We start from the raw sequence: 57671 nt of genomic DNA, 5'->3' as shown, positions 1-57671 counted from the left end.
TTGCAGCAGCCTCCGCTGCTCGTCCCGGTTCTTCGCGCCGGCCTCGGCATGGTCGAACAGGCCCACGCCCTGATTCCCCAGGCGCAGGTCGGTTTCGTCGGTCTCGCTCGTGACGAGAAGACCTTCGAGCCGGTGCCCTATCTGGAGTCGTTGCCGGAGGACCTGTCGGGTCTTCCCGTCTTCGTGCTCGACCCGATGCTCGCGACCGGGGGGTCGATGGTGCACACCCTCGACATCCTCGCCCAGCGCGGTGCCACGGATATCACCGCGATCTGTGTGGTCGCGGCGCCGCAGGGCGTCGAGGCCCTTGCTGCCTCGGGTCATCCGGTCCGGTTGGTCACGGCGTCGGTCGATGAAGGTCTCAACGAGAACAAGTACATCGTGCCGGGTCTCGGCGATGCGGGGGACAGGCAGTTCGGGCCGCGATAAACCGCGCGTCGTGTGTTACTCGTGTGATTGACGGTACGGATGTGACACCCGACCGCAGTCGTCTCGTTATCGAAAAACAACCCGCAGGTCTCGATTTCTTCTTACGCTCGGTGTGCTCCGTGTGAAGTCCACTGCGTAGGTACAGCCAGAGATGGGGTCGGCGGAATGGCAAGAATCTTCTCCCGCAATCTGATTCGTGGAAGTGTCAGAGCGGCTTCGGTGGGCGCGGTCGCCGTCCTCGCCGCAGTGACGAGTCACGGCACGGCTGCGGCCGCTGTCGACAACTCGCGCATCCTGCCGTTGGACGGAGGGCACGCGGTCGAAGTGATCCAGGCCGACACCTCGACACAGTCGGTGCCGCCGCTCGACAGCTCACCGCTGAGTGTCGAGTTCTTCCACGACGAGATTGCTACCGTTCGGATCACCGGTCCGAACGCGGCGAACTTCGTCGGGACGGCGGTGGAGGTCGGTTTCCAGGTCGGCTACCCGGTCGCGCTGCCGGGGGCGACGGTCACCGTCATCACTCCGAGCCTGTCCTGGGGTGTGGACAACGGTGCGGCCATCGGCCTCTCGCTCGACAACGAAGGTGGTGCCTCGCTCGATCTCGGCCTGGAGGCGGGTGGTTCGCTCAGCGGCGACATCATCCCGTCCCAGGAGATCGAGATCCCGCTCGAGCCGGGCGGCATCACGTCCGTCCCGATCGTCGAGGGCTTCGAGTTCGACGGCAGCTCGACGACCATCCGGATCGCCGGCGTGCATGGCTCGGTCTCGGGAGCCATCGGGCCGGTGATGATCCGTCCGTACCTGAAGGCTGTCACCGCCGACCGGAACACCGTCGTCACTTACGGTGTGCCGCAGCAGGTTTGATTGCAGCAGCAGGTCTGATCGAATCGGGTCCTGGCCCGGCCGGATCCGGCCGGGTCAGGGGTTCTCGTCACCGAGCGAGGCCGCCCATCCGCGCAGGGCGTCGAGTATCGCTTCCGCCGCCGGGCGGTCCCGATCCGTGACCACCTCCAGGTAGACCTTGAGCTTCGGTTCGGTGCCCGAGGGGCGCACCACCACGCGCACCCTCGGCCCGCCCGCGACGTCCTCGCGACTCTCGAAGACGAGAGCGTCGGTGTGCATCGGTCCCGGGCTCTCGGCGAGATCGGTCGCGGTCACCTCCAGACCCGCGAGGGTCGTCGGCGGCTCCGCACGCAGTCGCGTCATCACGGTGCCGATGCGCTGCAGGTCGTCGACGCGGATCGACACCTGATCGCCGACGTGGACACCGAGTTCGCGATGCAGGTCGTCGAGTGCGTCGAGCAGTGTCCGGCCGGCCTGCTTCAAATCGGCCGCGTAGTCGGCGACCATTACGGCGGTCGCGATGCCGTCCTTGTCGCGCACAGCGTCCGGATCGACGCAGTGCCCGATCGCCTCCTCGTACGCGTAGACGAGGCCGTCACCGGCGCGGGCGAGCCACTTGAAACCCGTGAGCGTCTGCGCATATCGCGCGCCGCGTGCGGTCGCGAGTCGCCCCAGCATGGTCGACGAGACAATGGTGGTCGCGACCAGTGAGCCGGGCGGTGACGACGCGAGGATCCGGTCGCCGAGCAGGACCCCGGTCTCGTCGCCGCGCAGCATCGTCCATCCCCGCGGGCCCGGGACACCGACGGCGCAACGATCGGCATCGGGATCGAGCGCCAGGGCGATGTCGGCGTCGACCTCGGCCGCCAGCGCGAGCAGAGCCTCTGTTGCGCCCGGTTCCTCGGGGTTGGGGAAGGCGACGGTGGGAAACGCCGGGTCGGGTGCGAACTGGGACGCCACGACGTGGATGTCGTCGAATCCCGCGGAACGCAGGGCCGCGACTGCCGTCTCGCCGCCGACACCGTGCAGTGCCGTCAGGGCGATGCGCATGCCTCGGTGCGGCGAGCGGGGGAGCGACGCGACCCGGGCGAGATAGCGGTCGACGAGGTCGTCACCCGACGGCGCGACCGGCATCCGGGGCACGTCCGCGGCGGAACCGACGGCGTCGATCGCCGTTTCGATCTCCCGATCGGCGGGTGCGGCCAGTTGCGCTCCGTCGGCGAGATAGACCTTGTACCCGTTGTCGGCGGCGGGATTGTGCGATGCCGTGATCTGCACGCCCGCAACGGCGCCCAGCGCCCGTACCGCGAAGGCGGTCACCGGGGTGGGGAGCGGCTCTCCGAACGCGACGACCTCGAAGCCGGCCGCGGCGAGAACCTCTGCCGCGGCGGTGTGGAATTCCGCTGAGCCCGTACGGGCGTCGCGGCCGACGACGACGGTGCCGTCGCCCTGCCCGTTCGCCTCGAGCCACGCCGCGAGTCCGGCGGTGGTGCGGACGACGACGGGTACGTTCATGCAGTCCGGTCCGTCGCCGACCGGGCCGCGCAACCCCGCGGTGCCGAATCGCAGCGTCACAGCCGGGCCGCCAGATCGCGCAGAAGATCGCCCATCCGGGTCGCGGCCGCACGACCCGCGGCCAGTACCTCGGTGTGGTCGAGGGGAGCGCCGGTGATGCCGGCCGCGGCGTTGGTCACCAGCGAGACCGCGAGCACGCGCGCTCCGGCCGCGCGCGCCGCGATGGTCTCGTGGACCGTGGACATGCCGACGAGGTCGGCGCCGAGGGTGCGCAGCATCCGGATCTCCGCCGGGGTCTCGTAGTGCGGCCCGGGCAGACCGGCGTAGACCCCTTCGCGCAGCGACGGATCGATCTCGCAGGCGAGTGCACGAAGATCCGGCGAGTAGGCGTCGACGAGGTCGACGAACTGGGCACCCACCAGCGGCGAGCGACCGGTGAGATTGAGGTGGTCCGAGATGAGAACCGGTTGTCCCACGGAGAACTCGGGATCGATGCCGCCCGCCGCATTGGTGAGGACGACGGTGCGGGCACCCGCTGCGACTGCCGTGCGCACGGGATGGACGACGCGGGCGAGGTCGTGCCCCTCGTAGGCGTGGATGCGGCCGGCGAGGACGAGGACGGCGTTGTCACCGGCGCGCACGGAGTGGATGTTCCCGGCATGCCCTGCCGCCGTCGGCGGTGCGAAACCGGGCAGCTCGCTCATCGGGATCGTGGCGACGGGGATGCCGAAACTCTCGACTGCGGCCCGCCAGCCGGACCCGAGGACGACGGCGACGGAGTGTTCGGCGACCCCCGTCCGTTCGGCGAGAGCGGCGGCTGCGGCGTCGGCGGCCGCGGTGGGGTCGAAGACGTGATCGGGTTCTCCCATGGCATCGGACCCTAATCGCTCACAGCTTGTTACTCGTGGGTAAGTAGGCGCGGTATGCTGACGCGCATGCCTTACCTCGAACGTGACGGCGACGTCTTCGTCCTGCATCTCGGTGACCGTGACGCGGAGGTCTCCGAGAACCGGTTCCACCCCGATCGTCTCGCCGCGATCCACTCCCTCCTCGACGAGGTGGAAGCGCACGACGGACCCGCCGCCCTCGTGACCGCGGCGACCGGAAAGTTCTGGAGCAACGGACTCGACATCGACTGGGTCGGCGCGAACCTGCCGGATCTGCCGGGCTATCTGGACTCCGTCCACGCCCTCTATGTGCGGCTGCTCACCTTCCCGGCGGCGACGGTCGCGGCCGTGCAGGGGCACGCCTTCGGTGCCGGCGCGATGCTCGCGCTCGTGCACGACTTCCGGGTGATGCGCGGCGACCGCGGCTACTGGTGTCTGCCCGAGGTGCAGCTGAACATGCCGTTCACCGTCGGGATGTCCGCGCTGATCCGTTCCCGCCTGCCGATCCAGACGGCGGTCGAGGCCATCACCACCGGCCGTCGCTACGGCGGTGAGGACGCCGTGGCCGCGGGCATCGCCGAGCAGGCCGTCACCGGTGACGCCGTGCTCTCAACGGCGGTCGAGCGCGCAGCGGCGCTCACCGCCACCCGCGGGCCGAATCTGTCGGGCATCAAGCGCGGTCTGCACGCGCCGCTGATCTCGGCACTGGAGATCCGGACCGACGCGTCGAACTTCCGGTTCGGCTGATCGCCCCGCCGCGAAGTCGACGAACCGGTCGTACGCGCCGATCGATCGGGACGCGGTGAGCATGACAGACTGGACCCCGTGACGACCGACTACGCCACGGCGATCGAGGCTGCTTCCGACACCCTCGTCGGCCTGTCGCATTCCATCCACGCCGAACCGGAACTCGCGTTCGAGGAACACCGGAGCGCCGCGAAGATCGTCGAGGTGCTGCGCGACCACGATTTCGAGGTCACCACCGGCATCGCCGACCTGCCCACCGCCTTCGATGCGCGGTTCGGCAGCGGCGAACTCGTCCTCGCGTTCTGCGCCGAGTACGACGCACTGCCGGGCATCGGGCACGCGTGCGGCCACAACATCATCGCGGCGTCGGCCGTGGGCGCCGGGATCGGTCTCGCTGCGCTCGCCGACGAACTCGACGTGACCGTCCGCGTCGTCGGAACCCCCGCGGAGGAAACCGGCGGCGGCAAGGTCCTCATGCTCGAACGCGGCGTCTTCGACGGCGTCGGTGCGGCGATGATGGTGCATCCCGGCCCGTTCGACATCACCGGGGCGACGTCGCTCGCCCTCGCCGACATCGCCGTCGAGTACGACGGCCGCGAGGCGCACGCCTCCGCGGCCCCCGAATACGGGCTCAACGCTGCCGACGCTGCGACCGTCGCCCAGGTCGCGGTCGGACTGCTGCGGCAGCACCTGCATCCCGGGCAGCAGATCCACGGCATCGTCGCGCAGGGCGGGACGGCACCGAACATCGTGCCCAGCCACACCGAACTGCTGTACTACCTGCGGGCCGGGACGAGCGAACTCCTCGACGACCTCGTCGACCGCGCACGCAACTGCTTCGCCGCCGGGGCGCTGGCCACCGGATGCAACCACCGGATCCGGACGGTCTCGCCGACCTATACCGAACTCACTCCCGATCCGTGGCTGGTGCAGGCATATCGTGAGGAGATCATCGATCTCGGGCGCCGACCGCTGCCCGTCGAGGAGGAAGGAGCGCGCCCCCTGGGCAGTACCGACATGGGAAACGTGACGAACGTGGTGCCGGGAATCCATCCGGTCATCGGACTCGACTCCGGTGGCGCGGTGACACATCAGGCTGCATTCGCGGCCGCGTGTGTCACCGAGTCCGCCGATCGGGCAGTACTCGACGGAGCGCGTGCGCTCGCAGCGACCGCCGTACGCGCGGCGACCGATCCGGTCCACCGGGCACGGCTCCTCGAACAGGCCGGCCGTCGATGAACCCCTACGTCGAGAAGTGGTTGGACCGCCACACCGAGGACCTCTCGCTCTGGCGCCGTCACATCCATGCGAATCCCGAACTCGCCCGGCAGGAGTACGCCACCACCGAGTTCGTCGCGAAGCACCTGCGCGCGGCCGGACTGGAGCCGAAGGTCCTGCCTCGCGGCACCGGCCTGATCTGCGATCTCGGTCCGACCGGCGGACCGCGCATCGCCCTGCGTGCAGACATGGACGCCCTGCCGATGCAGGAGGCCACCGGCCTGCCGTTCGAATCCACCGTCCCCGGTGTCTCGCACGTGTGTGGGCACGACGCCCACACCACCGTCGTGCTCGGTGCAGGTCTGGCGCTGGCCTCGATGCCCGAATTGCCGATCGGTGTCCGGCTGGTCTTCCAGCCCGCGGAGGAGGTCATGCCGGGCGGGGCGCTCGACGTCGTCGCGGCGGGCGGACTCGACGGGGTCGCGCGAATCTTCGCCTTGCACTGCGACCCGCGTCTCGAGGCGGGCAAGGTCGGTATGCGGGTCGGGGCGATCACCTCGGCGGCCGACACTGTCGAACTCGTCCTCGACTCACCCGGTGGGCACACCTCCCGGCCGCACTTGACCGGCGATCTCGTCTACGGCCTCGGTGCCGTCATCACGGGTCTTCCCGGCATGCTCAGCCGTCGCATCGATCCGCGCACCGGCACCGTCATGGTGTGGGGTGCGGTCAGCGCCGGCAAGGCACCGAACGCGATCCCGCGCACCGGCATGCTCGCGGGCACCGTCCGCACCGGCGACCACGACACCTGGCAGCTGCTCGAACCGATGGTCCGCGAGATCGTGCACGGTCTGCTCGCGCCCACCGGTGTCAGCTACGAACTGAACTATCGCCGCGGCGTGCCGCCGGTGGTCAACGACGAGGTGTCGGCGCGCATGTTCGAGGACGCGATCCGCGCGACCGGCCCCGACGCCCTCGCGGACACCCCACAATCCGGTGGGGGAGAAGACTTCTCGTGGTATCTCGAACACGTCCCCGGCGCCATGGGGCGGCTCGGGGTATGGCCGGGGGTCGGGCCCGAACTCGACATCCACCAGCCCACCTTCGATCTCGACGAGCGGGCGCTGGCCGTGGGTGTGCGGGTGATGACGAATCTGGTTCTCGGCGCTGCGTGACGCAGTCCGAAGTAAGCTCAGGCTTACCTGAACGGTAGGATGTGTGAGCTCACCCATACCAGGAGGAATCGATGTCCCTTCGACACCGGATCGGCGCAGGGCTGACGGCAGCCACGCTCGTCGCCGTTCTCGCCGCGTGCAGCGACAGCGGCTCGGTCGACACCACCCCGGACGCTTCGAACGGGGAGGCGCTCACGCTCTATTCCGGGCGTAGCGAGAACCTGGTGGGCCCGCTCGTCGAACAACTCGAAGGCACTCTCGGTTTCCCGATCGACGTCGTCTACGGCGGCACGCCGGAGATCACGGGCAAGCTCGTCGAAGAAGGTGCCGCATCGCCCGCCGATGTGGTCTTCAGCCAGGATGCCGGCGCGCTCGGTCTGCTCGACCGTTCGGGTCTGCTCGAGCAGCTGCCCGCGAGTGTGACGAATCAGGTGCCCGAGAACTACCGCGCGGAGGACGGCACCTGGGTCGCCACCTCTGCACGGGCTCGCGTCCTGGTCTACAACGACGACAAGGTGCAGCCGCAGGACCTGCCGAGCGGGATCGACGGGCTCCTCGACCCGAAGTGGAAGGGCCAGGTGGGCTTCGCGCCGACCAATGCGTCGTTCCAGTCGTTCGTGACCGGACTCCGTGTCTCCCGGGGCGAGGACGGTGCCCGCGAATGGCTCGAGGCGTTCAAGGCCAACGAACCGGTCGCCTTCGAAGGCAACGGACCTCTCATGGAGGGCGTCGACACCGGCCAGGTGACCCTCGGCCTCACCAATCACTACTACTGGTACGGGCTCGCGGACGAGAAGGGCGCCGACAACCTTGCCGTGCAGCTCCACTTCTTCGACGCGGGCGATCCCGGTGCCCTGGTGAACATCGCCGGCGCCGCGGTGCTCGCCACTACCGACCAGCGCGAGCAGGCCGAGCAGTTCGTGGCAGCGTTGCTCTCGCCCGAGTCGCAGACCTATTTCGCCGACGAGACCGCGGAGTATCCGGTCGTCGAGGGGACCGAAACCCAGACCGACCTGCGCCCGCTCTCCGAGATCGGGACCTCCGACATCGAACTGGCCGAACTGGCGTCCCTGGCCGAAACACAGGCGCTCCTGCAGGAACTGGAATTCATCTGATCACCCTCGCGACGCCGCGCGTCGGTACCCGACGCGGCCGGCCGATCCTGGCCACGGCCGCGCTGGGTGTTGCCGTGTTCGCGCTCGCACCCGTCGCGCACCTGGTGATGCGCGCGTTCGCGGACGGACCCGAACGGGTCGTCTCGCTCGTGTTCCGTCCACGCACTCTCGAACTGGTGTGGCGCAGCGGCGCGCTCGCCGTGACGGTCACGGTGGCATGCCTGATCCTGGGGCTCGCCGCCGCATGGTTGACGACCCGCACGGATCTCCCCGGCCGTCGCTGGTTCGCGTTGGCCCTGAGTCTGCCCTTGGCGATCCCCTCGTACGTGTCGGGCTTCGTCTGGATCGCGCAGTTCCCCGCGCTCGAAGGTTTCGTCGGTGCTGCCCTCGTCCTGACCTGCGCGTCCTTTCCTTACGTCTATCTGCCTGTGGCGGCGGCACTCGCCTCGGCCGACCCGGGGCTCGAGGAAGTGGCCCGCACTCTCGGCCGGTCCCGGCTGACCGCCATCCTCACCGTCACCTTGCGGCAGGTTTGGCCGACCGCGGCGGCGGGCGGACTGCTCGTCGCGCTCTACACGCTCAGCGATTTCGGCGCCGTCGCATTGATGCGCTACGAAGCGTTCACCCTGGCGATCTACGGAAGTTACCGGGGACTTCTCGATCGCACGCCCGCCGCTGTCTTCGGCCTCGTGCTGGTCGCGATCGCCGTGGTGCTGACCGTCGCCGAACGGAGCGCGCGCCGCGGCGCCACCGCGCGGATCGGATCCGGTACCGCGCGCACGGCCGAACCCGTGATGCTCGGCTCACGGCGATGGCCGGCGATCGGCTTCCTCGCCGCTCTGCTCGTCGTGAGCGTGGGAGTTCCGGTCGCGGGCCTGGCCCGCTGGTTGTGGAGGTCACAGCAGATCGCGGTCGACTGGTCCGGTATCTGGACCGCCACCACCTACACTCTGTGGGTGTCCGCGCTCGGTGCGTTGCTGACCACGGTGCTCGCACTTCCGGTGGGCATCTACGCCGCACGGTCGCACTCCCGATTGTCGCGCTTCACCGAGAGCGCCGCCTACATCGGCTTCGCGCTGCCCGGCATCACCGTCGGTCTGGCGCTCGTGTTCTTCGGCATCCGACTGCTCCCGCAGTGGTACCAGCAGACCCCGATGCTGGTGATCGCCTACGCGGTCCTGTTCCTCCCTCTCGCGGTGGGGTCGATCCATGCGGCGGTCGCCGCGATCCCCCGGGGTCTCGAAGATGCGTCCGCAACTCTCGGTTCCGGACGATTGCTCACCGGACTGCGGGTGACGATCCCGATCGCCGCACCCGGCGTGGTCGCCGGTGCGGCATTGGCATTCCTGACCATCGCCAAGGAACTGCCTGCGACGCTGCTGCTCGTCCCCATCGGGCACGACACGCTCGCGACTGGGATGTGGCGACATACCGAAACCCTCGCGTACGGCTCGGCAGCACCCTATGCGGTGATCCTCGTCCTCATCGCGGCACTGCCGTCGCTCGTGCTGGGACGTCTGTTGCGCGGCCGGGTCGACGCGGAAAGTGGAGGCGAAGAGTGACCGGTCTGACCATCGAGAATGTATCCGCGCGATACGGCGCCGCCGAAGTCGTCACCGATGTGACCCTCGACGTGCCGCGCGGCGATCTGCTCGCCGTCCTCGGACCGTCGGGTGGCGGCAAGACCACGCTGTTGCGAGTGGCGGCTGGGCTGCATCCCGCAGCGTCGGGACGGATCTCCGTAGACGACGTGACCGTGACCGACGTGCCACCCGAACGTCGCGGGGTGGGCCTCGTGCCGCAGGAAGGCGCGTTGTTCCCGCATCTGAACGTGGCGCGCAACATCGGCTACGGTCTGGGGCGAGCGAACCGGCCGTGGCGCGGAGGTGCGCGGGAGGAACATCGACGCCGGGTCGAGGAGCTACTGGATCTCGTCGGTCTTCCGCGAGTCGGGCACCGTAAGCCGAGCGCGCTCTCGGGCGGGCAACAGCAGCGGATCGCTCTGGCTCGTGCACTGGCACCGCGACCGTCCGTGGTCCTGCTCGACGAGCCGTTCAGCGCGCTCGACGCCGGTCTACGCGCGAGTCTGCGCGCGGATGTCCGTACGCTGCTGCGCGAACAGTCGGTCGCGGCGGTGCTCGTGACCCACGACCAGACGGAGGCCTTGGCCATGGCCGACAGGCTGGCGGTGATGCTCGACGGCCGGATCGCCCAGGTGGGCTCGCCCGAGGAGGTCTACGGGAGGCCGGCATCCGTCGCGGTGGGCGAGTTCGTGGGGGAGGCGATCGTACTCGAGGCCGAGGCGTTCGGCGACTGCGCGCAGACCCCGCTCGGGAAGGTTCAGCTCGTCTCACCCGGACACGGCGTGGGCCGCGTCCTGCTGCGACCGGAACAGATCGAAGTCGGGGCAGCGCCGACGAAGTGCCCTGCTGCCGGATCGTTCACTGTGCGCGACACGGCATTCGGCGGCGCACACAGCGAAGTGCGGGTCGAGGGGATGGGAATCGCCGTCCGTGCCCTGTGCACCACCCTGCACGGTCTGCAGGCGGGCGACCCGGTGACGGTGAGCGTCCGGCGACCGGTGCCCTTCTATCCCGGAGGGTAGGAAGGCCGGCGTCTAGAAGCCGTCGGGACGCCCCGGACCCACATTGCGACTGTTGCGGGTACGCAGATCCCGAACGTATTCGGCGGGGGCCCCGGCGATCTCGGCCGCGTCGGCCATCACGCCCAGATAGCGTGCCGACGGCAGGCCGCCCTCGTATCCGTCGACGACGTACAGCCACGCGAGGACCGGACCGTCGGCCGTGTCGACGCGCACGCGGATCTTGCGGTGGAAACCGAGTTCGGCTCCCTCCCAGCGGTCGAGGCTGCGTTCGTCGTCCTCCGGCACGTCGTAGAGCACGACGAACACCTTCGCGTCCGAATCCTCGACGACCGTCGCGAGGGCGCCCTCCCAGCCGATGTCGGCGCCGGCGAAGGTCAGTCGCCAACCGTGCAACCACCCGGTTCCCGCCATCGGCGAATGCGGGCAGCGCGTCAGCATCTGCTCCGGATGCATGTTGGACCCGTAGGCGGCGTAGATCGGCACGAGGATAAGGCTAACCCGTCGTCCACCGGAGTCGTCGGAGGGGCGGCGCAGGGACGGACGAGGAGTTATCGGGGGCCGTTGCGTGCCGGGTCCACCGGTCCCTGTGCGCGAGGTGGGGGCATTGGCATAGCGTTGAGACCACGTGTGTGCCCACCAGGCGCTCACGTGCAGCCCGACCCGGCACCCTTCGGAATCGATACAGAGGAGAACAATGACCCGGATCGTCATCATCGGCGGCGGCCCCGCAGGATACGAGGCGGCGCTGGTGGCATCCCAGTACGGCGCGACGGTGTCACTGATCGATTCGGACGGGATCGGTGGCGCCTGCGTGCTCTTCGACTGCGTCCCCTCCAAGACCTTCATCGCCTCGACCGGCGTGCGCACCGACATGCGCCGCGCCGCCGACCTGGGCATCGAACTCGACCGTGCCGAGGTGTCGTTGCCGCAGGTGCACGGCCGTGTGAAGAGCCTCGCCCGCGCGCAGTCCTCCGACATCCGCACCAAGCTCGAGGCCGCCGGGGTGAAGTTGTTCTCCGGTTACGGCGAACTCGTCGACGCGCAGCCCGGCATGGCCGCCCATCAGGTGCGCGCCAAGCTGCTGACGGGCGAGGAAAAGGTGCTCGACGCCGACGTCGTGCTGATCGCCACCGGCGCGAGCCCGCGTGTCCTGCCGGGCGCGGAGCCGGACGGTGAGCGGATCCTCACCTGGCGTCAGCTCTACGACCTCGAGAAGCTTCCCGAGCACCTCGTCGTCGTCGGTTCGGGTGTCACCGGCGCCGAGTTCGTCTCCGCTTACACCGAGGTCGGCGTGCAGGTCACCGTCGTGTCGAGCCGCGACCGGATCCTGCCGCACGAGGACGAGGACGCGGCTCTCGTGCTCGAGGACGTCCTCACCGAGCGCGGTGTGACCCTCGTCAAGCACGCCCGCGCCGACCGGGTCGAACGCACCGAGGACGGCGTCCGCGTGCTCCTCGCCGACGGCCGCATCGTCGAGGGCAGCCATGTGCTGATGACCGTCGGCTCGGTGCCCAACACCCGGGATCTCGGTCTCGACAAGGTCGGGCTCGAACTCGACCGGGGCGGTTACCTTCCCGTCGACCGCGTCTCCCGTACCGCCGTCCCCGGCATCTACGCCGCGGGCGACTGCACCGGACTGCTGCCGCTCGCGTCGGTCGCGGCCATGCAGGGCCGCATCGCGATCTACCACGCGCTCGGCGAAGGCGTGAGCCCCATCAAGCTGAAAACCGTTGCGGCCGCAGTGTTCACGCGTCCCGAGATCGCCGCCGTCGGTGTCAGTCAGGCGACGATCGACAAGGGCGAGGTGCCCGCCCGCACAGTCATGCTCCCGCTCAACACCAACCCGCGCGCCAAGATGTCCGGCCTGCGGCGCGGTTTCGTGAAGATCTTCTGCCGCCCCGCGACCGGTGTGGTCATCGGCGGTGTGGTCGTCGCCCCGACCGCGTCCGAGCTCATCCTTCCCATAGCGTTGGCGGTGCAGAACAACCTGTCGGTCAACGACCTCGCGCAGACCTTCTCGGTCTACCCGTCGCTGAGCGGATCGGTCACCGAGGCCGCCCGCCAGCTGATGCGCCACGACGATCTGGACTAGGCACCGGACGGGGCGGGATTCGCGGCGATCCCGCCCTGCTCAGGCCCAGTCGTAGGTGCGTTCGACCGCCTTGTTCCATTCGCCGAACAGGCGCTCGCGTTCGTCGACCGGCATCGCCGGCTCCCACGTGCGGTCCGCGGTCCAGTTGCGGCGGATGTCCTCCTCGTCCTCCCAGAAGCCGACGGCGAGACCGGCCGCGTAGGCGGCGCCGAGTGCGGTGGTCTCGGAAACGGTGGGTCGTACCACCGGCACACCGAGGATGTCCGACTGGAATTGCATGAGCAGATCGTTGGCGACCATGCCGCCGTCGACCTTGAGGGTGCGCAGGTCGACCCCGGAGTCGGCGTTCATCGCCTCGATGACCTCCCGCGTCTGGTAGGCCGTCGCCTCGAGCGCCGCCCGCGCGAGGTGGCCCTTCTCGACGAAGCGCGTCAGGCCGGCGATGACGCCGCGGGCGTCGGGTCGCCAGCGCGGCGCGAACAATCCCGAGAAGGCCGGCACGAAATACGCCCCGCCGTTGTCAGGGACGCTCGTGGCGAGCGCTTCGATCTCGTCGGCGGACCGGATCAACCCGAGATTGTCGCGCAGCCACTGCACGAGCGAACCGGTCACGGCCACCGAACCTTCGAGGGCGTAGACCGCGGGGGCGTCACCTATGCGATAACAGACGGTGGTGATCAAGCCGTGCTCGCTGCGCACCGGGGTCGTGCCGGTGTTGAGCAGCAGGAAGTTGCCGGTGCCGTAGGTGTTCTTCGCCTCGCCGGGGGACAGGCAGCCCTGGCCGAAGGTCGCGGCCTGCTGGTCGCCGAGGATGCCGGCGACCGGGACCCCGGCGAGCGGTCCGCGCTCGCGGGCGTGCCCGTACACCTCCGACGAACTGCGGATCTCCGGCAGCATCGACTCCGGGATGCCGAGTTCGGCACAGATCGCCGGATCCCACTGCTGTGTCCCGAGATTCATCAGCAGCGTCCGGGAGGCGTTGGTCACATCGGTGATGTGCAGTCCGGGTGGCTGACCCTCCTCGCCGACACCACCGGTGAGATTCCACAGGATCCAGCTGTCGATGGTGCCGAACGCGAGGTCGCCGGCCTCGGCGCGCTCTCGGGCACCGTCGACGTTGTCGAGGATCCACCGCACCTTCGGTCCGGCGAAATAGGTCGACAGCGGTAGTCCGGTGATCTCGCGGTAGCGGTCGGGCCCGGCGTCGCCGGCAAGCTCCTCGACGAGCCTGTCGGTGCGGGTGTCCTGCCAGACGATCGCGTTGTACACCGGTTTTCCGGTGGTGCGGTCCCACACCACCGTGGTCTCGCGCTGGTTCGTCAGGCCGATCGCCGCGACGTCGTTGCGTCGCAGATCCGCTTTGGCGAGTGCTGCGGCGCCCACCTCACGGGTGTTGAGCCACAGCTCTTCCGGGTCGTGTTCGACCCATCCCGACCGCGGGAAGAACTGGCGGTGTTCCTTCTGCGCGAGCGAGACGATGCGCCCGTCGTGGTCGAAGATGATGCACCGGCTGGACGTGGTGCCCTGGTCGATCGCCGCGATGAACTGGTTCACAGGTGATCCTCGGGTGAAGGGGACGGCTCGGTTCGGCAACGCTTCCGCTGCGCGCTGCGGGTCCGAAGCTACTACCCTTGATCGGGATACGTCGACGACTCACGGGAGCAGGTGCGGTGACCAACCAATCGGGTGTGCAACTCCTCGGACCGCAACAGCGCGCCGACGCCTGGCGTCGTCTCGCCACCGAACAGTTCGACGTCGTCGTCATCGGCGGTGGTGTCGTCGGGGCGGGAGCAGCGCTCGACGCCGCAACCCGGGGCCTGCGAGTCGCTCTCGTCGAGGCCCGCGACTTCGCGTCCGGCACGTCGAGCCGGTCGTCGAAGATGTTCCACGGCGGCCTGCGCTATCTCGAACAGCTCGAATTCGGTCTGGTGCGAGAAGCCTTGCGCGAGCGCGAACTCGCATTGACGACCCTGGCCCCGCACCTGGTCAGGCCGTTGAAGTTCCTCTTCCCGCTCACCCATCGGGTGTGGGAGCGGCCCTACGTCGCGGCGGGTATCTTCCTCTACGACCGTCTCGGCGGCGCGAAGTCCGTTCCGGCGCAGAAGCACCTGACCCGCTCGGGCGCCCTGCGGATGGTTCCCGGTCTCAAGCGCAATTCGCTCGTCGGCGGAATCCGCTACTACGACACGGTCGTCGACGACGCCCGGCACACCATGACCGTCGCGCGGACGGCCGCGCACTACGGTGCGGTGGTGCGTACGTCGACGCAGGTCGTCGGTTTCCTGCGCGAGGCCGACCGCGTGTCGGGTGTGCGGGTGCGCGACAGCGAGGACGGTTCGGTCACCGAGGTGCGGGCGCACGCGGTGATCAACGCAACCGGTGTGTGGACCGACGAGATCCAGTCGTTGTCGCGGCAGCGCGGCCGATTCCGGGTCCGCGCGTCGAAGGGCGTGCACATCGTCGTGCCCCGCGACCGGATCGTCAGCGATTCGGCGATCATCCTGCGTACCGAGAAGTCGGTGCTGTTCGTCATCCCGTGGGGCAACCACTGGATCATCGGCACCACCGACACCGACTGGAATCTCGACCTGGCGCACCCGGCAGCGACGAAGGCCGACATCGACTACATCCTCGACCACGTCAACCGCGTACTCGTCGTCCCGCTCACCCACGACGACATCGACGGTGTCTACGCTGGTCTGCGCCCGCTGCTGGCGGGGGAGAGCGACGAGACGTCCAAGCTCTCGCGTGAACACGCCGTCGCGCGGGTGGCGCCGGGGCTCGTGGCGATCGCCGGTGGCAAGTACACGACCTACCGCGTCATGGCCGAGGACGCCGTCGATCTCGCGGCCGAGGACATCCCGGCCCGGATCGCGTCGTCGATCACCGAGAAGGTGCCCCTCGTCGGGGCCGACGGGTACTTCGCGCTGGTCAACCAGACCATGCATCTCGCCGAGCAGTACGGTCTGCATCCCTACCGCGTCAAGCATCTGCTCGACCGCTACGGCTCCCTCGTCGAGGACGTGCTGAGCCTCGCGAAGGGCCGGCCCGAGTTGCTCGAACCGCTGACCGATGCCCCCCAGTACCTGCAGGTCGAGATGGTCTACGGCGCTGCGGCCGAAGGAGCCCTACATCTCGAGGACCTCCTGGCGCGCCGGACCCGGATCTCGATCGAATACCCGCACCGCGGGCTGCACTGTGCGGAGCAGACGGCCCGGCTGGTCGCTCCGGTCCTCGGCTGGGACGACGCGACGATCGACCGGGAGGTCGCGACCTACCGGGCGCGCGTCGAGGCGGAGATCGAGTCGCAGAACCGACCCGACGACGAATCCGCGGACGCGCTCCGGGCAGCGGCCCCGGAGGCCCGGCCGGAGATCCTCGAACCGGTGCCCATCACGTAGCCGCGGGCGGTTCGTGACGGGTGTCGGTGCGTGAGCACCGCCTTCGCGGCGGTCAGTGCGTGACACCGCCTTCGCGGCGGTCAGTGCGTGAGCACGACCTTCACGACGACCACGACCGTCGCGATCAGAGCCACCCCCACCGCGGCCGCCACGGTCCGGTGGGTCGGGCTGCGATTCTGTAACCGGCGCACGACGAATACGGTCGAGCCGATACGGATCAGCACGGCGACCTCGGCGAGGATGTGGGCCGTCCGGGGCTCGAGCCAGCCGACCCAGGCCGTGGCGAGCACGAGACAGGGCAATACCGCCGACGACAGGATGGGAACGGAGTCGCGGAGTTCCTCGATGCGTTCGCTGCGCGTGAGTTGAGCACCCGAACGAACGGACTGAGCGACCGACTCCGCGAAGACATGGGCGATGAACGTCGAGAGTGCGGTGCCGATCACGATCGCGATCCCGATGTACTCGGGCGAGGTCGTGATGGGGACGAGCGCGGCCAGCACCAGGATGTTGCCGTAGACGTAGGCGCTGATGCGGGAGGCCGCCGACTCCGGGGACAGAGGGCGGCGCCGTCCGGACGACAGGTACGAGGGCGTGGACACCTCGCTAGCGTGACACAGAACGCCCTCGTCGACGCCGCTACCGGAAGGGTGCGTCAGGGTGAAACAGAAGTGGGACGGTGGCGATCCGTCACCTTCGGGCTGTAGTGCATCCGCGGGTGGTAGCGGTATCGCCACGGAACGAGTTTCGTGCCGAGTCCGATGGCGCGACCGACGAGAGCGTGCGGTGCCGCCTCCGGTCGGCTCCATCGGTAGCCGAGCAGCTCGCGCACCGGCGGGTCGTACAACCCGACGGTGAGCCACAGGAAACCGGCCGTCACCAGCGGGCGGATCAACTTCCACACCTCTTCGGGGAACCACCGCAGGAAGGGCGGACGGTCGAGATTCGACAGGTCGAGTACGTCTCGGGTGGCCTTGTTGTCCTCGAGCACGGTGCGGCACCGCGGTCCCAGTACTCGAGGAAGTCCTCCCAGGATGCGGGGACCGAGTGCATCGGCATGCCGTACAGCCGGTACCACTGCACGTGCTCGTCGAACAGGCGGTGCTTCTGTTCGAGGGTGAGCGGGCCGTCGAACCACTCGATGGAGACGACGAGGCTGTAGAAGAAGGTCGCGTGCGCCCAGTAGAAGGTGTCGGGGTCGAGTGTGTGGTACCTGCGGCCCTTCTTGTCGATCCCCTTGATGGTGTTGTGGTAGCCGCGCACCTTCGCTGCGGTCTCCGGGGCGCGGGGACCGTCGAAGACGACGCCGTAGATCGGGTACAGCGATCGGTAGAGCCGTTCCCCCCGTTCGTCGAAGAACTTCGAGTGCTCCTCGACCCCGGCGCCGAGTCCGGGATGCATGTTCTGCATCGACCCCGCCCACGGCCGAAGAGCATGCCGCGCCGGCCGCCGAAGTATCGCCAGGTCAACGAATCGGGGCCCAGGGGTTCCGGTGGTTCCGGCCGCGCAGGGCGCGGTGCCGCGTGGTGCGACGACTCGGCGGTGTCCGGCCCGACGGACCCCTGACTACGCATGTTGTCAGGGGTCCGTCGGGCATGCAGTCGACGACGGGAAGCGACAAGGTGGACACCACGCGCCGCAGCTGGGCGGGCGTCGGCATCGACGAACGCCGTCGGCTGCGCAGGGAACGCCTCCTCGCGGTGGGCGTCGACCTGCTCGGACCGCCCGACGGCGCGGCAGCGAACGTCAGGGCCGTGTGCCGGGCCGCCGAACTCACCGAACGGTACTTCTACGAGAGCTTCACCGACCGCGACACCTTCGTCCGCGAGGTCTACGACCACGTCGCCGACCGCGCCCGCGACGCGCTGACCGAGGCGGTACTGTCCGCCCCCACCCTCGGCCGGGCCGAGGCCGCGGTGCGGGCGTTCGTCGAGCTCATGGTCGACGACCCCGCGAAGGGACGCGTGCTCCTCCTCGCCCCGCTGCGCGAACCCACAATCAGTCGGCGCGGTATCGAACTCGCCCCGGCCTTCGTCGCGCTGGTCCGCGACCAACTACCCCCGGGTGGCGACGAGGGACAGCGCCACATGGTGGCCGTGGGTGCCGTCGGCGCCCTCACCAGCCTGTTCATGAGGTACCTCGAAGGCGACCTCGCCGTGTCGCGAGACACCCTCGTCCGGCACTGCGTCGCGCTCGTCGAGGACGCCGGCAGGGCGGCGTGTCTACAGGGCGATCAGGGCGGGGATCCTTCCGGGCGCGGCTGACATCGCGGGCACCGGTAGACCACCCGCTCGGGATCGGTCGCGGTGCCGATCTCGCCGAACCGGATCGGGGTATGGCAGCGTCTGCACGGCTTCCCGCGACGCCCGTAGACCCACAGATTGTGGCCCGGACGACGGTCGCCGGTGGTGATACGGGTCGTCCGGTCGCGGTTCGCGACCAGCAACCGATGCGTGAGGTCGACCCACGCAGCGGGATCCCCGGCCTGCGCGACCGGGGTCCACGGATCGACGCCCCGCAGGAAGCACAATTCGGAGCGGTACACGTTCCCGACGCCGGCCATGATGCGCTGATCGAGCAGGGCCACCCCGATCGGACGGTCCGGGTCGCGCACGAGATTCGCCGCCGCACGCTCGGGATCCCAATCGGGACCGAGCAGATCCGGCCCGAGATGGCCCACGGCGTCGTCCTCCCGGTCACGGGCGAGCACCTCGACGATGCCGAGTTCGAAACCCACCGCCTGCACGTCCTCGGTGCCGAGCACGATGCGCGCCTTGTATCCGGGCTTGCGCCACCGTGTTCCGCGCGGATAGACGTGCCATTCGCCTTCCATCTTCAGGTGCGAATGGATCGAGACGTCGGCGACGCGGACGAGTAGGTGCTTGCCCCGCGAGACCACTTCGTCGACCGTGCACCCGGTGAAATCGGCCGTGGCGAAACGCGGAACACGGAAGTCCGTCTCTGTGAGCATCTTTCCCTCCAGTGCCGTTCGGAGGCGGTACGCGGCGCGGAACACGGTGTCTCCCTCGGGCACGTCAGAACCTCAGCCGGTAGCCGCGCGGGGTCGCCGAGAATCCCGCTTCGGCAAGATATCCGGCGAACTCGTGCCCATGGATCGTCTCACCGTCGACCTTCTCGACGACGATCTTGTCGACACCACCGCGTTTGACGCTCGCAGCGAGCGACGCGCATGCGCTGCGCAACCGGCCCGGATCGTCGTCGAAGGTGAGCAGCGTGCGTCCGCCGCGTTCGACGAACAGCACGAGCGCCCCGTCGACGAGCACCACGAGTCCACCGGCCTTGCGGCCCGGCCGGTGCCGCGGCGCGTCGTCGTCGGCCGACGACTTCGGCCACGGCAGTGCCGCACCGTACGGGTTGGCCGGATCGCACGCCGCGAGGGTGACGGCCGCGGTCTCCGAGTGCCGGCCCTCGATCGAATCCGAGAACGACCGGAGACGGTCGACGACCGACGGTGTCGAGAACTGCGCTCCGCCCAGCGAATCGACGAAGTAACCGCGGCGGCACCGGCCCGTCTCCTCGAACCGGCTGAGCACCTTGTACATCGTCGCGAATCCGCCGGGCACACCCTCGCCGACGACGACACCGCGGGTGACCACGCCGTACCGCTCGAGCAGCAGCTCGGCGGTGGTGTGTGCGCGGACCGTCGCGTCGGTCTCGCGTTCGGGCAGCATCGACCAGCGCCCGCTCACGGTCGGTGGCCCGGTGCGGCTCGGCAGCGTGGGCCGGGCCCGGTACATCCGGGCGCGCGGCGCCCGGCGCGGGGTGCGGTGGGCGGGCTTGGCACGGGAGGTGTCGCCGATCAGGGCGCGCAGCGGGGCGAGGGTGTCGCCCGCGATATGCCCGCTCCACACCAGCTCCCACAGGGCGTCGGCGACCGTCGTGTCGCTCGCCGTGGTGTGGAGGACGGTGACGGCGTCGACGAGTTGCCGGAAGAAGTACGCGCCGCCGCCCGAGAGCGACTCGAGGATCGCCCGGTGCACCGGCCCCAGCTCGATGTCGTCGACCGGAGCGAGGCTCGCCGGGGCCAGATCGGCCGGATGCAGTGCCACCCAGCCGTCCTTCCCGGAGATGGACCCGGCACCCGACCACAGGACCTCACCGGTCGTGGTGAGTTCGTCGAGCATCGTCGGGGTGTAGTCGCGCACGCGGGGAGCGAGGATCAGCGGTTCGAGGGCGCTCGCGGGCACCGGTACCCCGGCGAGTTGTTCGACGACGGTGAGGACACCGTCGATGCCGTAGAGCGCACTCGTGCCCGGGCCGGTGCCGAGGTGGTGCCAGTCGGGCAGGAATCGTCCGAGGGTCGTGGTACTGACGGGTTCGACGTCCTGCCGGGCGGCGGCGAGCGACCGGCGCCGCAGCCTTCGGAGCACCTCCGTGTCGCACCATTCCGATCCGCTCGCACCCGGGCGGAATTCGCCTGCCGTGACGCGCTTCTCGGACGCGAGCCGGCCGAGGACGGATTCGACGACCGCCGTGCCCAGTCCGAACCGGGCGGCGGCCTGCGCGGTGGTGAACGGGCCGTGGGTGCGGGCGTGCCGGGCGATCAGATCGCCGAGCGGGTCGGGGACCGGTTCGACGAACACCGTCGGGACCCCGATCGGCAGGGGCACGCCCAGCGCGTCGCGCAGCCGTGAGGCGTCCTCGACCGCCGCCCATCGGTGCTCACCCGCGTACGAGACACGCAACGCGCGGCGTTGCGCTTCGAGATCCTCGATCCAGGACGTCGGGTCGTCGGTGGTGCGCTCGCGCAGCTCGGCCTCGGTGAGCGGACCGAGCAGACGCAGCAGATCGGCGACGCCCTCGGCGTCGCGTGCGCGTCGCTGCGGGGTCAGGCGTTGCAGTTCGTGCTCGGCCTCGGTGATGACGTCGGCGTCGAGCAGTTCGCGCAGCTCGACCCGGCCGAGAAGTTCGGCGAGCAGCGTCGAGTCGAGCGACAGTGCCGCGGCCCGACGTTCGGCGAGCGGGCTGTCGCCCTCGTACAGGAACTCACCCACATAGGAGAACAGCAGCGACGTCGCGAACGGTGAGGCCGTGGGGGTCTCGACCTCCACCAGCCGGATCTTGCGCTGGGCGATGCTGCCGAGCAGGTCGCGCAGAGCAGGCAGGTCGTAGACGTCCTGCAGGCACTCGCGCACCGTCTCGAGCAGGATCGGGAAGTCGGGAAAGCGGCGAGCGACGTCGAGCAGTTGCGCCGATCGTTGGCGCTGCTGCCACAGCGGGGCGCGCTTGCCCGGGTTGCGGCGGGGCAGGAGCAGGGCCCGCGCCGCGCACTCCCGGAAGCGGGACGCGAACAACGCGGAGCCGCCGACCTGTTCGGTGACGATGTCGTCGATCTCCTCGGTGTCGAAGACGAAGATCTCCGAGCCGGGCGGGGCGTCGTCGGTGTCGGGCAGTCGGACGATGATGCCGTCGTCGGACGGGGTGGGGTGCGATTCGATGCCGTAGCGTTCGAGCAGCCGCGCGCCCACCGCGAGCGCCCACGGCGCGTGCACTCGCAACCCGAACGGCGAGTGCAGCACCAGCCGCCAGTCGCCGAGTTCGTCGCGGAACCGTTCGACGACGAGTGTTCGGTCGGTGGGCAGGTGACCGGTGGCGGTGCGCTGCTCGTCGAGCAGACGGATGAGATTTCCGGTGGCGTAGTCGTCGAGACCACCTTTGCGGCAGCGGGTCTCGGCGTCCTCCGGCGAGGCGTGGCCCATCTCGCGCAGGAATGCGCCGAGCGCGGCACCGAGTTCGGCGGGTCGACCCTGACTGTCGCCGTGCCAGAAGGGCAACCGGCCGGGCCGGCCGTAGGCGGGGGAGACCAGCACCCGGTCGAAGGTGATCTCCTCGATCCGCCAGCTGGTGGCACCGAGCGCGAAGACGTCACCCACTCGCGACTCGTAGACCATCTCCTCGTCGAGTTCGCCCACCCGCGTGTTCTTCTCGCCGACCATGTACACGGTGAACAGGCCGCGGTCGGGGATCGTGCCGCCGGAGGTGACGGCGAGCCGTTGGGCGCCGGGCCTGCCGATGAGGGTGCCGGCCGTGCGGTCCCATACCACCCGGGGACGGAGCTCGGCGAACTCGTCGGACGGATAGCGGCCGGCGAGCAGGTCGAGGACGGATTCGTAGACGCCGCGGGAGAGCGTCGCGAACGATCCGCTGCGCCGCACCGTGTCGAACCAGTCGTCGACGTCGACGGGTTCGAGGGCCGTGGCCGCGACCGTCTGCTGGGCGAGCACGTCCAGTGGATTCGCCGGGACCTGCAGCGCCTCGATGTGTCCCTCGACCATCCGCTCGACGGTCACCGCGCAGTGCACGAGATCGGTGCGGTGCTTGGGGAACAGCACGCCGCGTGAGGTCTCGCCCACCTGGTGCCCGGCGCGACCGACGCGCTGCAGACCGCTGGCCACCGAGGGCGGAGCCTCGACCTGGATCACGAGATCGACCGCACCCATGTCGATGCCGAGTTCGAGACTCGACGTCGCCACCACGCACCGCAACCGGCCCGACTTGAGATCGTCCTCGATCAGAGCGCGCTGGTCCTTGCTCACCGACCCGTGGTGGGCGCGAGCGAGCACGGGTGCAGCGCCGGCGGTGGTCTCGGTGGGCGATCCGAGCTGCGAAGGCGGTGCGCCCTCGCGGTCCACCTGCTCGCCGAGGCGTTCGGCCTGGATCTCGTTGAGCCGGGCGGTGAGACGTTCGGACAGTCGCCGGGAATTGGCGAACACGATCGTCGACCGGTGCTCGGTGATGAGATCGACGATCTGCTCCTCGACGTGCGGCCAGATCGACCCGGCCTGCGGTGTGGGTGAGAACGATTCCTCGTCGGGCTCGGAAACCCCGAGTTCGGTCATGTCCTCGACCGGTACGCGCACCGCGAGATCCCACGTCTTCGCCGAGGGCGGCGCGACGATCCGGATGGGGGCGGAACCGGCGAGGAACCGGCCGACCTCCTCGTGCGGTCGCACGGTGGCCGACAACCCGATGCGTTGGGCCGGCGCGCGCAGGAGCTGGTCGAGACGCTCGAGCGACAGCGCGAGATGCGCCCCGCGTTTCGTCCCCGCCACCGCGTGGACCTCGTCGACGATCACCGTCTCGACACCGACGAGGTTCTCCCGCGCGGACGAGGTGAGCATGAGGAAGAGCGACTCGGGCGTCGTGATGAGGATGTCCGGTGGCGTGCGCGCCATGGCGCGACGATCGGCCTGGGAGGTGTCGCCGGAACGCACACCGACGGTGATGTCGGGTGGCGTCAGACCGAGCCGTTTCGCGGTCTGGGTGATGCCGACGAGCGGAGACCGCAGGTTGCGCTCGACGTCGACGGCGAGGGCCTTGAGCGGCGAGACGTACAGCACGCGGGTGCGGTGCTCGCGCGCGGCGTGCTCGTCGGCCGGGGTGGACGAGAGCCGGTCGAGCGACCACAGGAACGCCGACAGGGTCTTGCCCGACCCGGTGGGGGCGACGACGAGCGTGTGGGCTCCCGAGGAGATCGAATCCCACGCGCCGAGCTGGGCCGGGGTCGGGGACTCGAACGCCCCGGCGAACCACGCCCGGGTCGGCGCGGAGAAACGATCGAGGATGTCGGTCACCATCCCATCGTCTACCCGCCGACCGACACACTCAGTCGCCGCACGTGAACCCGCTCAGTCGTCGTACGCGAACCGGGCGATCTGCCGGCAGTGATCGTCGGCCCAGGAGTTGCGGCCGCCGCGCATCAGTTCCGTCACGAGCGCCCGCGCCGGGGCCCGCCACGGCAGCGCCTCGAACTGCTCCCGCGCGGCGGGTTCGTCGCTCCACACCACGGACACCACGGAGCCCTCGTCGATGAAGGAGAGGCCGGGGGAGTCCGCCGCGAGCTGCTCGCGGGTCGAACCCGACGCCTTCTCCAGCTCGGCCCCCGACACACGGACGTAGCCGGCGAGGCTCCGCTGCCCGTCGGAGAGGTCGAGGAACATCCCTGCGACCGCCATGTTGCCGGCGTGCACCGACACCAGCGGCTTCCGCGGGTCGTCCGGCTCGCCGGCGGGAAGACACACGACGGACCAGTACTCGCATTCGCTCATGCGGGCGTTGGGCACGATCGACGACACGACGTCGCGGAGCCAGGCCGTGACGGAGCCGAACTCGGGATACTGTTCGAGCTCGCGGTACTTGGTCTCGCGCAGCGGCAGGGCGGTCGTTGACGGGGGCACACGGGTGTTCACGCGACGATTATGACCGCAGCCGATGTGGTGTGGGTCATCAGATCACCACGCCGGGATTCAGGATCGCGTTCGGGTCGAGCGCGGCTTTGATCCGCTCGGTCAACGCCATCACGTCCGGTCCCACCTGATCGGGTAGCCAGGCCTTCTTGAGCCGGCCGACACCGTGTTCACCGGTGATGGTGCCGCCGAGTTCGATCGCGAGATCCATGATCTTCCCGAAGACCGTCTGCGCCCGCGCCGTCATGTCCTCGTCGGCGGGGTCGTAGACGATCAGCGGGTGGGTGTTGCCGTCCCCGGCGTGGGCGATCACGGCGACGGTGACGTCGTGTCGGGTTGCGAGATCGGCGATTCTGCTCACCAGTTCCGGCAGTGCGGGGATCGGCACCCCGACGTCCTCGAGCAACAGGCTGCCGGTGCGCTCGACGGCCGGGATCGCCATGCGGCGGGCGACGGTGAACGCCTCACCCTCCTCGGGGTCGTCGGTCGCGAAGACGTCGTCGGCGCCGGCCTCGCGGCAGGCCCGCACCATGATCTCGATCTCCTCCGCGGCCGCGTTGCCGGGTGCGTCGGAGCGTGCGATGAGCATGGCCTCGGCGGTGCGGTCGAGTCCCATGCGCAGCATGTCCTCCACCGCCCCGATCGACGCCCTGTCCATGAATTCGAGCATCGCCGGTCGCAGGACCGCGGTGATCGCGACGACCGCGTCGGCGGCGGCCTGCACGGTGGCGAAGGTCGCGACCATCGTGGACGCCGGTGGCGGCGGTGGGACGAGGCGCAAGGTCACCTCGGTGATGACCCCGAGAGTGCCCTCGCTGCCGACGAACAGCTTCGTCAGCGACAGGCCCGCGACGTCCTTGACCCGCGGACCACCGAGCCGCACCGCGGTACCGTCGGCGAGGACCACCTCGAGTCCGAGCACGTAGTCGGTCGTCACCCCGTACTTCACGCAGCACAGCCCACCGGCATTGGTGGCCGCGTTGCCGCCGATCGTGCAGATCTCGAACGACGACGGATCCGGTGGATACCAGAGTCCGTGTTCGGCCGCGGCCTGCTTCACCTCGACGTTGAGCAGACCGGGCTGGACGACGGCGGTGCGGGTCGCGGTGTCGACGGTGATCGCCCGCATCTTCTCGGTGCTGAGCACGATCCCGTCGGCGAGCCCGCCGGACCCGCCGGACAGACTCGTGCCGGCACCGCGGGGCACTACCGGCACCCGGTGGGCGTTCGCCCACCGCAGTGTCGCCTGCACGTCCGCGGTGGATGTGGCCCGTACGAGCGCGAGGGGAACCGCGGCGTCCGGGTCCTGCGCCCGGTCCTGCCGGTAGCCGGCGAGGATGTCGGGATCGATGATCAGTGCGCCGGCGGGCAGCTGCCCGCGGAGTTCGTCGAGCAGGTTCCCTGGATACACGCCCCAGGTCTACCACAGGATGTGTCACAGGCCACAGATCCTCTGATTGGGTGAAGTGTCGTCGGGTACCCCTTCCGCAGGACACGGAAAGGAGAAGACGATGCCGAATCCGTCGATCAAGAACGAGAAGATGTACGAGGACCTGCGCGAGGACGGTGCCTCCAAGGAGAAGGCGGCCCGGATCTCCAACGCGGCTGCGAACGAGGGTAAGTCGCAGGTCGGGAAGAAGGGTGGCAAGTCCGGCTCCTATGACGACTGGACGGTCGACGACCTGAAGAAGCGTGCGAAGGAACTGGGCATGACCGGTTACTCCGACATGAAGAAGGACGAACTGATCGACGCACTGCGCAACCATTAGCCAGCCGCCCGGACCCCCGAGTTCGGGATCAGCCGAATTCGACACCCTGGGCGAGGGGCAGCTCCGTCGAGTAGTTGACGGTGTTAGTCGCCCGCCGCATGTACGCCTTCCACGCATCCGATCCGGATTCGCGCCCGCCGCCGGTGTGCTTCTCCCCGCCGAAGGCGCCGCCGATCTCGGCCCCCGAGGTGCCGATATTGACATTCGCGATGCCGCAGTCGGATCGGGCGAGGAACAATTCGGCCTCGCGCTGGTCGAGCGTGAATATCGCCGACGACAGGCCCTGTGGTACACCGTTGTGCAAGGCGATCGCCTCGTCGAGGTCGTCGTAGTCGAGGACGTACAGGATCGGGGCGAAGGTCTCCTCGCGCACCACCTCGGTCTGCGCCGGCATCCGGACCAGTGCGGGGGAGACGTACACGCCACCACCGGTGACCTCCACCCGTTCGCCGCCGACGACGAGCGTGCCCCCGTCGGTCTGCGCGCGGTCGAGCGCCGCGGTCATCGCCTCGTAGGACCGTTCGGAGATGAGCGGACCCACGAGGACACCCTCGTCCAGCGGATTCCCCACCCGCAGACGCGAGTACGCCTTCGCGATGCGCTCGACGAACTCGTCGGCGATCGATCGGTGCACGATCAGCCGGCGCAGGCTGGTGCAGCGCTGGCCCGCCGTGCCGGCTGCGGCGAACACGACGCCCCGGACGGCGAGGTCCTGATCGGCGGACGGAGCGACGATCGCCGCGTTGTTGCCGCCGAGTTCGAGCAGGCAGCGACCGAACCTCGCCGCGACCCGCGGCCCGACGATCCGCCCCATCCGGGTGGAGCCGGTCGCACTCACCAGGGCGATACGGGGATCGTCGACGAGCGCCTCACCCACCCTGTGGTCGCCGAGGAGCAGGTGATGGAGACCGCCGGGGGCGCCGACGTCGGCGGCGGCGCGGCGCAGCAGCGCGTCGCAGGCGAGGGCGGTGAGCGGGGTGGTCTCCGACGGTTTCCACACCACCGGGTCGCCGCACACCAGCGCGATCGCGGTGTTCCACGACCACACCGCCACGGGAAAGTTGAACGCGGAGATCACGCCCACCACGCCGAGCGGATGCCAGATCTCCATGAGCCGGTGCCCGGGCCGCTCGGACGGCATCGTCCGCCCGTAGAGCTGTCGCGACAGACCGACGGCGAACTCACAGACGTCGATCATCTCCTGCACCTCGCCCGCGGCCTCCGACGGGATCTTCCCCGCCTCCAGGGTGACGAGCTCGGCGAGATGCCGCTTGTGCTCGACGAGCAGTTCGCCGAGCCGTCGCACCACGCGGCCGCGCACCGGAGCGGGGACGTCGCGCCACTGTTCGAAGGCCTGTGCCGCCGCCGTGATCGTCGCGTCGACCTCGGCGGCCGAGTGGACCGGAAGGTGTCCGATCACGCTGCCGTCGACCGGGCTGGTCACCGCGAGCGCCGCGTCGTCGGGCAGGGCGTCGACACCGCACTGTCTCAGAGCGGTCGCCGCGCGATCGGCGAGATCGGTGGTCGCATTCATCGGTGAGCTCCTTTATTGCTCGGATACCCTGCGCTGGTGCCCGAATCCTCGAGAAACGACTCGTCGAAGGAGTCGCTGGACGACATCGATCGGATGCTGCTGCGCGAACTGGTCGCCGACGGTCGCGCGACGCTCGCGGCGCTCGCCGAGAAGGCAGGATTGTCCGTCTCGGCCGTGCAGTCGCGGGTGCGTCGACTCGAGGCGCGCAACGTGATCCGCGGATACAGCGCGCGCGTCGATCCCGAAGCGCTCGGGCTGATGTTGTCGGCGTTCGTGGCGATCACCCCTCTCGACCCGTCGCAACCCGACGACGCGCCGGCCCGCCTCCGGCACATCTCCGCGATCGAATCGTGTCATTCGGTGGCAGGCGACGAAAGCTACATCCTCCTCGTGCGTGTCGAGTCTCCTCGCGCTCTCGAGCGGTTGCTGCAGGAGATCCGGGCGACCGCCGATGTCGCCACCCGCAGCACCGTCGTTCTGCAAACATTTTACGAACGATAGGCCTCTGCGCCGTAAATGTTGCTGTGATACCGGGTTTGTCCCGTTGAGTCTCGCGTACGGTGGGGTCATGAGCACTGCATTCCGAAACCCGGACGGTGCCGAGAATCTCGCCCCCGACCGGGTACACAGCATCCTCGGCCGGCACATGCTCGCCGACGGTTTCGACCTCGTCCTCGATCTCGACCGCTCCCGCGGAGTCCGCCTCGTCGACGCCCGGGACGGAACGACCTATCTCGACATGTTCGGGTTCTTCGCGTCGTCCACGCTCGGGATGAACCATCCTGCGCTGACCGATCCGGAGACAGCGCACGAACTCGCCGCCGTCGCGGCGAACAAGCCCAGCAACTCCGACATCTACACCGTGCCCATGGCGCGCTTCGTCGAGACCTTCGTGCGCGTTCTCGGCGACCCGGCGCTCCCGCACCTGTTCTTCGTCGACGGTGGTGGGCTCGCCGTGGAGAACGCGCTCAAGGTGGCGTTCGACTGGAAGAGCCGCCTCAACGAGTCCCGCGGTCTGTCCGCCCACCCGGGCGGTTCGGTGCTGCACCTGACCGGGGCCTTCCACGGCCGCACCGGGTACACCCTGTCGCTGACGAACACCGATCCGGTCAAGACCGATCGGTTCCCCAAGTTCGACTGGCCGCGGATCGACGCGCCCTATCTTGTCGAGGGCCGTGATGTCGCCGCGGCCGAGGAGAAGGCCCTCGAACAGGCCCGACGAGCCTTCGCCGAACGCGCCCACGACATCGCATGCTTCATCGCCGAACCGATCCAGGGGGAAGGCGGCGACCACCACTTCCGTCCCGAGTTCTTCCGGTCGATCGCACAGCTGTGCCGGGAGAACGACGCCCTGCTGATCTTCGACGAGGTGCAGACCGGCGCCGGCACGACCGGCACCGCATGGGCCTACCAGCAGCTCGGCGTCACCCCCGACATCGTCGCCTTCGGCAAGAAGACTCAGGTGTGCGGGATCATGGCCGGCGAACGTATCGACGAGGTGCCCGACAACGTGTTCGCCGTGAGTTCGCGGATCAACTCGACGTGGGGCGGCAATCTCACCGACATGGTGCGGGCCCGTCGCATCCTCGAGGTCGTCGAGCACGACCGGCTGATCGACCGCGCCCGGTTGAGCGGAGCGCACCTGCTGTCGGGGTTGCAGCAGATCGCCGCGCGACGACCGGTCGTCACCGAGCCGCGCGGACGCGGACTGATGTGCGCCGTCGACCTCCCGACTCCGGAGATCCGCGACGAGGTGCTGCGACGGCTGTACCGCGACGAGCACGTCCTCGTGATCGGGACGGGCACGCGCGGCATCCGCTTCCGGCCGCCGCTGATCGTCACCACCCACGAGCTCGACGAGGCCCTCGACGCGCTCGACAGGGTGACCTCGCAGTACGAATGACGGGGCGGGTCCCCCTGTTCGGGGCCGCACGGCGGTAGCTTGTCGGATATGGCCGATGCACTGGACGAGACCGTGACCGGCGGCGAGTCCTTCGCGATTCCGTCGCTGGTCAACCTGAGGGACATCGGCGGTTGCCGGAGTTCGTTCGGCGGCGTGGTCCGCACCGGGGTGGTCTTCCGCTCCACGGACCTCAGCCGCCTGACCGACACCGACGTCGAGACCCTCGAGGCCCTGAGCATCGCGACGGTTTTCGACCTGCGCACGCTCGAGGAACAGCAGCGCCGTCCCGATCGTGTCCCCGACGGTGCCCGGCACCTCGGGCTCGACGTCCTCGCCGACCGGCAGAGCGGATCGATCGCGGCCGCGCTGCCGGAACTCGTATCCAACCCGGAGCTGGTGGCGCAGACACTCGGGGACGGTCGTGCTGTCGAGTACCTGCGGCAGAGCTACCGCGAGTTCGTCACGCTGCCGAGTGCCGTGGCGTCGTACCGGACCCTGGCGAGCACCGTCGCCCACGGAGACGTTCCAGGGCTCGTGCACTGCAGTGCCGGCAAGGACCGCACCGGCTGGGCGGCGGCCTCGCTGCTCCTGTTCGTCGGCGCCGACCAGGAAGCCGTCTTCGCCGACTACCTGCGCACGAACGACGAACTGCTCCCGCATTTCGACGACTTCTTCGCCCGGTTCGCATCGCTCGGCGGCGATCCGGAACTGATCACACCCCTGCTCGGTGTGCGTCGCGAGTACCTCGAGGTGGCGATCGAGGAGGCGCTGTCGCGCTACGGAACCATCGAGCAGTACTTCGCCGCCGGACTCGGTCTCGACGACGACACCCTGCAGGCACTGCGGACCCGGCTCGTCGATCCGGACGTGACCGCCTGACCGTCACCTCGGCGCCGGCGTGCTCAGGGTTGGCACGGGGACCGGACCGTAGCGTCGCCACCGCGGTCCGGGTGCGTAGGAGCGCAGCTCGTCGACTCGGCGTGCGACAGCGTCGGGATCGGCGAGTTCGGCGCGAGCGTCGGGGTCGCGGAGATAGTGGTCGAGCACGGCGTCGAGGAGTTCGGGAGCGATCTCGAACCGGCGCCGGTCGATGCGGGCAGTATGACCGGGGTGGCGTCGGGATGAGGGACGTAGGTCGCCGTCCTTGCGGTCGTCGATGATCCGCCACGGCAGTGGAACCCGCGAACTCGTGGTGGCGCCACGCGCCGGTAGGGCCGGCACGACGACATAGAGGGGATCGGCCAGTACTCCGGACGCCGTTGCCTCCCAGGGGATCCAGGTGTCCGTGGCGTGATCGCTGAAGCGGATTCCCTCGGCGGAGAGTGTGATGTAACCGGGGCGTAGTTTGTGTCGGACGATGAGGAAGCAGTAGCCGACCTGCCACGCGCAGGCGAGGACGGCCAGGACGACGTTGATGTCCAGCCGCTGTTCGTCGGGCTCGCCCGTCAGCCAGATGAGCCCGAGGAGCATGAGCGTGAACGCTCCGATCTGGACGAAAGCGATCCGGAACACCCAGGACGACTGCCGCAGAACCAGCGCCGGTGCCGTGGATCCGGTGTCCGCCGTGATGTGGTCCGCCTTCGTGCGAGGGCTGTACATGAGGAAGCCGAGCACCGGATACATGAGGATCGTGGCGCTCAGCGCCAGGATCACCGGCCAGCCCCTGGGCAGTTCGAGGGGAGCCCCCTGTGCTGCCTGCTCGATCAACACTGCCGGGACGAGCAGCAGGAAGACGAGACCGACGATTCCGGTCCCGAGAACGACGAAAGGGGCACGCGAGTCGCCGTAGGTGCGGAGACCGTGGTCGTCAGAAGATGGCATCGAATGCTCCTCGTCCCAGCCTGGCCAATCCTCCGATGGAGGCACCGGCGAGTTCTTTGGTTGCGCTTGCAGCACTTCCGACTTCGGCCAGGCCAGCGCTGAAGGATCCACCGATCGATTTCGTGCTCGACTCGTAGAGATTGTCGACCGCGCCGGAGGTGAAGATTCCGGTGACCGTCCCTGCTGCTGCGCCGACCACCGCTCCGAACGCCGTGCCGGCGCCCGGAACGATCGACCCGACCATCGCACCTGCCGCGGAACCGGCGGCTATCGATGCTCCGAGACCGAGGCCGTTGGATACCACGGCCTGTTCGAGGGACTCACCACCCGCGAAATAGTCGAGCCCGACACCGGCGACAAGACCTATGGTCCCCGCGGCCCGGCCGGCGGTCCGGGACATCGATGCCATGTCGTCGAGGCGTCCGGTGGTCGCCACCAGATCGTCGAGTGGTTCCCGCGCAGAACCGAACAGACGTCGTAACTCGTCGTAGGGTGTGTCCGGCGAAAGCGAGAGAAATCGCTCCATCTCACGGATCGCCTCGGTCTGGAGGTGCTGCTGCATGGTGAGGAGGTCCGCGATCCTGCCTTGCAGGTTCTTGTCGACGTAGTCGAGCGCGGTGCTCACGAGGAAGGACGCGGACCACGGGTGTCCGGTCCAGGTGTTCGTGGCGGTTGCGACTGCGACGGACCAGCGAGCGTGCACCGCCTCGGCGGCGTCACTCGCTTCTTGATATGCCGAGGTCCTCCGGAAAGCGGCTTCGTCGTCACCCGGGGGAGGATTACCGATCGTGTTGCATACGACCGGCAATCCCGCGGCCAAGGCACGAGCGCGGATGTCGGCCATGTCGGACAGGGCGCGCGACAGTTCGTCCGACAGGTCCGCGAAGACATCGGCGGTCTTCGATGTCCGCGCGTGGAAATCGTCGATGGCGTGGACGTGTTCGCTCGACCTGCCGAGATAGGTCTCGGAAGCGTCGCCCTCCCAAGCGTCGTCGGCGATGCGGCGCGCCCGGGCTGCGGCGTCGGCGACGTTCCCGATCGTGGTGCCCAGCGTCGTGCGGATCCAGTCCTCGACCCGTCGGATATCGGTGGGGTTGCCGGCGATGAAGGTGTCGATCGGCACGGTCACTCCGACCAGGTCCGGACGAGCGCGGCGGCGGCCTCGTCGTCGGCTTCCCGGTACGTCTGCGCTGTGGTCGTCAGCAGGCCACCCGTTCCGCCGAGCACCTCGACCATGCCGGCGAGGTCGGTGACGATCTGCGCAAGCATGCCGGTGAGCGGACCGGTCGCGAGACCCGCGTCCACACTCGTGGGGCAGGTGTCGACGAGATCCGCGGTGTCGGTGGCCGCACCCGTGTAGATGCCTGCGGCCCGATCGAGTTCGTCGGGATCGACGTACAGGCTCATCTCGCGTCTCCGGAGGCCGGGTGCCGACGTTCCGCTTCGGGTATCGGGACGTCGAGCAGCAGCGAATCCCACGGCTGTGCCTCCCGCAGTCGCGGGAGCACGTGCGTGGGCAGCACCAGCCACGGTTGCCCGGCGCCGCAGCAGGAGTGGAGACGGTCGAGCGCCGTGTAGGCGAGCAGCGCGATGCGGCCGTCGCTGAGATACCGATAGTCGACGGTGGCATCGGCCGGATCCGGGACCGCGTCCGCGCAAGGTAGATAGAGATACGGCGGGAGCACCGTCGGTAGTGCGTCCGCGACCTGTTCCTGCGACATTCGTTCCCCCGTGAGCAGCCTGTCCGATCCCCCGTCGGACTGTCGGCGCGAAGGAGGCTACCAGCGGCAGGTTTTGTGACGAATCACGGGTTGATGCTTACGGTTTCGACCGTCCGCGAGAACGTGAGCCGACGAGGGCCGCGACGGCGAGGCCGATCGCAACGCCGGCGAGATCGGCGCACCAGTCCCAGAACGAGCCGGAACGCCGGACAGCGACGGTGGCCTGGAGGATCTCCGTCAGCACGCCGTAAAGGCCCAGCCACACCACCGTGACGACGGGGGAGATCCGTGCGTAGCGGGAGCAGAGCGCGAGCGCAAGGAACATCAGCGCGTGTGTGACCTTGTCGGCGTGCGGCGGGCCGCTCGGCACCGTGCTGCCGGGGGAGAGCAGCATCGCGGTGATGACGACGACCGCGAGGATCAGGGGCAGTGCACGATGCCGGAGGAGCGTGGACGGCACGGTTCAGGCGTTCTTCTTCTCACCACGGTGGGTGTCGGCGTCGTCGGTGCTGTGCCCGTCCCGGTCGCGACCGGCGAACAGGACGATGCCCACGGCGGGGATCAGCAGGAAGAACAACCACGTGTCGAAGGTGAAGAACAGCACGAGCGCGACCAGCGGCGTCAGGCCCATCACGACCTCGCGCCACCGCTCGGGAGCCTTCTTCGGGATGATCACCGGAAGATCGTCCCGGGTCGTGGCCGAGCTATCGGTGAGGTGGGCGGGCAGGTCGGTGAACAGCACGTCGAGATCACCGCGCGTCCCGGCCGCCGACGCCATCGCGCTGCGTTCGTCGAACTCCGACAGCGTCAGCCGGCCGAGCGCGAAGTGCTCGCCGAGCAGGTCGAGAGCCTCACTGCGTTCTGCGTTGCCGATCCGGACGTCGGGGTGTTCGGGCATGCCGGCCACACTAACCTGTGCCGTCGGACCGGCAACAGCCACGGGCACCTCTCGAAGAGCTGTGATATCCGCTACAGGATCTCTGCAACAGCAGAAGGACGCGGCCGGGTACCGCGAGGTCAGGACGGCCCGCGGCCCTCGCCGAGGAGCCGGTAGGCCCGGCGACCCGCGACGAACAGCACACCGAAGGCGATGAGCAGCGCGATCGGGTGCCGGAGGACGACGATCACGAGCAGCGCGACCAGGATGAACGGAACCAACGTGAGCAGCTGTTCCGCCAGATCGCGTGGCCCGGTGGTGGCCATCGCGGCCGGCGCCGAGGGCAGGTCGGCGAACAAGGGGATCAGGTCGCCACGCACCGTGGCCTGCGTGGCGAGTGCGACCCGCTCGTCGAATTCCGCCAGGCTGAGACGGCCCGCGGCGAAGTGCTCGCCGAGCAGCGCTACGGCTTCTTCACGCTCGGCGGTGCCGATGCGGATGTCGGGGCGGTCGGCCATGACTCCAGGCTAGTGGTTTTTCGCGCGCATGAGCCGGTCACGGGGGCCCGACACGGCGAGGTCCCCCGCATCGTGAGCGATGCGGGGGACCGTCGGCCGTACTGCTCGAGCGTTGCTCGGGCGGGGTCCTATTTGATCTCGGTGAGCACGGTGCCCTGGGTGACCGCGGCACCCGGCTCGACCGCGAGGCCGGTGACGACGCCCGCCTTGTGGGCGTTGACCGGGTTCTCCATCTTCATGGCCTCGAGCACGGCGATGAGCTCGCCCTCGGCGACCTCCTGGCCCTCGGCAACCGCGACCTTGACGACGGTGCCCTGCATGGGTGCGGTCACCGCGTCGCCCGACGCCTTGCCGGCGCCGCCGCCACCGCGCTTGCGGGGCTTGGGCTTCTTGCGGATCGCGCCGGCGCCGCCGCCGTTACCGCCGAGCGAGAACTGCCCGGGCAGCGACACCTCGACGCGGCGTCCGCCGACCTCGACGACGACGTTCTGCCGCGGCAGGGCCTCGTCCTCGTCCTCGATCGGGGCACCACCGGTGTACGGCTCGATGGTGTTGTCCCACTCGTTCTCGATCCACTTGGTGTAGACGTCGAACTTCTCGCCGTCGCCCACGAACGCCGGGTTCTCGACGATGTGGCGGTGGAACGGGATGACCGTGGCCAGGCCCTCGACCTCGAACTCGGCCAGCGCGCGGGCAGCACGCTGCAGCGCCTGCTCGCGGGTCTCACCGGTGACGATCAGCTTGGCGAGCATCGAGTCGAACTGGCCGCCGATGACGTCGCCGGCGACGACACCCGAATCGACGCGCACGCCGGGGCCCGTGGGCTCCTTGTAGACGGTGATCGGGCCGGGAGCGGGGAGGAAGCCGCGACCGGCGTCCTCACCGTTGATGCGGAACTCGAAGGAGTGGCCGCGCGGGGTGGGATCCTCGGTGAGCTCGAGCTTCTCGCCGTTGGCGATGCGGAACTGCTGACGCACGAGGTCGATGCCGGCGGTCTCCTCGGTGACCGGGTGCTCGACCTGCAGGCGGGTGTTGACCTCGAGGAAGGAGACGGTGTCGCCCTGCACGAGGTACTCGACCGTGCCGGCGCCGTAGTAACCGGCCTCGCGGCAGATGGCCTTGGCGGAGTCGTGGATGCGCTTGCGCTGCTCGTCGGTCAGGAACGGCGCGGGGGCCTCCTCGACGAGCTTCTGGAAGCGGCGCTGCAGCGAGCAGTCGCGGGTGCCGGCGACGATGACGTTGCCGTGCTGGTCGGCGATGACCTGGGCTTCGACGTGGCGGGCCTTGTCGAGGTACTGCTCGACGAAGCACTCGCCGCGACCGAAGGCGGCGACGGCCTCACGGGTGGCCGACTCGAACAGTTCGGGGATCTCCTCGATGGTCTGCGCGACCTTCATGCCGCGTCCACCACCGCCGAAGGCGGCTTTGATCGCGACCGGCACGCCGTACTTCTTCGCGAACTCGACGACCTCGTCGGCGTTCTTGACCGGGTCCTTGGTGCCGGCCGCCATCGGGGCCTTGGCGCGCTCGGCGATGTGGCGGGCGGTGACCTTGTCGCCGAGGTCGCGGATGGACTGCGGCGAGGGGCCGATCCAGATGAGGCCGGCGTCGATCACGGCCTGGGCGAAGTCGGCGTTCTCGGAGAGGAAGCCGTAGCCGGGGTGGATGGCGTCGGCGCCGGACTTGGCCGCGGCGTCGAGGATCTTGTCGAACACCAGGTAGGACTCGGCCGAGGTGTTGCCGCCCAGTGCGAACGCCTCGTCGGCGAGCTTCACGAACTGTGCGTCTGCGTCCGGTTCGGCGTAGACGGCGACACTGCCGTAGCCTGCGTCCTTGGCGGCTCGGATGACCCGCACAGCGATTTCGCCGCGATTCGCGACGAGCACCTTCGTGATCTGCGCGCTGGCATGACTGGGCACGGAGCCTCCTGTTGATCGATCGTTAGGTTATTTCCGTCGACGGGCAGTCTAAGCGCCATTCGGATCGACGATGTAACCGGATGCCCGTATACATTACGGCGGCCGTTCGAGCGCACAATGCTACTCACCGGTAGGTGGGACTGCCGCCGTTTCCGGCCGTGCGATCCACGGTCCACCCACCGCGACCTCGTGCATCAGTTCGCGGGTGCGCGTCAGAAGGCTCGGGACGTTCTTGTCCGCGACCGTATTGTCTGGAAATCGCGCCGACATGTTCACACCCTCGGGCGTGCGGTTGATCCAGACGTAGACGTCGTGGGTGAAGCTGCGGCTGCGCAGCGCCTGAGCGTTCCATTCGGGCCACTGGGCGGCCATCGGTACGAACCGCACGTCCATGTACGAGACGACGAAACGTGGACGGATGGGCACGCCGAGGAGTTCGCCCACCCGCGCGAACGGCACTCGTGCGCTCGCGCGGGTGCGGTGCAGTTCGTCGCCGGCCCGCATCGCCAGGGTCTCGAAATCCGTTGTGTCCGTGAGTTTCAGATCGATCGGACGCAGGCCGACGAACCATCCGAGCGAACCCGCCCAGATCGGCCCGGCGCGGGTGTGCGCGGGCGCGACGGTCCGGAACCGATCCGCACCGGTGAGTTCGGCCGTCGCCCGGCCGAAGCACGCCAGCACGCCGGCGAAGAATCCCGTCCCGGCGCGTCGGCAGCATGCGGAGAAGGCGCTCGCCTCGTCGTCGTCGAACCAGCGTTCCGACAGTCGTTGCTGGGGTGTGGCGTGCGCGGGTCGCGCCCCGATCGGGAGGGGGAAGGCGGGCGGTTCGCCGCCGCATTCGGTGAGGGTCCGCCGCCAGATCTGCACGGCCTCGTCGTCGTCGTCGAGATGCGCGGACTCGTCGCGTTCGGCGGCGCCGAAGTCGATGTAGCTGCCCACCGGGAACAGGTCGGCGGCGCGACCGGTGCGCTCCTCCTCGTAGAGCGCCGAGATCTCGTGCGCCACGAGCACCACCGAGTACCCGTCGATGATGGAGTGGTCGGCGCCGAAGAAGACTGTGAACCGCTCGTCGGTGTCCTTCGCGCTTTCTGCGCTGTCGGGATCCCCGTCCGGTGTCCGCTCGAGCGTCGCGAAGACGTAGGACGGCCACAAGTGCGGGGTCGTGTAGTCGTCGAACAGACCGAGCAGGTGCTCGTGGATGGTGTCGGGATCGGCGGGATCGTGCCGGATGGGTCGCACCGACACCCGGCCGGGGGGAGCGGTGCGCCGCACCAGACCGCCGCCGCTCTGCTCCTCGTCGAGGTGCGCGTGGCTGCGCAGCGGTTCGTGCCGATCGATCCAGCGCTGCAGGGCCCGCCGGAACCGCTCGGTGTCGAGGGGCCCGGGGACCTCGAAGGCCGTGCCGAGCCAGGAGTCGCGGCCCCCGCCGTACCGGACCCCCGAGGTGCGCCTGAGATGCGCCTCGTGGATGTACGAGGCGGGACGAGGGTCCTCGCGCCAGTCGTCCTCGGCCGCACACGGCAGCCATTCGGTGAGAACGCCCGGGGGGATCCGGTAGTCGGCGAGCTCGGTGAACTCCATGACCGCGTCAGGTTCGGAGATGCCGCTTGATGCGCGTGAGCATCGCGCTCATCCCTCGCAGCCGCAGCGGGCTGACCGCCTCGGCGAGACCGAGCGAGGCATAGAAGTCGTCGGGCACGTCGAGGATCTCCTGTGCGCTGAGACCGTCGAGTCCCTGCTGCAGGATCGATGCGAATCCGCGGGTGGTCGGGGCTTCGGCGGGTGCGCTGAAGTGGAGCTTCACCTGCGACCGGTCGGATGCGTCGACGGACAGGAACAGCGGCGACTGGCACTCGGGCACCGGCTCCATCGCCGCTTCCTCGAGTTCGGCGGGAAGCGGCGGGAGCTCGCGGCTGAATTCGAGAAGCAACTGCAGCTTGTCCTGACCTTCGACGGCAGCGAAGTCGTCGACGATCTCGGCGAGGGGGGCGGGAATGCTCATGCGGCCGGCGCTTCTCCGGGCTCGTCGCCCTTGGCGATGGGCACGCGGACGGCGTTGCCCCACTCGGTCCACGAACCGTCGTAGTTGCGCACGTTCGAGTATCCGAGCAGGTAGGTGAGGACGAACCAGGTGTGGCTCGAGCGCTCGCCGATCCGGCAGTAGGCGATCACGTCGGCGTCCTGGTCGATGTCGCCGTAGATCTCCTCGAGTTCGGGCCGCGCACGGAACCGGCCGTCGGGCGCCGCTGCCTTCGCCCACGGGATCGACACCGCGGTGGGGATGTGGCCACCGCGCAGGGCGCCTTCCTCCGGGTAGTCGGGCATGTGGGTGCGCTCGCCGGTGTACTCCTGCGGCGACCGCACGTCGACCAGCGGGCCCTTGCCCAGGTGCGCGAGGACATCGTCCTTGAATGCGCGGATCCGGGCGTCGTTGCGCTCGACGACCGGGTAACCGCTCGTCGTGGCGGCGGGGATGTCGAGGGTGGTGTCGCGGTTCTCGGAGATCCACGCGTCGCGTCCACCGTCGAGCAGGCGGACGTCCTCGTGGCCGAAGAGGGTGAAGACCCACAGTGCGTAGGCGGCCCACCAGTTGGACTTGTCGCCGTAGATGATCACGGTGTCGGTGCGGCGGATGCCCTTGCGATCCATGAGCGCGGCGAACTGCTCGCCGTCGATGTAGTCGCGGGTGACGGGGTCGTTGAGATCGAGATGCCAGTCGATCTTCACCGCACCGGGGATGTGCCCCACGTCGTAGAGCAGGACGTCCTCGTCGGACTCTACGACCTTCACTTCGGGATGACCGAGATGAGCGGACAACCACTCCGTCGACACGAGACGGTTGGGATCGGCGTATACCGCGAACGAAGGGTTGCTATCGGGTGCGACGGGCACATGGGCTCCTGAGGCTGTGGTGGCAGGTGCGCCGTCGATTCTAGGCGGTACCGTGACGGGACGTGACCCGCAGTGACACCCACGGCGACCGGCCGGCCCCGGTCGAGCTCGCATCGCGGGAGCACATCGACCTGCTGGTCCGGCGGTTCTACGAACGGGCCCTCGACGATCCCGTGCTCGCGCCGGCCTTCGACGTCCTCGCCGTGATCGGACTCGACGACCATCTGGTGGTGGTCGGCGACTTCTGGGAGCAGATCCTCTTCCGCACCACCCGCTATCGCGGAGCGTTCGTGCCGGTGCACCGGGCGCTGCACGGACACCACGGACTGACCCCCGCCCGGTTCGAGCGGTGGTTGCAGTTGTGGTGCGGGACCGTGGACGAGATGTTCCACGGCGTGGATGCCGAACGTGCGAAGACCAAGGCCGAGGCGATGGTGGGCTCGTTGCAGAAGACCTTGTACGGCGGCACGGCCCGATAGTGCCGGGTACGGCTCAGTTCTCGAGCGCCTCGACGGGGATCGCGGCGTTCTCGGCCCACAACCGGGCGACGGAGATGCCGACCTCGGCGAGGAGGCGCCGCACCAGCGGGAGCCCGATGCCGATCACCGACGACGGATCGCCTTCGATGCCCTCGACGAACCAGCCCCCGTGACCGTCGAGCGTGAAGGCCCCGGCCACCTCGAGCGGCTCACCGCTGTCGAGATAGGCCTCGAGTTCCTCGTCCGTGGGGATGCCGAAGTGCACCACGGTGCCGCTGTGGTCGGCGGCCTCCGCGACGACCTCGTCGTCGCGGAGACGGAGCACGGCATGACCGGTGAGCAGCTCGCCGCTGCGGCCGGCCATCGCCTGCCAGCGCTCGCGGGCCGCCTCGACGGTGCCGGGCTTGCCCTGCAGAGCGCCGTCGATCAGCAGCATCGAGTCGCAGCCGATGACGACGGCGTCGCGCAGCTTCTGCTCGCGCAGGACGGGCAGGATGTCGGTGGCCTTGGCGCGGGCAAGCTCGGTGACCACCTGCGCCGGCGGCGTGCCGGGGCCGAGGGACGCGATGAGCGCGTCCTCGTCGACCTCCGACACCTGCACCAACGGCTTCACGCCCGCCGCGTGGAGAACCGCGAGGCGGGCGGGTGAAGCCGAGGCCAGAACGAGCCGGGGCATGTCAGCCGCGGTTCGGGTACGAATACGGCGAGAACGGCGCCCACTGCCGGTGCGTCCGCGTCGGATCGCCCCAGGTCTCGGGCGGCCGGGTGTCGACCACCTCGTCGCCCGCCGACGCAGCGGCAGCGGCGAGCACGGCGACGAGAGCCGCGATCTCCTCGTCGGCGGGGTTGCCCTTGACGATGCGGATGGCAGCCGCGGTTTCGGCGACCGCGGTGCTCTCCTGGGCGGCTTCGGTCGCGTCGTCGGCGGCCGTGGCCTCGACCGCGGGCGGCTGCTCTTCGACTTCGAACTCGGTGATGATCTTGTCCTCTGCCGTCGCTGTCACAGGGCACCCCCCGGGTACGCGTCCACACAGGCATCGGATGCCCACCGGGTCGCTGTCATGTCGATCCCTCTCTCGGGTTCATCGCACGTCGTCGGCGACGTGCTACGCCGTACGGTCGCGGCAGGACCGAGCTGCGCCCGGTCCTGCCGCCGAGCGTCACAGCGGAATGTTTCCATGCTTCTTCGGCGGGAGCGAAACCATCTTCCGCTCGAGCAGGCGCAGCGCGGAGACGATCTGTCCGCGCGTGTGCGACGGCGGGATCACCGCATCGACGTAACCGCGCTCGGCGGCGACGTACGGGTTCACCAGGGTGTCCTCGTACTCGTTCTGCAGCTCGAGGCGCAGCGCGTCGACGTCCTGACCGTTCTTGGCGGCCTCGAGCAGGCGCTTGCGGTAGACGAAGCCGACGGCGCCGGAGGCACCCATGACGGCGATCTGCGCGGTGGGCCATGCGAGGTTGACGTCGGCACCCATGTGCTTGGAACCCATGACGTCGTACGCGCCGCCGTAGGCCTTGCGGGTGATGACCGTGATCTTGCCGACGGTCGCCTCGCCGTAGGCGTAGAGCAGCTTGGCGCCGCGGCGGATGATGCCGTTGTACTCCTGCTCGGTGCCGGGCAGGAAGCCGGGAACGTCGACGAGCGTGATGATCGGCACGTTGAACGCGTCGCAGGTGCGGACGAAGCGCGCGGCCTTCTCGGACGCGTCGATGTCGAGGCAGCCGGCGAACTGCGTGGGCTGGTTGGCGACGATGCCGACGCTGCGGCCGTCGACGCGCCCGAAGCCGACGATGATGTTCTTCGCGCGCTCGGCCTGGACCTCGAGGAACTCGTCGTCGTCGAGCAGGCGACGAATGACCTCGTGCATGTCGTACGGCTGGTTCGGTGAATCCGGGATGAGCGTGTCGAGCTCGATGTCCTCGGCGGTGAGGGAGTCCTCGATCGCACCCTCGATCGGGTCGCTCGGCGCGAGGCGCGGTGCAGCGGCCTGGTTGTTGCTCGGCAGGTAGGACAGCAGGTCCTTGACGTAGTCCAGGGCGTCCTGCTCGCCGTCGGCGACGTAGTGCGCGACACCCGACTTGACCATGTGGGTGTGGGCGCCGCCGAGGTCCTCCATCGTGACGTCCTCGCCGGTGACGGTCTTGATGACGTCGGGGCCGGTGACGAACATCTGGCTGGTCTGGTCGACCATCACGACGAAGTCGGTGAGTGCGGGGGAGTAGACGTGACCACCGGCCGCGGGGCCCATGATCAGCGAGATCTGCGGGATGACACCGGAGGCCTGCACGTTGCGGTGGAAGATCTCACCGTAGAGACCGAGGGAGACGACACCTTCCTGGATGCGCGCGCCGGCGCCTTCGTTGATGCCGATCAGCGGACGGCCGGTCTTGAGGGCCAGGTCCATGACCTTGACGATCTTCTCGCCGTAGACCTCGCCGAGGCTGCCGCCGAAGACGGTGGCGTCCTGCGAGAAGACGCAGACGTCGCGGCCGTCGATCGTGCCGTAGCCGGTGACGACGCCGTCGCCGAGCGGACGGTTGTCGGCCAGGCCGAAGTTGGTGCTGCGGTGGCGAGCGAGGGCGTCGAGTTCGACGAACGATCCTTCGTCGAGGAGCGCCTGGATGCGCTCGCGAGCGGTCAGCTTGCCCTTGGCGTGAACCTTCTCGACTGCGGCCTCACCGACCGGGACCTTGGCCTGTGCTTGACGGTTGCGCAGGTCGGCCAGCTTGCCGGCGGTGGTGTGGATATCGGGAAGTGCGAAAGAATCTGTCGCTGTCATCGGTAGCCGTTCTTGTCCTCAGGTGTCGACGCCGCGCCGGTGTTCCTATGTATGCACAGGCGGCGACAGAAAGCGGATCGCTGCTATGTGTTCGGGTATGTCACAAGTGCGTCGGACGCCATCCCATCCGGGCGGGACAACAGTGTGCCGATACTGCGCATCGGCGTTCCGGACCGGGACCGGCCCCTTTCGAGGGACCGCATAGAACATCGACCCAGCACATGTGCGCTCCTAGGAGTAGTCCAGTGCACTGGACCCATCACCTCATCAATGTCATCGTCACCGTTGGATAGGCGACCGCCAGCGTGATATTCGGCGTTGTAAGCAGGTCGAATTGCGCACTGCTTGGCTTCGCCCGGTCCCTGCCCTTGTCTGTGAGCCGCTAATCGGATTCGTCGAACAACGGCCGGATCCCTTCGGCGAGCATGATGTGGTTGTTGCTGGTGCCAGCTGCGATCATCGGCCACACCAGGGCGGTGTCGTCGACGATGAAGTCGATGACGACGGGACGATCGGTGATGGCTCGGGCCTGGGCGATGGTGGTTTCGAGATCGTCTTCGTGGTCGCAGCGCAGGGCCACGCAGCCGAGTGCTTCGGCGAGCAGGGCGAAGTCGGGGATGCGCCGGGTGTGGGTGGCGAGGTCGACGCTCGAATAGCGACCTTCGTAATGAACGTGCTGGAGCTGCCGGACCATGCCGAGGTTGCCGTTGTTGATAACCGCGACCTTGATCGGTACCCCTTCGATGGCAGCGGTGGCCAGTTCCTGGTTGGTCATCTGGAAGCAGCCGTCGCCGTCGATCGCCCACACTTCGCGGTCGGGAGCGCCAAGCTTGGCGCCGAGCGCGGCGGGGACGGCGTAGCCCATGGTGCCGAGGCCGCCGGAGTTGAGCCAGGTGCGGGGTTTGTCGTAGGTGATGAAGTGTGCGGCCCACATCTGGTGTTGTCCGACCCCGGCGGCATAGATGGCCTCCGGACCGGCAGCCTGCCCGATCGCCTCGATGACTCGTTCGGGCGCAAGAGCGCCGGTGGACGGGCGGGTGTAGCCGAGCGGGTAACTGTCGCGTATCCGGTCGAGCTCGTTATGCCAGTCGGCCAGACCGAAACCGCCAGCGTCTGAGCAGTTGGTGCGGATCTGATTCATCAGGGCGTTGAGCACGTTCTTGCAGTCTCCGACGACCGGGACGTCCGCGTGTCGGTTCTTGCCGATCTCGGCGGGGTCGATGTCGACGTGGATGACTTTGGCTCGAGGGGCGAACGATGTCGGCTCGCCGGTGACCCGGTCGTCGAAGCGGGCGCCGAGGGCGATGAGCAGGTCGCTGCGTTGCAGGGCGGCCACGGCGGCGACGGTGCCGTGCATGCCGGGCATGCCGTAGTGCAGGCGGTGGCTGTCGGGGAACGCTCCGCGCGCCATGAGGGTGGTCACGACGGGGATGCCGGTCAGCTCGACGAGTTCACGCAGCTTCGGTGCTGCACCCGATTTGATGACTCCACCCCCGACGTAGAGCACCGGGCGTTCGGCTGCAGCGATCAGGTCGGCGGCGGCCCGGATCGGTCTGGGGTGGGGTCGGGTGATGACGCGGTATCCGGGCAGTCTGCGTTCCGGAGGCCAGGTGAAGGTGGTGCGGGCCTGCAGGACGTCCTTGGGAATGTCGACCAGCACCACGCCGGGCCGCCCGGTGGCGGCGATGTGGAAAGCGTCGGCAAGCGCTTTCGGGATCTCCGCCGGGTCGGTGACGAGCATGTTGTGCTTGGTGATCGGCATGGTGACGCCGCAGATGTCGACTTCCTGGAAGGCGTCGGTGCCGATCAGGGGACGTCCGACCTGTCCGGTGATCGCGACGACGGGCACCGAGTCCATCTGGGCATCGGCCAGCGCGGTGACCAGGTTCGTCGCACCGGGCCCGGAGGTGGCCATGCACACGCCGACCTTGCCGGTGGCCTGGGCGTAGCCGGTTGCGGCGTGGCCGCCGCCTTGTTCGTGGCGGACGAGGACGTGCCGGACCTGGGGAGAATCGAGCAGGGGGTCGTAGACCGGCAGGATCGTTCCGCCCGGGATGCCAAAGACGATCTCGACATCGAGTGCTTCCAGGGACCGCACCACCGATTGTGCGCCGGTGACCGGGACCGGTGTGGAGGGCGGATTCGTTGTCGCGCGGGCAGGTTCCGCGGCGGGCCCCGCCTCGGTGGTGTCGGCCGGTGCGAGTGGGATGAGGGCGGTGGGTGGGTTCACAAGGTTTTCTTTGCGGTCGCCGGAAGAGAAGGAAGGTCGGTTCGGTTCGTCGTGTTCGTGGTGCCGGGGTGTGCGCGTCGGGTCGGACCGGGCAGCTTGGCTATACAGATTTCTCGGAGCAACGAACACGTCGCGATGTCGAGCTCGTCTGTGGGGGCTGCGAGTAGGGCGAGTACACGGCGGTAGAACGTGGTCGGGGTCAGGCCGAACTCGGGCAGGATGTATTCGTCCCCGTCGTCGAAGGATGACCAGCGGAGCACGAAGTCGACCATGGCCCGTTCGTCCGGTGTCATTGCGTCTCCTCTCCGGCGAAGGTGCCAGGGTGTTACAACAGGTCGGCTGCGGTGAATCCGTGTTCGAGGGTGTGTTTGACCGTGGTGAGGAAGCGGGCTGCGTCGGCGCCGTCGACGACGCGATGGTCGTAGCTCAACGACAGATAGGCCATCGAGCGCACATCGATGCGCAGCCCACCGTCGTGGCGAGTGGGGACGAGGCGTTCGACGACGGTCCCGGTGCCGAGGATGCCGGTCTGGGGTTGGTTGATGATCGGGGTGTCGAACAGAGCGCCGCGACTGCCGGTGTTGGTGAGGGTGAAGGTGCCGCCGGACAACTCGTCGGGGGAAATCGTGCCGGTGCGGACGCGTTCGGCCTTGTCGGCGATCGCGCGGGCAAGTTGTTCGATGCTCATGAGGTGGGCATCGCGAATGACCGGCACCATCAACCCGCGTTCGCTGTCGACGGCCATGCCGAGGTGGCAGTGCTCGAAGTAGCTCACCTCGGTGACCGCCGAGTTCAGCGAGGCATTGAGCACGCGGTGCTGCGCCAACGCTGCAATCGCGGCCTTGGCGAAGAACGGCAGAAACGACAGTTTGACGCCGGTCCGCGCATGAAAGTCATCCTTGTGTGCCGTCCGTAAAGTAGCGATCGCGGTGACATCGACCTCCACCACCGAAGTCAATTGCGCTGCCACCTGCAGAGATTCGACCATGCGCCGGGCGATGGTCTGCCGGATCCGGGGAAGCTTCTCCACCACGCTGCCGCCCGAATCCGGCGTGGGCTGTGCAGCGACCGGAGAGGTGGGGTCCGGTTCCGGTGACGACCGAACAGCAGGGGGAGTCGTCACCGGAACCGGGGGCACCGCTGCGGGAGGAGACGCAGGTTGCGCAGCGGGTGCCGATTGAGGAGGAGCAGAGGAGATCTGGGTCGACTCGGCGCCGGCTTCGGTGATGACGGCCAGATCGGCGCCCACGGCGACGACATCGTTCTCCTCGACGAGGATGCGGTGCAGGACACCGCTGACCGGGGAGGGGATCTCGGTATCGACCTTGTCGGTGGCGACCTCCAGCAACGGCTCCTCGGCAGTGACGGGATCACCGGGCAGTTTGAGCCAGCGGGTGACGGTGCCTTCGGTGACGTTCTCGCCGAGAGACGGCATGTGCACGAGGGTGCCGGTGAGTGGTTCGGTGCTCATGGTGGTTGTCTTGTTCCTGGAGTCGAGGCCGGGGCCGGTCAGGGAAGGATGTCGAGGGCGGCGGTGACGATACTGTCGGCGTCGATGCCGTGATAGCGGTAGACATCGTCGAGCGAGCCCACCTGACCGAAGCGCGAGACCCCGAGGTGGGTGCTGCGCACCCGGTTGATGCCGGCGAGGAAGGCCAGGGTGTGCGGGTGACCGTCGAGGACGGTGACCATCGGGGTGGCACGGTCGGAGGGGAAGAGCTGGTCGAGGATCCAGCTGTCTGCCGCGCTGCGGCCCTGGCGGGCCTGCCAGGCGTCGAACAGCAGACCGGGGCTGGTGATGCACAGCACGTCGGCACGCGTCCCGGAGACTTCGAGTCGGTCGGCGGCGGCGAGGGCTTCGGTGATCATCGCGCCCATGGCCACGATGGTCACCTGCGCGTCGTCGCGGCGCCGGATCGGATAGCCCCCGGCGACGACCTGGCGGCGGCGCCGTTCGCGGGCGGCCGGATCGGTCGGCACCGCGGCGAGGGTCTGATCGACCGGGCGGGTGGACAGCCGCAGATAGGCCGAGGTGCCGTCGGGGCGGCCGAGCCGGGCGAGGGAGGCCAGCAGGGTCCATTCGACGTCGATCGCGAAGGCGGGTTCATAGCTGATACAACCGGGTTGTTCGAGTCCGATCGAGGGGGTCTTGATGGACTGATGGGCTCCGCCCTCGGCGGCGAGAGTGACTCCCGAGGGGGTGCCGACGAGGATGGATTGTCCACCGGCGTAGATGCCGTAGGACCAGGGTTCCAGCGCCCGTTCGACGAAGGGGTCGTAGAGCACGCCGATGGGCAGCAGGGGCTGGCCCCAGCGGCTCCAGGTGGCGCCGAGTTCGCCGATGAGCCCGACGAGGTTGGTTTCGGCGATGCCGAGTTCCATGTGCTGGCCGGTGGGGCGTTCGTTCCAGTGCATGATCGTCTCGGGATCGTCGGCGAACCAGTTGTGCCGCTCGGCCGCCGACCATACCCCGACCTTGTTGACCCAGCCGCCGAGGTTGGTGGTGGAGCTGACGTCGGGGCTGACGGTGACCACCCGCTGAGCGGCGTCCGGGGCTTCACGGGTCAAGTCCAGTAGTACCCGGCCGAGCGCGGCCTGGGTGGTGGCGGTGCCCTTCGGGGTCAGGGTCCCGGAAAGGTCGGCGCGTAGCCCTGTGACCTCGGGATTTGTCGCCATGTGAACGGCGTGTCGACTGTGATGGGTGCGACCTACGGGATTGGATGGAAGTTCCTACGCCACCGTCCGATCCCGAGGCCGCACCCGCATGCCATCTTCCCCTACGTCGATTCCCTACGTGAACCCGACGCGCCGTGAACTCCTGTTGACCGCACTCGAGACGGTGCCCGACCCCCGCGACCGGCGCGGAGTGCGTTATCCACTCGCGAGCATCCTCGCCCTCGCCGTCACAGCGACCATCGCCGGCGCCCGCTCATTCGCCGCGATCGGCCAGTGGGCCGCGGCCACCACCTGCGAGCATCTTGCCGCGTTCGGCCTCGCCGGAACTGCCGCCCCGGACGAGTCGACGCTCCGCAAACTGTTCGCCCGCCTCGACGCCGACGCCCTCGACACCGCACTCGGGATGTGGATGTGGACTCGCACGTTCGTCGCCGGCCAGCGGCGGGTGATTGCTCTGGACGGCAAGACCGTCCGCGGTGCCCGCCGCCGACCCGATGGAACCGCTCCGCATCTGGTGGCCGCGTTCGACCACAGCGCCGGAGCCGTCCTGGGCCAAATCTGCGTACAGGAGAAGAGCAACGAGATACCTGCGGCACGAACACTGTTGGCGCAGATGGATCTCGACGGGACGGTCGTGACGGTGGATGCGATGCATACCCAGACCGATACCGCGACTCTCGTCACCGGCGCGGGTGGCGACTACGTGTTCACCGTCAAGGGCAATATGCCGACCCTGCACGCGATGTTGAAGACGTTGCCGTGGAAGGGCATACCCGCCGTCCGGACGACGGTCCGCGACCGTGGCCGCACGATCACCCGCACGATCAAGGTTGTCGCTGCCCCTGCTTGGGTCGAGTTTCCCGGTGCCGCTCAGGTCGCCCAGTTGCGGCGCACCGTCACCAACAAGGACGGGAAGAGGACTGTCGAGGTGGTCTACCTGATCACCTCGGCCGACTGTATCGCGGCATCACCGCAGGTCTTGGCGTCGTGGGTGCAGGGACACTGGGCCATAGAGAATCGTCTCCATTGGGTTCGTGATGTCACGTTCGGGGAGGATTTGTCGCAGGTTCGTACTGGTCAGGCCCCTCGGATCATGGCCACGTGCCGCAACATTGCGGTCGGTCTTTTGCGCCTGGCTGGATGGGACAACATCGCTGCCGGGTTGCGGCACCATGCCCGCCATCCCGATCAGGCGCTCGCGCTGGCCTTGACCTCATGAAACCGACAATTCCGGGGCCCTGCCTTCGGGGTGCGGCCGATATCGGTGGGAATGGTCACGTCGGGCAGCGCCGGCACCGGCTCTCGGTGAAGTCGGTCGGCGGTCGCTTGGCACAGCCGACCCGCGCCGGTATCGGCGGTAAAACGACCCCACGGGTTGTGGGCGTCCATGCCGAGGGTCTCAGCGAGCTGGGAGTATTCGTCCACGGTCAGCAGGGCCGAGTGGTTCTGCGGGTGGCCTTCGGTGGGCAGCCCGTAGCCCTTGATGGTGTAGGCGATGATCACGGTGGGCCGGGTGTCGTCGATCTGGCGGTAGGCCTGCGAGAGGGCCTGCAGATCGTGGCCGCCGAGATTACGGACCGCGGCCGTCAGTGTCGCATCGTCCAAGGTGGCGATCAGGTCGGTGATCCGGGCGCTGTCGGGGCCGGTGCCGGGCAGTCGGTCGCGGATCTCGGTGGCGGTGCAGCGCAGCAGCCGCTGATACTCGGGGTTGGGCATGTCGAGGATGCGAGTGCGCAGCGCGTCGCCACCGGGGCGGGCGAACAGCTCTTCGAGGAGCTTGCCGAACTTGACGGTGATGACCTGCCAGCCGGCCGCGTCGAACATCTTCTCCAGGCGCCGGGCGGCGATGTTCGGGATGACCCGGTCCAGGGACTGACGGTTCAGGTCGACGATCCACACCACCTCGCCGAGATCGGCGATCCCAGGGTCGAGGATGGCTTCCCAGACGGCGCCTTCGTCGAGTTCGGCGTCACCGACCAGCGAGTACTGGCGGCCGCGGCCGGTGGCGCCGAGATGGGTGTCGACGTAGCGGCGGGCCATTGCGCCCCAGATCGGGGCGGTGGCGCCGATACCGACCGAGCCGGTGGAGTAGTCGACGGTGTCGGGGTCCTTCGAGCGGCTCGGATACGACTGCAGCCCACCGAATTCGCGCAGGGTGGTCAGATACTTCTCGTTGAGTTCGCCGAGCAGATAGTTGATCGAGTGCAGCACCGGCGAGGCGTGGGGTTTGACCGACACCCGATCGCCGGGGCGCAGGTGCTCGAACCACAGCGAGGTCATGATCGAGACCATCGAGGCGCACGAGGCCTGATGGCCCCCGACCTTCAAGCCGGTGGGGTTCGGGCGCACGCGATTGGCGTGGTGAATCATCGAGGTCGACAGCCACAGCACCCGCTGACGGATCGCCTCGAGTGCGGCGAGATCCTCCGACACCGCAGCGTCAACGCTCGAGTGGGAAATGGCGGAGTCATGGGAGACAGGCTGGGACATCGGGAAACTCTCTTTCGAAGACAACCACGCGGAACCGGGCAGGTCTACTGCATCGGGTGCTGAGGAGCCGGCTCGGCCGGCGACGGATGCGTCGCGGCCGAGCGGCCAAAGGAACAGGAATGCCAATCGGATTGTGTCTGCGGAGGCTTTCCCGATCTGCGGGGTGTGCATACAGTCCACCAGGGGGTGTCTGTGTGCGCAATACTGGACTCTGAAAATGAACAATATGCACTTCGATCCGGGGTGCGGAGGGAAGCGAGGTGGGCACTTTGCCAAGCACGCACCGGGCCGACCGGATCGACGCTCGAATCCTGACCGCACTGGCCGATGACCCTCGCGCCACGGTGATGGCGATAGCCGAGCGAACCGGTCTGTCCCGCAATACCGTTCAGGCACGATTGAGCAAGCTCGACGAGGCAGGGGCGCTGCGCTCGTTCGAACGCCGGGTCGACCCGGCGATTCTCGGATACCCGTTGCAGGCGTATGTGCTCACCAATGTCACGCAACGCAAACTCGACCGGGTCGGCGCGGCGCTCGATGCGATACCGGAAGTGTTGGAGGTGCACGGCCTCAGTGGCGTCGCCGACCTGCTCGTGCATGTGGCAGCCAAGGACGCGGACGACCTGTACCGCATCGCCGGCGACATCCTGAACATCAAAGGCGTCAAACGCACCACGACCGCCTTGGTAATGCGCGAAATGGTGGACTACCGGGTCCGGCCACTGCTGGACGGTCTCGCGGAATAATCGTGGATCCGACAGGTGCGTTTCACTCACATCAGTCACTGGCACAACGAAATCCGATGTTTCCCGCAGTGGAGTCGGGTGTGTTCGACGAACGTGCCGATACCCGGTAGCGGTGACAGTACGAGGCGTGGCACAGATAGGAGCCACCGCGCATCACGCGGTGGGTACCGATGTCAGGACCGGTCGGAGAATGTCTGGGTGAGCGTTCGTAGAAGATGGGCTCGAACCAGTCCTGGCACCATTCCCAGACATTGCCCGCCATCTGCCACAGCCCGTAGCCGTTAGGCCGATAGCTCTTGACCGGGGCAGTGGTGAGGTAGCCGTCTTCTTCGGTGTTGTTCACCGGGAACTTGCCCTGCCAGATATTGCACCGCCACTGTCCTCGGGGCATCAGCTCGTCTCCCCACGCGAAGCGACGGCCGTCCAGTCCTCCCCGTGCTGCGTACTCCCACTCTGCCTCTGTGGGGAGCCTGGTTCCTGCCCACGCGCAGTACGCCGATGCGTCCTCCCAAGAGACGTGCACGACCGGATGGCTCTGCCGTTCGGAGATCGTCGAGCGCGGCCCGTCGGGATGCCTCCAGTCGGCGCCCTTCACCGCGAGCCACCACGGGGTGTGGTCCACACGGTGCACGATGTCCGAAGTCTCTCCGTCGAAGGCGAGATGGAACACGGCCGACACTCCGAATTGCTCGGCGGCGGTGACATGGCCGGTGTCATTGACGAAGGCCGCGAACTGAGCATTCGTCACCGCAGTGGCCGCGAGGCGAAAACCGGGAAGAGTCACGTCATGAACGGGCCGTTCGCCGTCCTGGGGGTATCCCTCGTCGAAGTGGTCACCCATGGCGAAGGTGCCGCTGGGGATGTCCTCGAGTCCGATACGGGGGCGGAGGCGTGTGGAGCGCTCCGATACAGATTGAGCGGCCTTGGTGGACAACGGTACCGGTGATCGTCCAGCGGTGGTGCTCGACGGTGCGCAGCACGGGGAGGTGTCGCTCATCGTGGTCACGACTCGATCAGTCGGTCCAGTCGATCGAGTACATCAGCTCCGCGATTCGCGGTGCTGCTGCCTCGACAGCCTCGAACGGTGCTGGGACGACGCCGTTGTCGGCCGCGTACCGGTCCCACTTCTCAGCGAGTCTCCGGGCGACGTCCGGATGTGTGTCGATCAGGTCGGTGGTCTCCCCGGGGTCGGTGCGCAGGTCGTAGAGGGCGTAGCGGCCGGTGCCGCCGGCGAGAGCAGGGGCGTAGACGAGTTTCCAGTCCCCTTCGCGGTAGACGCGGTGGCCGAACAGCTCCATGCCGAACTCGTCGGTCCCGACCTGATCGGATGTTCCGTCGAAGAGCGGCTTTGCGGAGGTGCCCGACAACAGACCAGCGTTGTCGGTGTCGGCTCCCGCATAGTCGGCAAAGGTGGGATAGAGGTCCACGATGTGGGTGAAGGTATCGACAACACGGGGGCCGCCGTCGTTGGTGCCGGCGGGGGTCTTCACGATGGTCGGAACACGTGTTCCGCCTTCGAAGACAGTGGTCTTGGTATGGAAGTACGGCCCCGAGGAGACCTGGGCGTTGGGCAATCCGAGCGTGGGATACGAGCCGGGCAGGCCGTACGATTCGACGTCCCCGACGAGCGAGTAGTGTTCGTCCTGCCATTGCGCGGCGCCGGGTTTGGCCGTGTACACCACGCGCGAGGCGCTGGCGGCGCCGTTGTCGCTCGTAACGACGATGAGGGTGTTGTCGTACTCGCCGGTGTCTTTCAGATGGTCGGTCAGCCGTCCGATCTGCCGGTCCACATCGTCGATCATGGCGGCATACACCGCCATCCGGTATGCCAGGTCACGACGCTGCTGCGGGTTCAGGGTCTCCCAGTCCGGGGTCTGCACGGGCCACCGGGTGGCCACATCCGGATCGATCAGGCCTCTGTCGGCCAGTCTGTCGATGCGTTCGGCGCGGAGTGCATTGAAGTCGTTGTTGCCCATATAGCGGTCGAGGTACTCCTCGATCAGATCTCGGTCCGGAACGTGCAACGGATCGTGGACCGCACTGTAGGCGAGATAGCCGAAGAACGGCCGGCCCGATTCGCGGTTCTGCTCGATCATGCGCAGCATCTCGTCGGTATATGCATGGGTGGAATAGAAATCGTCCGGCAGTTCGTCGACGGGTTCCCCGTTGCGCTCGTAGAGGACGGTGTCCACCGGCTCCACTTCACGCGGAGCGTGACGCAGTTTGTCGGCATAGTGCGAGGCAGCACCGTCGTACAGGGTGAAGTTCTGCTCGAAGCCGAGGTCGCGGGGAGTTTGCCCCGGTTCATCACCCAGATGCCATTTTCCGACCTGGTAGGTGGAATAGTCGGCGTCCGATAGGACTTCGGCGATACCTGTGTACTTACCGTCGAGAGTGCCGCGGTACCCGGGTGTGGTGGTCGGTACCCCTGGAGCAGTGAAGCCTTCCATCGAACCGAGGCCAACCCGGTGCGGGTCCTGCCCCGTCATCAATGCGGCTCGGGTCGGTGCACAGACCGGATATGCATGGAAATTGCTGAACTGCAGCCCCTCACCGGCCAGCGCATCGATGTTCGGTGTCGCAGCGTCACCGCCGTAGGGGCCCAGATCGGTGTAACCGAGATCATCGAGCAGGATCATCAGGATATTGGGCTTGTCACCCGGTTGCGCCGCGGCTGAGGTGGCCTGTGCTTCGGACGAGGCGGGACTTGCGCAACCGGCGGCGACAGCTACCACGGTGGATGCACACAGAGCGGCGCGCAGCGCCGAGGTAGTGGAGAACCGGTTTCTGGGATGGTTGCGCATGAAGCTGCCTTTCGAGGAACCCGACGGCTGGGGCCGATCCGGGCAGGGCGAGGTCGGTGGGGTCACGGCGTCGCTGGAAGAGGGGACGGTGCGCCGGCCGGTGCCGATCCTCGGCGCCGAACAGGGTGGTGGGAGGGTGCTCGAGACGGGGTGTTACTCCCAGCGCACGCACTCGGTGTAATCGAGACGGGGGAGTCGGTCGAACCAGGGGTCCTGGCCCGGGTAGCCGATGTTGATCACTAACAGTGACCGCCACTGCCCCTCGGGGAAGAAATCGGCGTCGAGGCCGGCAGCGTCGAATCCGCTCATCGGACCTGCGGCCAGTCCGCGGGCCCGGACGGCGAGGATGAAGTACCCGGCCTGCAAGGTGGCATTGAGCTGTGCGGTGGACGACCGGATTGCTTCGTTCGTCGCGTAGAGCTGACCGAGTTCCGGTTTGAAGGGCAACAACGTGCCCATGTGCTCGTGGAATCGAGTGTCGACAGCCAGGATCGCGACAGCGGGAGCCGACGAGGTCTTGGCCTTGTTGCCCTCGTTCATGTGGGCCACGAGCCGTTGGTGTCCGGCCTCGGTGCGGACGAACATCACCCGCAGTGGCTGGGTGTTCGCTCCGGTCGGTGCCCACCGTGCGAGTTCCCAGATGTCGGTGAGTTGCTGATCGGACACCGGTGTCGGTGCGAAGGTGTTGGCGGTCCGCGCTGCGGTGAACAGCGCCGCGAGGGCGTTCTCGTCGACGGGTGCGAGCTGGTCGGGTACGTGCTGATCTACGGTTTCGGTCACGTTCGTCCTCACTGGTGCTGTGTCTGGCGGGCGCGGTGGAACGCGTCGGCGTAGTCGATGTACCAGTCCAGAGTGTCGGTATCGGCGACGGTGGCCCGGTTGAGTGCGCTCTCCGCCGGGGCTCCCTGGATGAGCTTTTTGATCGGCACTTCGAGGCGTTTGCCGGTCCGGGTCATCGGCACAGCGGGGACATCGATGATCTCGTCGGGAACGTGACGCGGTGACACTTCGGTGCGGATTGTGGCGCGGATCTTGTCGGTGAGTGCGTCGTCGAGATCGCAGCCGTCACGCAGCACCACGAACAGAGGCATGTGGTAGCCGCCGTCGGGAAGCTCGGCGCCGATGACCAGCGCGTCGACGATCTCCGGAAGGCTGTCGAGAGCCTGGTAGATGTCGGCCGATCCCATGCGGACACCGCCGCGGTTGATGGTCGAATCGGATCGGCCGTGGATTCGGCACGTGCCGCGGTCGGTGATGGTGATCCAATCGCCGTGCCGCCACACTCCGGGGAAGGTGTCGAAGTACGACTCGCGGTAGCGGTCACCATCGGGGTCGTTCCAGAAGTGGATCGGCATCGACGGCATCGGGGCGGTGATCACCATTTCCCCGACCTCGTCGGTGACGGGGTGTCCGTCGGCGTTCCAGGCTTCGACGGCAACGCCGAGGCACGGGCCTTGGAGTTCACCGGTGTAGACCGGTTGCAGGGGGTTGGCGCCGACGAAGGCGGTGGCCACGTCGGTTCCGCCGCTGTCGGAGCCGAGATGCACACTGGGGGAGACATTCTGGTAGACCCAGTGCCAGGTCGAATCCGGCAGCGGGGAGCCCGTGCTCATGATCGAACGCAGCGCGCTCAGATCGAAGTCCCTGACGGGGGTGGCGCCGGCCTTCTCGCACACGGTGAGATAGGCGGCACCCGTGCCGAATCGGGTGACTTTTTCGGTGCTGCAGATGCGGAACAGGGTGTCGGGACCGTCGGCAGTGGAGCTGCCGTCGTAGGTGATGATCGTGGCGCCGGTGACCATGGCATCGATGAGCATGTTCCACACCACCCAGGCGGTGCTGGCGGCGATGAACACCCGATCATCAGGGCCGAGATCGTAATGCAGGGCATTGGCCTTGAGGGATTCGAGGACGATGCCGCCGTGCGAGTGCACGATGCCCTTGGGCAGTCCGGTGGTACCGGAACTGTAGAGAATCCACAGCGGATGGTCGAAGGGCACCTGCTCGTACCGCGGAGGCGCGTCGCCGGTGATCAATTCTGCGAAGTCGAGAACTCCGTCCGACAGCGGCCTCGCCGGGTCGAGGTTCCGGACCACGATGGTGTGCTTCACCGTGGGCAACTGTGATCGCAGCTCGTCGAGCTGGGCGCGACGATCGATGCTCTTGTGGTTGAATCGGTAGCCCTCGACACCGAGGAGTACGGTTGGTTCGATCTGTGCGAACCGGTCGAGCAGCCCCTTCACCCCGAAATCCGGTGCGCAGCACGACCATACCGCGCCGACGCTCGCGGCTGCGAGTACCGCCACGACAGTCGGCGCGATGTTGGGCAGCACCGCGGCGATACGGTCTCCGGGGCGCACCCCCAGTGCGCGCAGCTGTGCGGCGAGATTGGCGACCTGGGATACCAGTTCGTCGCGTCCGATCTCGGTTCGTGTGCCGCTTTCGTCGAGCGCCACGATCGCCGGACCGGTGGCGTCCGTGTGGCGCAGCAGGTTCTCGGCCCAGTTCAATCGGGTTCCGGGAAACCAGTGTGCTCCGGGCATGGTGCGATCGGCGAGGGCGGTGGTCGCCGGTGTCGAAGCCAGGACGTCGAAGTACTCCCAGACGGACGACCAGAAGCCGTCGAGGTTGGTCACCGACCACTCCCACAGGGACCGATAATCCGTCGTGACGACGTTTTTGGTCTCGGCAAGCCATTTCTGGTACTGCGACATTCTGCAGTCGACGACCCGCTCCGGGGACGGGGACCACAACTGCTCTGGTGCGGTGCCGGACACAGCAGACTTTCCTTTCGGCGGAGCAGCGGTAGGGCCGTCGTGGCCTTCACCGTCTTCGATGTGACTGTCAGTTGGTGGCGGCTCGGGAGAAAGCCGACAGGGGATGCGGCCGCCCGCCGGCGACGAACCGGTGGCGCATTTCGCCGATTCCTTCGGCGCGACTGATCAATTCGTCGTCGACGCCGATGAGCCGCTTGGGATCTCGGGTGAACCCGATCCCCGATGGGGTGCCGGTGAAGATCAGATCACCCGGCCGCAGCGGCACGATGGACGACAGATAGGACACCAGAACCGGGATGGGGAAGATCAGGTGTCGTGTCCGGGATTTCTGCATGAGCTCGCCCGACAGCACGGTACTCACCTCGAGGTCGTCCCGATCGGCGAACTCGTCCGGTGTGACCAGCACCGGACCGATCGGTGTGAAACCGGCAAAGGACTTACCGAGTGAGAACTGTTGTGGCGGCGGTCCGGACAGTTGCAGTTCTCGTTCGGAAAGATCCTGGCCCAGGGTCAGCCCGGCCACGTACTCCCAACCCTGATCGGCCGGTACGTGGCGGGCTTCCTTACCGATGACGGCGACGAGTTCGACTTCGAAGTCCACCGAGCCGCCGGGATGCTCGATCGTGTCGTAGGGGCCGGCGATCGAGGCGGGGAACTTGGTGAACACGAAGGGGGTGTCGGGCAGTTCGAGACCGGATTCTTCGACGTGGTCGGCGTAGTTCACGCCCACGGCGAAGATCTGACCCGGACGGGGCACAGGGGCCTGTAGTTCGGATTCGATCACCGCGGGCGCGTCGGAGAACTCCACCGTCCGCGCCCACGAGACGAACTCGTCCCAGCACCCGAAGATCTGTTGCGGATCGGAGGAGAAACGTCCGGAACTGGCGTTTTCCACATCCACCGCCCGGCCTTCTGCAACGAGTACGAGCCGGCCGGATTGATTTGCCACGCGCATGAGAACGAATCCTTCGAGACGATCGGGAAGAGTGTCGGAATCGGGGGGACCAGCGGTCAGCTGGTCAGTGCGACCATCGGGTCGGGCAGATCGGGGCTGGTCTCCAGAGCCCAGGAGTGGGTCGTGATCTTCGAGACCGGCACACCGGCGGCCAGTGCGTCGCGCATCAACTCGGGGACGAACGACACGCCGACGGGGTTGGTGCCGTATTCCGGTCCGTGCATGTATTCGGTTGCCTCGTCGGGAGTAGCGAAGTTGTCGATCTGCAGCTCGACGAAGTTCCCGTCGGGGTCCTGGTAGTACAGCGAGGTCGTCACGCCGTGCTGGATCGGTACCTTCGGTTCGATGCCCTTGGCCTTGAGCATGTCGTAGCGGTCGAGCAGGTCCTCGAGGGTGTCGAAGGTGTAGGCCGAATGATGCATGCCGGCGGCGCCCGGGTTGCGCGGCGCCAGTTCGACGGGGACACCGAGCAGGGCGACGCGATGATGCTCGTCATCGAAGGTGATGAAGCACAGTCCGTGTCCTTCGAAGACCACGTGG

At 68.1% G+C, this 57671-nt stretch carries 52 protein-coding genes and 3 pseudogenes (2 of these 55 only partly in view); 19 read left to right on the top strand and 36 right to left on the bottom strand.

The genetic code is table 11. The features are described from left to right. A protein-coding gene (gene upp, locus RBB84_RS12715; protein ID WP_024101551.1) for a uracil phosphoribosyltransferase crosses the window boundary here: on the top strand, nt 1–429 show its 3' portion. Its footprint begins 195 nt before the window's first position; the window shows 429 of its 624 coding nt (coding positions 196–624); its start codon lies off the left edge, out of view; its stop codon occupies nt 427–429. Nucleotides 430–648: 219 nt separating this feature from the next. Then, a complete protein-coding gene (locus tag RBB84_RS12710) occupies nt 649–1296 on the top strand; it encodes an MspA family porin (protein WP_006550140.1) in 648 nt (215 codons plus the stop codon). A gap of 54 nt (nt 1297–1350) precedes the next feature. Here the strand turns inward: RBB84_RS12710 and RBB84_RS12705 are convergent, their stop codons facing one another. Both RBB84_RS12705 and RBB84_RS12700 read right to left on the bottom strand, forming a co-directional pair. Beyond that, nucleotides 1351–2850: a phospho-sugar mutase gene (locus RBB84_RS12705; RefSeq protein WP_052040026.1), complete on the bottom strand. Its 1500-nt coding sequence runs from the start codon at nt 2848–2850 to the stop codon at nt 1351–1353. After that, nucleotides 2847–3659: a purine-nucleoside phosphorylase gene (locus RBB84_RS12700; protein WP_006550143.1), complete on the bottom strand. Its 813-nt coding sequence runs from the start codon at nt 3657–3659 to the stop codon at nt 2847–2849. Before RBB84_RS12700 ends, RBB84_RS12705 begins: the two co-directional genes overlap by 4 nt. A gap of 66 nt (nt 3660–3725) precedes the next feature. Here RBB84_RS12700 and RBB84_RS12695 point away from each other — a divergent pair, with 66 nt between their 5' ends. The 6 genes from RBB84_RS12695 (at nt 3726) to RBB84_RS12670 (ending at nt 10537) form a co-directional block, all read left to right on the top strand. Further along, the gene (locus tag RBB84_RS12695; RefSeq protein WP_024101548.1) at nt 3726–4424 is read left to right on the top strand and encodes an enoyl-CoA hydratase/isomerase family protein; all 699 of its coding nucleotides are present in this window, start codon (nt 3726–3728) and stop codon (nt 4422–4424) included. 78 nt (nt 4425–4502) lie between these two features. Then, nucleotides 4503–5663 carry a M20 family metallopeptidase gene (locus RBB84_RS12690; RefSeq protein WP_006550146.1) on the top strand — a complete coding sequence of 387 codons (1161 nt, stop codon included), beginning with the start codon at nt 4503–4505 and terminating at the stop codon, nt 5661–5663. Further along, entirely contained in the window at nt 5660–6817 is a 1158-nt protein-coding gene (locus RBB84_RS12685) for a M20 family metallopeptidase (RefSeq protein WP_006550147.1), read from the top strand. The genes RBB84_RS12690 and RBB84_RS12685 overlap by 4 nt, the downstream gene beginning before the upstream one ends. A 71-nt stretch (nt 6818–6888) precedes the next feature. Continuing rightward, nucleotides 6889–7932, top strand: a complete 1044-nt coding sequence (locus RBB84_RS12680; protein WP_033097072.1) for an iron ABC transporter substrate-binding protein — start codon at nt 6889–6891, stop codon at nt 7930–7932. A gap of 74 nt (nt 7933–8006) precedes the next feature. Then, on the top strand, nt 8007–9494 hold the full coding sequence (locus RBB84_RS12675; protein ID WP_033097073.1) for an iron ABC transporter permease: 1488 nt from the start codon (nt 8007–8009) through the stop codon (nt 9492–9494). Beyond that, a complete protein-coding gene (locus RBB84_RS12670; protein ID WP_006550150.1) occupies nt 9491–10537 on the top strand; it encodes an ABC transporter ATP-binding protein in 1047 nt (348 codons plus the stop codon). Before RBB84_RS12675 ends, RBB84_RS12670 begins: the two co-directional genes overlap by 4 nt. A 12-nt stretch (nt 10538–10549) precedes the next feature. On the opposite strand, the gene RBB84_RS12665 is transcribed toward RBB84_RS12670, so the two are convergent. After that, the gene (locus tag RBB84_RS12665; protein ID WP_006550151.1) at nt 10550–11020 is read right to left on the bottom strand and encodes a gamma-glutamylcyclotransferase; all 471 of its coding nucleotides are present in this window, start codon (nt 11018–11020) and stop codon (nt 10550–10552) included. 211 nt (nt 11021–11231) lie between these two features. On the opposite strand from RBB84_RS12665, the gene RBB84_RS12660 reads away from it, so the two are divergent. Then, nucleotides 11232–12629 (top strand): NAD(P)H-quinone dehydrogenase, encoded by a 1398-nt coding sequence (locus RBB84_RS12660; RefSeq protein ID WP_024101543.1) that lies wholly within the window; start codon nt 11232–11234, stop codon nt 12627–12629. 39 nt (nt 12630–12668) lie between these two features. Here RBB84_RS12660 and glpK read toward each other — a convergent pair whose 3' ends face one another. Next, nucleotides 12669–14183, bottom strand: a complete 1515-nt coding sequence (gene glpK, locus RBB84_RS12655; protein WP_033097074.1) for a glycerol kinase GlpK — start codon at nt 14181–14183, stop codon at nt 12669–12671. Nucleotides 14184–14299: 116 nt separating this feature from the next. Here glpK and glpD point away from each other — a divergent pair, with 116 nt between their 5' ends. Continuing rightward, complete coding sequence (gene glpD, locus RBB84_RS12650; protein ID WP_019288535.1) at nt 14300–16030, top strand: glycerol-3-phosphate dehydrogenase; 1731 nt, start codon at nt 14300–14302, stop codon at nt 16028–16030. An 80-nt stretch (nt 16031–16110) separates the two neighbouring features. On the opposite strand, the gene RBB84_RS12645 is transcribed toward glpD, so the two are convergent. Beyond that, on the bottom strand, nt 16111–16632 hold the full coding sequence (locus RBB84_RS12645) for a hypothetical protein (protein WP_006550155.1): 522 nt from the start codon (nt 16630–16632) through the stop codon (nt 16111–16113). Between the two features lie 200 nt (nt 16633–16832). Then, nucleotides 16833–17466 (bottom strand): annotated as a pseudogene (locus tag RBB84_RS12640) (oxygenase MpaB family protein); the annotation flags it as partial. A 159-nt stretch (nt 17467–17625) separates the two neighbouring features. Here RBB84_RS12640 and RBB84_RS12635 point away from each other — a divergent pair. After that, complete coding sequence (locus RBB84_RS12635; RefSeq protein ID WP_052040027.1) at nt 17626–18294, top strand: TetR/AcrR family transcriptional regulator; 669 nt, start codon at nt 17626–17628, stop codon at nt 18292–18294. Here the strand turns inward: RBB84_RS12635 and RBB84_RS12630 are convergent. Genes RBB84_RS12630 through RBB84_RS12615 form a run of 4 tightly spaced genes read right to left on the bottom strand, consistent with a single transcriptional unit; the run spans nt 18264 to nt 25648 of the window. After that, nucleotides 18264–19064, bottom strand: a complete 801-nt coding sequence (locus RBB84_RS12630) for a DNA-formamidopyrimidine glycosylase family protein (protein ID WP_033097075.1) — start codon at nt 19062–19064, stop codon at nt 18264–18266. The genes RBB84_RS12635 and RBB84_RS12630 overlap by 31 nt on opposite strands. Before the next feature lies 1 nt (nt 19065). Beyond that, nucleotides 19066–23628: an ATP-dependent helicase gene (locus tag RBB84_RS12625; RefSeq protein ID WP_033097076.1), complete on the bottom strand. Its 4563-nt coding sequence runs from the start codon at nt 23626–23628 to the stop codon at nt 19066–19068. 51 nt (nt 23629–23679) lie between these two features. Then, a complete protein-coding gene (locus RBB84_RS12620) occupies nt 23680–24240 on the bottom strand; it encodes a hypothetical protein (protein ID WP_006550159.1) in 561 nt (186 codons plus the stop codon). A 37-nt stretch (nt 24241–24277) separates the two neighbouring features. Continuing rightward, nucleotides 24278–25648, bottom strand: a complete 1371-nt coding sequence (locus RBB84_RS12615; protein ID WP_006550161.1) for an FAD-linked oxidase C-terminal domain-containing protein — start codon at nt 25646–25648, stop codon at nt 24278–24280. 100 nt (nt 25649–25748) lie between these two features. Here RBB84_RS12615 and RBB84_RS12610 point away from each other — a divergent pair, with 100 nt between their 5' ends. Next, a complete protein-coding gene (locus RBB84_RS12610; protein WP_006550162.1) occupies nt 25749–26006 on the top strand; it encodes a Rho termination factor N-terminal domain-containing protein in 258 nt (85 codons plus the stop codon). Between the two features lie 28 nt (nt 26007–26034). Here RBB84_RS12610 and RBB84_RS12605 read toward each other — a convergent pair whose 3' ends face one another. Further along, nucleotides 26035–27540, bottom strand: a complete 1506-nt coding sequence (locus RBB84_RS12605; protein ID WP_033097077.1) for an aldehyde dehydrogenase family protein — start codon at nt 27538–27540, stop codon at nt 26035–26037. A 93-nt stretch (nt 27541–27633) separates the two neighbouring features. Here RBB84_RS12605 and RBB84_RS12600 point away from each other — a divergent pair, with 93 nt between their 5' ends. From RBB84_RS12600 to RBB84_RS12590, 3 genes are all read left to right on the top strand, one after another. Beyond that, nucleotides 27634–28041 (top strand): Lrp/AsnC family transcriptional regulator, encoded by a 408-nt coding sequence (locus tag RBB84_RS12600; protein WP_231911950.1) that lies wholly within the window; start codon nt 27634–27636, stop codon nt 28039–28041. Between the two features lie 67 nt (nt 28042–28108). After that, nucleotides 28109–29443 carry an L-lysine 6-transaminase gene (gene lat, locus RBB84_RS12595; RefSeq protein WP_033097079.1) on the top strand — a complete coding sequence of 445 codons (1335 nt, stop codon included), beginning with the start codon at nt 28109–28111 and terminating at the stop codon, nt 29441–29443. A gap of 48 nt (nt 29444–29491) precedes the next feature. Beyond that, nucleotides 29492–30322, top strand: a complete 831-nt coding sequence (locus tag RBB84_RS12590; RefSeq protein WP_052040028.1) for a tyrosine-protein phosphatase — start codon at nt 29492–29494, stop codon at nt 30320–30322. A 3-nt stretch (nt 30323–30325) separates the two neighbouring features. On the opposite strand, the gene RBB84_RS12585 is transcribed toward RBB84_RS12590, so the two are convergent. The 11 genes from RBB84_RS12585 to RBB84_RS12535 all read right to left on the bottom strand — a co-directional run bounded on the left by RBB84_RS12585 (nt 30326) and on the right by RBB84_RS12535 (nt 39191). Next, entirely contained in the window at nt 30326–31264 is a 939-nt protein-coding gene (locus tag RBB84_RS12585) for a hypothetical protein (RefSeq protein ID WP_033097080.1), read from the bottom strand. Next, nucleotides 31251–32393: a hypothetical protein gene (locus RBB84_RS12580; RefSeq protein ID WP_033097081.1), complete on the bottom strand. Its 1143-nt coding sequence runs from the start codon at nt 32391–32393 to the stop codon at nt 31251–31253. The genes RBB84_RS12585 and RBB84_RS12580 overlap by 14 nt, the downstream gene beginning before the upstream one ends. Next, a complete protein-coding gene (locus tag RBB84_RS12575; RefSeq protein WP_006550170.1) occupies nt 32390–32671 on the bottom strand; it encodes a hypothetical protein in 282 nt (93 codons plus the stop codon). Before RBB84_RS12575 ends, RBB84_RS12580 begins: the two co-directional genes overlap by 4 nt. Next, nucleotides 32668–32985 carry an SAV_915 family protein gene (locus RBB84_RS12570; protein ID WP_052040029.1) on the bottom strand — a complete coding sequence of 106 codons (318 nt, stop codon included), beginning with the start codon at nt 32983–32985 and terminating at the stop codon, nt 32668–32670. Before RBB84_RS12570 ends, RBB84_RS12575 begins: the two co-directional genes overlap by 4 nt. 97 nt (nt 32986–33082) lie before the next feature. Then, nucleotides 33083–33445 (bottom strand): VanZ family protein, encoded by a 363-nt coding sequence (locus tag RBB84_RS12565; RefSeq protein WP_033097082.1) that lies wholly within the window; start codon nt 33443–33445, stop codon nt 33083–33085. A gap of 3 nt (nt 33446–33448) precedes the next feature. Next, the gene (locus RBB84_RS12560) at nt 33449–33883 is read right to left on the bottom strand and encodes a DUF1707 domain-containing protein (protein WP_033097196.1); all 435 of its coding nucleotides are present in this window, start codon (nt 33881–33883) and stop codon (nt 33449–33451) included. 119 nt (nt 33884–34002) lie between these two features. Beyond that, complete coding sequence (locus tag RBB84_RS12555; protein WP_033097083.1) at nt 34003–34380, bottom strand: DUF1707 domain-containing protein; 378 nt, start codon at nt 34378–34380, stop codon at nt 34003–34005. A 128-nt stretch (nt 34381–34508) separates the two neighbouring features. Next, nucleotides 34509–36299, bottom strand: a complete 1791-nt coding sequence (locus RBB84_RS12550; protein ID WP_033097084.1) for an acetyl/propionyl/methylcrotonyl-CoA carboxylase subunit alpha — start codon at nt 36297–36299, stop codon at nt 34509–34511. A gap of 120 nt (nt 36300–36419) precedes the next feature. Then, entirely contained in the window at nt 36420–37880 is a 1461-nt protein-coding gene (locus RBB84_RS12545) for a condensation domain-containing protein (protein WP_019288523.1), read from the bottom strand. Between the two features lie 7 nt (nt 37881–37887). Further along, nucleotides 37888–38301 carry a SufE family protein gene (locus RBB84_RS12540; RefSeq protein WP_006550177.1) on the bottom strand — a complete coding sequence of 138 codons (414 nt, stop codon included), beginning with the start codon at nt 38299–38301 and terminating at the stop codon, nt 37888–37890. Next, entirely contained in the window at nt 38298–39191 is an 894-nt protein-coding gene (locus RBB84_RS12535; protein ID WP_024101525.1) for a sulfurtransferase, read from the bottom strand. The genes RBB84_RS12540 and RBB84_RS12535 overlap by 4 nt, the downstream gene beginning before the upstream one ends. A gap of 62 nt (nt 39192–39253) precedes the next feature. On the opposite strand from RBB84_RS12535, the gene RBB84_RS12530 reads away from it, so the two are divergent. Then, a complete protein-coding gene (locus RBB84_RS12530; RefSeq protein ID WP_019288521.1) occupies nt 39254–39670 on the top strand; it encodes a group III truncated hemoglobin in 417 nt (138 codons plus the stop codon). Between the two features lie 13 nt (nt 39671–39683). On the opposite strand, the gene RBB84_RS12525 is transcribed toward RBB84_RS12530, so the two are convergent. The 7 genes and pseudogenes from RBB84_RS12525 to RBB84_RS12495 all read right to left on the bottom strand — a co-directional run. Further along, on the bottom strand, nt 39684–40346 hold the full coding sequence (locus RBB84_RS12525) for a Maf family protein (protein ID WP_033097085.1): 663 nt from the start codon (nt 40344–40346) through the stop codon (nt 39684–39686). A gap of 1 nt (nt 40347) precedes the next feature. After that, complete coding sequence (locus RBB84_RS12520; protein ID WP_006550181.1) at nt 40348–40674, bottom strand: acyl-CoA carboxylase subunit epsilon; 327 nt, start codon at nt 40672–40674, stop codon at nt 40348–40350. A 156-nt stretch (nt 40675–40830) separates the two neighbouring features. Next, on the bottom strand, nt 40831–42453 hold the full coding sequence (locus tag RBB84_RS12515; protein ID WP_268655988.1) for an acyl-CoA carboxylase subunit beta: 1623 nt from the start codon (nt 42451–42453) through the stop codon (nt 40831–40833). Between the two features lie 382 nt (nt 42454–42835). Next, the gene (locus RBB84_RS12510; protein ID WP_350247669.1) at nt 42836–44554 is read right to left on the bottom strand and encodes an acetolactate synthase large subunit; all 1719 of its coding nucleotides are present in this window, start codon (nt 44552–44554) and stop codon (nt 42836–42838) included. Nucleotides 44555–44679: 125 nt separating this feature from the next. Continuing rightward, complete coding sequence (locus RBB84_RS12505; RefSeq protein WP_217580635.1) at nt 44680–44976, bottom strand: DUF3263 domain-containing protein; 297 nt, start codon at nt 44974–44976, stop codon at nt 44680–44682. Nucleotides 44977–45008: 32 nt separating this feature from the next. Beyond that, nucleotides 45009–46154 carry a 2-oxo acid dehydrogenase subunit E2 gene (locus RBB84_RS12500; protein WP_350247618.1) on the bottom strand — a complete coding sequence of 382 codons (1146 nt, stop codon included), beginning with the start codon at nt 46152–46154 and terminating at the stop codon, nt 45009–45011. Between the two features lie 38 nt (nt 46155–46192). Beyond that, nucleotides 46193–47305 (bottom strand): annotated as a pseudogene (locus RBB84_RS12495) (pyruvate dehydrogenase); the annotation flags it as partial. Nucleotides 47306–47447: 142 nt separating this feature from the next. Between RBB84_RS12495 and RBB84_RS12490 the strand changes: the two are divergent. Further along, nucleotides 47448–48578 (top strand): ISAs1 family transposase, encoded by a 1131-nt coding sequence (locus tag RBB84_RS12490; RefSeq protein ID WP_350247617.1) that lies wholly within the window; start codon nt 47448–47450, stop codon nt 48576–48578. A 23-nt stretch (nt 48579–48601) separates the two neighbouring features. Here RBB84_RS12490 and RBB84_RS12485 read toward each other — a convergent pair. Then, a pseudogene (locus RBB84_RS12485) lies at nt 48602–49849 on the bottom strand (pyruvate dehydrogenase); the annotation flags it as partial. A 269-nt stretch (nt 49850–50118) separates the two neighbouring features. Between RBB84_RS12485 and RBB84_RS12480 the strand changes: the two are divergent. After that, on the top strand, nt 50119–50595 hold the full coding sequence (locus RBB84_RS12480) for an Lrp/AsnC family transcriptional regulator (protein ID WP_350247668.1): 477 nt from the start codon (nt 50119–50121) through the stop codon (nt 50593–50595). A gap of 31 nt (nt 50596–50626) precedes the next feature. Here the strand turns inward: RBB84_RS12480 and RBB84_RS12475 are convergent, their stop codons facing one another. Together RBB84_RS12475 and RBB84_RS12470 are read right to left on the bottom strand one after the other, a co-directional pair. Then, nucleotides 50627–51592, bottom strand: coding sequence for a formylglycine-generating enzyme family protein (locus RBB84_RS12475; RefSeq protein WP_350247667.1), 966 nt, complete (start codon nt 51590–51592; stop codon nt 50627–50629). 16 nt (nt 51593–51608) lie between these two features. Further along, nucleotides 51609–53399 carry an arylsulfatase gene (locus RBB84_RS12470; protein WP_350247616.1) on the bottom strand — a complete coding sequence of 597 codons (1791 nt, stop codon included), beginning with the start codon at nt 53397–53399 and terminating at the stop codon, nt 51609–51611. On the opposite strand from RBB84_RS12470, the gene RBB84_RS12465 reads away from it, so the two are divergent. Beyond that, the gene (locus RBB84_RS12465) at nt 53398–53580 is read left to right on the top strand and encodes a hypothetical protein (protein ID WP_350247614.1); all 183 of its coding nucleotides are present in this window, start codon (nt 53398–53400) and stop codon (nt 53578–53580) included. The two genes, RBB84_RS12470 and RBB84_RS12465, sit on opposite strands and share 2 nt — an antisense overlap. On the opposite strand, the gene RBB84_RS12460 is transcribed toward RBB84_RS12465, so the two are convergent. From RBB84_RS12460 to RBB84_RS12445, 4 genes are all read right to left on the bottom strand, one after another. After that, the gene (locus RBB84_RS12460; RefSeq protein ID WP_350247612.1) at nt 53553–54179 is read right to left on the bottom strand and encodes a malonic semialdehyde reductase; all 627 of its coding nucleotides are present in this window, start codon (nt 54177–54179) and stop codon (nt 53553–53555) included. The genes RBB84_RS12465 and RBB84_RS12460 overlap by 28 nt on opposite strands. Before the next feature lie 8 nt (nt 54180–54187). Further along, a complete protein-coding gene (locus tag RBB84_RS12455; protein WP_350247611.1) occupies nt 54188–56176 on the bottom strand; it encodes an acetoacetate--CoA ligase in 1989 nt (662 codons plus the stop codon). A 67-nt stretch (nt 56177–56243) separates the two neighbouring features. Further along, nucleotides 56244–57131, bottom strand: a complete 888-nt coding sequence (locus RBB84_RS12450) for a fumarylacetoacetate hydrolase family protein (RefSeq protein WP_350247609.1) — start codon at nt 57129–57131, stop codon at nt 56244–56246. A 56-nt stretch (nt 57132–57187) separates the two neighbouring features. Then, nucleotides 57188–57671, bottom strand: partial view of a VOC family protein gene (locus RBB84_RS12445; protein ID WP_350247608.1) — the 3' portion only. 89 nt of this gene lie beyond the right edge of the window; the window shows 484 of its 573 coding nt (coding positions 90–573); the start codon falls outside the window, past its right edge; it ends in the stop codon at nt 57188–57190.

Origin of the sequence: Rhodococcus sp. D-6 (assembly GCF_040256695.1) — a bacterium.
In the GTDB taxonomy this organism is placed as follows: Bacteria; Actinomycetota; Actinomycetes; order Mycobacteriales; family Mycobacteriaceae; genus Rhodococcus; species Rhodococcus pyridinivorans.
The sequence above is the reverse complement of the archived record's forward strand: the minus strand, read 5'-3'. Positions and strand labels throughout refer to the sequence as shown.

Coding starts and splice junctions, on each gene's coding strand:
- RBB84_RS12700 (WP_006550143.1), bottom strand. CDS start 3,659: ATGGGAGAACCCGATCACGTCTTCGACCCCACCGCGGCCGCCGACGCC.
- RBB84_RS12695 (WP_024101548.1), top strand. CDS start 3,726: ATGCCTTACCTCGAACGTGACGGCGACGTCTTCGTCCTGCATCTCGGT.
- RBB84_RS12685 (WP_006550147.1), top strand. CDS start 5,660: ATGAACCCCTACGTCGAGAAGTGGTTGGACCGCCACACCGAGGACCTC.
- RBB84_RS12680 (WP_033097072.1), top strand. CDS start 6,889: ATGTCCCTTCGACACCGGATCGGCGCAGGGCTGACGGCAGCCACGCTC.
- RBB84_RS12660 (WP_024101543.1), top strand. CDS start 11,232: ATGACCCGGATCGTCATCATCGGCGGCGGCCCCGCAGGATACGAGGCG.
- RBB84_RS12635 (WP_052040027.1), top strand. CDS start 17,626: ATGCAGTCGACGACGGGAAGCGACAAGGTGGACACCACGCGCCGCAGC.
- RBB84_RS12625 (WP_033097076.1), bottom strand. CDS start 23,628: ATGGTGACCGACATCCTCGATCGTTTCTCCGCGCCGACCCGGGCGTGG.
- RBB84_RS12610 (WP_006550162.1), top strand. CDS start 25,749: ATGCCGAATCCGTCGATCAAGAACGAGAAGATGTACGAGGACCTGCGC.
- RBB84_RS12605 (WP_033097077.1), bottom strand. CDS start 27,540: ATGAATGCGACCACCGATCTCGCCGATCGCGCGGCGACCGCTCTGAGA.
- RBB84_RS12600 (WP_231911950.1), top strand. CDS start 27,634: ATGCTGCTGCGCGAACTGGTCGCCGACGGTCGCGCGACGCTCGCGGCG.
- lat (WP_033097079.1), top strand. CDS start 28,109: ATGAGCACTGCATTCCGAAACCCGGACGGTGCCGAGAATCTCGCCCCC.
- RBB84_RS12590 (WP_052040028.1), top strand. CDS start 29,492: ATGGCCGATGCACTGGACGAGACCGTGACCGGCGGCGAGTCCTTCGCG.
- RBB84_RS12585 (WP_033097080.1), bottom strand. CDS start 31,264: ATGCCATCTTCTGACGACCACGGTCTCCGCACCTACGGCGACTCGCGT.
- RBB84_RS12575 (WP_006550170.1), bottom strand. CDS start 32,671: ATGAGCCTGTACGTCGATCCCGACGAACTCGATCGGGCCGCAGGCATC.
- RBB84_RS12570 (WP_052040029.1), bottom strand. CDS start 32,985: ATGTCGCAGGAACAGGTCGCGGACGCACTACCGACGGTGCTCCCGCCG.
- RBB84_RS12560 (WP_033097196.1), bottom strand. CDS start 33,883: ATGCCCGAACACCCCGACGTCCGGATCGGCAACGCAGAACGCAGTGAG.
- RBB84_RS12555 (WP_033097083.1), bottom strand. CDS start 34,380: ATGGCCGACCGCCCCGACATCCGCATCGGCACCGCCGAGCGTGAAGAA.
- RBB84_RS12545 (WP_019288523.1), bottom strand. CDS start 37,880: ATGGAGTTCACCGAGCTCGCCGACTACCGGATCCCCCCGGGCGTTCTC.
- RBB84_RS12540 (WP_006550177.1), bottom strand. CDS start 38,301: ATGAGCATTCCCGCCCCCCTCGCCGAGATCGTCGACGACTTCGCTGCC.
- RBB84_RS12525 (WP_033097085.1), bottom strand. CDS start 40,346: ATGCCCCGGCTCGTTCTGGCCTCGGCTTCACCCGCCCGCCTCGCGGTT.
- RBB84_RS12515 (WP_268655988.1), bottom strand. CDS start 42,453: ATGACAGCGACAGATTCTTTCGCACTTCCCGATATCCACACCACCGCC.
- RBB84_RS12505 (WP_217580635.1), bottom strand. CDS start 44,976: ATGACACCGGACGAACGGGCCATGGTCGACTTCGTGCTCCGCTGGTCA.
- RBB84_RS12500 (WP_350247618.1), bottom strand. CDS start 46,154: ATGAGCACCGAACCACTCACCGGCACCCTCGTGCACATGCCGTCTCTC.
- RBB84_RS12490 (WP_350247617.1), top strand. CDS start 47,448: ATGCCATCTTCCCCTACGTCGATTCCCTACGTGAACCCGACGCGCCGT.
- RBB84_RS12475 (WP_350247667.1), bottom strand. CDS start 51,592: ATGAGCGACACCTCCCCGTGCTGCGCACCGTCGAGCACCACCGCTGGA.
- RBB84_RS12465 (WP_350247614.1), top strand. CDS start 53,398: ATGAAGCTGCCTTTCGAGGAACCCGACGGCTGGGGCCGATCCGGGCAG.
- RBB84_RS12470 (WP_350247616.1), bottom strand. CDS start 53,399: ATGCGCAACCATCCCAGAAACCGGTTCTCCACTACCTCGGCGCTGCGC.
- RBB84_RS12450 (WP_350247609.1), bottom strand. CDS start 57,131: ATGCGCGTGGCAAATCAATCCGGCCGGCTCGTACTCGTTGCAGAAGGC.